The sequence below is a fragment of the Desulfolithobacter sp. genome, assembly GCF_054025815.1.
The window spans coordinates 1-49164 of record NZ_JBPMMS010000002.1 but is presented as its reverse complement, the minus strand read 5'-3'; the positions used below and the strand labels follow the sequence as shown (position 1 = coordinate 49164).

At 54.5% G+C, this 49164-nt stretch carries 44 protein-coding genes and 1 pseudogene; 17 read left to right on the top strand and 28 right to left on the bottom strand.

Annotated features, from left to right (window positions below; translation table 11 throughout):
* Positions 1–301: 301 nt before the first annotated feature.
* Positions 302–487, bottom strand: a complete 186-nt coding sequence (locus tag ACXJJY_RS00315; RefSeq protein ID WP_456384471.1) for a transposase — start codon at positions 485–487, stop codon at positions 302–304.
* Positions 488–713: 226 nt separating this feature from the next.
* Entirely contained in the window at positions 714–2174 is a 1461-nt protein-coding gene (gene cls, locus ACXJJY_RS00310; protein ID WP_456384469.1) for a cardiolipin synthase, read from the bottom strand.
* 207 nt (positions 2175–2381) lie between these two features.
* On the opposite strand from cls, the gene argJ reads away from it, so the two are divergent.
* The 7 genes from argJ (at position 2382) to ACXJJY_RS00275 (ending at position 10310) form a co-directional block, all read left to right on the top strand.
* Positions 2382–3563 carry a bifunctional glutamate N-acetyltransferase/amino-acid acetyltransferase ArgJ gene (gene argJ / locus ACXJJY_RS00305; RefSeq protein WP_456384477.1) on the top strand — a complete coding sequence of 394 codons (1182 nt, stop codon included), beginning with the start codon at positions 2382–2384 and terminating at the stop codon, positions 3561–3563.
* Between the two features lie 12 nt (positions 3564–3575).
* Positions 3576–5138, top strand: a complete 1563-nt coding sequence (locus tag ACXJJY_RS00300; RefSeq protein WP_456384467.1) for a CYTH and CHAD domain-containing protein — start codon at positions 3576–3578, stop codon at positions 5136–5138.
* Positions 5135–5884 carry a ParA family protein gene (locus ACXJJY_RS00295; protein WP_456384465.1) on the top strand — a complete coding sequence of 250 codons (750 nt, stop codon included), beginning with the start codon at positions 5135–5137 and terminating at the stop codon, positions 5882–5884. The genes ACXJJY_RS00300 and ACXJJY_RS00295 overlap by 4 nt, the downstream gene beginning before the upstream one ends.
* A 150-nt stretch (positions 5885–6034) precedes the next feature.
* A complete protein-coding gene (locus ACXJJY_RS00290) occupies positions 6035–6541 on the top strand; it encodes a SixA phosphatase family protein (RefSeq protein WP_456384463.1) in 507 nt (168 codons plus the stop codon).
* A 2-nt stretch (positions 6542–6543) separates the two neighbouring features.
* A complete protein-coding gene (locus tag ACXJJY_RS00285; protein ID WP_456384461.1) occupies positions 6544–8637 on the top strand; it encodes a chloride channel protein in 2094 nt (697 codons plus the stop codon).
* A gap of 291 nt (positions 8638–8928) precedes the next feature.
* Entirely contained in the window at positions 8929–9651 is a 723-nt protein-coding gene (locus ACXJJY_RS00280; RefSeq protein WP_456384459.1) for a DUF4388 domain-containing protein, read from the top strand.
* A gap of 23 nt (positions 9652–9674) precedes the next feature.
* The gene (locus ACXJJY_RS00275) at positions 9675–10310 is read left to right on the top strand and encodes a DUF8082 domain-containing protein (RefSeq protein ID WP_456384457.1); all 636 of its coding nucleotides are present in this window, start codon (positions 9675–9677) and stop codon (positions 10308–10310) included.
* A 146-nt stretch (positions 10311–10456) separates the two neighbouring features.
* Here the strand turns inward: ACXJJY_RS00275 and ACXJJY_RS00270 are convergent, their stop codons facing one another.
* Positions 10457–11329 (bottom strand): Tll0287-like domain-containing protein, encoded by an 873-nt coding sequence (locus ACXJJY_RS00270; protein ID WP_456384455.1) that lies wholly within the window; start codon positions 11327–11329, stop codon positions 10457–10459.
* A 249-nt stretch (positions 11330–11578) separates the two neighbouring features.
* On the opposite strand from ACXJJY_RS00270, the gene ACXJJY_RS00265 reads away from it, so the two are divergent.
* From ACXJJY_RS00265 to ACXJJY_RS00235, 7 genes are all read left to right on the top strand, one after another.
* Positions 11579–12835 carry a valine--pyruvate transaminase gene (locus tag ACXJJY_RS00265; RefSeq protein WP_456384453.1) on the top strand — a complete coding sequence of 419 codons (1257 nt, stop codon included), beginning with the start codon at positions 11579–11581 and terminating at the stop codon, positions 12833–12835.
* Positions 12836–12907: 72 nt separating this feature from the next.
* Positions 12908–13306 carry a DUF4177 domain-containing protein gene (locus tag ACXJJY_RS00260; RefSeq protein ID WP_456384451.1) on the top strand — a complete coding sequence of 133 codons (399 nt, stop codon included), beginning with the start codon at positions 12908–12910 and terminating at the stop codon, positions 13304–13306.
* A 127-nt stretch (positions 13307–13433) separates the two neighbouring features.
* Positions 13434–14606, top strand: coding sequence for a M20 metallopeptidase family protein (locus ACXJJY_RS00255; protein WP_456384449.1), 1173 nt, complete (start codon positions 13434–13436; stop codon positions 14604–14606).
* A 21-nt stretch (positions 14607–14627) separates the two neighbouring features.
* Positions 14628–15743, top strand: coding sequence for a carboxylate-amine ligase (locus tag ACXJJY_RS00250; RefSeq protein ID WP_456384447.1), 1116 nt, complete (start codon positions 14628–14630; stop codon positions 15741–15743).
* Positions 15743–17287: a gamma-glutamyltransferase family protein gene (locus ACXJJY_RS00245; protein WP_456384445.1), complete on the top strand. Its 1545-nt coding sequence runs from the start codon at positions 15743–15745 to the stop codon at positions 17285–17287. The genes ACXJJY_RS00250 and ACXJJY_RS00245 overlap by 1 nt, the downstream gene beginning before the upstream one ends.
* Positions 17284–18333 (top strand): microcin C ABC transporter permease YejB, encoded by a 1050-nt coding sequence (locus ACXJJY_RS00240; protein WP_456384443.1) that lies wholly within the window; start codon positions 17284–17286, stop codon positions 18331–18333. The genes ACXJJY_RS00245 and ACXJJY_RS00240 overlap by 4 nt, the downstream gene beginning before the upstream one ends.
* A gap of 2 nt (positions 18334–18335) precedes the next feature.
* Positions 18336–19370, top strand: a complete 1035-nt coding sequence (locus ACXJJY_RS00235; RefSeq protein ID WP_456384441.1) for an ABC transporter permease — start codon at positions 18336–18338, stop codon at positions 19368–19370.
* A gap of 112 nt (positions 19371–19482) precedes the next feature.
* Here ACXJJY_RS00235 and ACXJJY_RS00230 read toward each other — a convergent pair whose 3' ends face one another.
* The 17 genes from ACXJJY_RS00230 to ACXJJY_RS00150 all read right to left on the bottom strand — a co-directional run bounded on the left by ACXJJY_RS00230 (position 19483) and on the right by ACXJJY_RS00150 (position 37400).
* Positions 19483–20295, bottom strand: a complete 813-nt coding sequence (locus ACXJJY_RS00230) for a putative Ig domain-containing protein (RefSeq protein ID WP_456384439.1) — start codon at positions 20293–20295, stop codon at positions 19483–19485.
* A gap of 107 nt (positions 20296–20402) precedes the next feature.
* On the bottom strand, positions 20403–20675 hold the full coding sequence (locus tag ACXJJY_RS00225; protein ID WP_456384437.1) for a hypothetical protein: 273 nt from the start codon (positions 20673–20675) through the stop codon (positions 20403–20405).
* 609 nt (positions 20676–21284) lie between these two features.
* Positions 21285–22646 carry a pilus (MSHA type) biogenesis protein MshL gene (gene mshL, locus ACXJJY_RS00220; protein WP_456384435.1) on the bottom strand — a complete coding sequence of 454 codons (1362 nt, stop codon included), beginning with the start codon at positions 22644–22646 and terminating at the stop codon, positions 21285–21287.
* A gap of 157 nt (positions 22647–22803) precedes the next feature.
* On the bottom strand, positions 22804–23289 hold the full coding sequence (locus ACXJJY_RS00215) for a hypothetical protein (RefSeq protein ID WP_456384433.1): 486 nt from the start codon (positions 23287–23289) through the stop codon (positions 22804–22806).
* Positions 23286–23750, bottom strand: a complete 465-nt coding sequence (locus ACXJJY_RS00210; protein ID WP_456384431.1) for a hypothetical protein — start codon at positions 23748–23750, stop codon at positions 23286–23288. Before ACXJJY_RS00210 ends, ACXJJY_RS00215 begins: the two co-directional genes overlap by 4 nt.
* Positions 23747–25201 carry a hypothetical protein gene (locus tag ACXJJY_RS00205; protein ID WP_456384429.1) on the bottom strand — a complete coding sequence of 485 codons (1455 nt, stop codon included), beginning with the start codon at positions 25199–25201 and terminating at the stop codon, positions 23747–23749. Before ACXJJY_RS00205 ends, ACXJJY_RS00210 begins: the two co-directional genes overlap by 4 nt.
* A gap of 144 nt (positions 25202–25345) precedes the next feature.
* The gene (locus ACXJJY_RS00200; protein WP_456384427.1) at positions 25346–26629 is read right to left on the bottom strand and encodes an AAA family ATPase; all 1284 of its coding nucleotides are present in this window, start codon (positions 26627–26629) and stop codon (positions 25346–25348) included.
* Between the two features lie 135 nt (positions 26630–26764).
* Positions 26765–27967, bottom strand: coding sequence for a type II secretion system F family protein (locus ACXJJY_RS00195; protein ID WP_456384425.1), 1203 nt, complete (start codon positions 27965–27967; stop codon positions 26765–26767).
* Positions 27967–29613 (bottom strand): GspE/PulE family protein, encoded by a 1647-nt coding sequence (locus ACXJJY_RS00190; protein WP_456384423.1) that lies wholly within the window; start codon positions 29611–29613, stop codon positions 27967–27969. The genes ACXJJY_RS00195 and ACXJJY_RS00190 overlap by 1 nt, the downstream gene beginning before the upstream one ends.
* A gap of 96 nt (positions 29614–29709) precedes the next feature.
* A complete protein-coding gene (locus ACXJJY_RS00185; protein ID WP_456384421.1) occupies positions 29710–30282 on the bottom strand; it encodes a type II secretion system protein in 573 nt (190 codons plus the stop codon).
* A gap of 96 nt (positions 30283–30378) precedes the next feature.
* Entirely contained in the window at positions 30379–32805 is a 2427-nt protein-coding gene (locus tag ACXJJY_RS00180; RefSeq protein WP_456384419.1) for a hypothetical protein, read from the bottom strand.
* Positions 32806–32989: 184 nt separating this feature from the next.
* Positions 32990–33595, bottom strand: a complete 606-nt coding sequence (locus tag ACXJJY_RS00175) for a GTP-binding protein (protein WP_456384417.1) — start codon at positions 33593–33595, stop codon at positions 32990–32992.
* A gap of 68 nt (positions 33596–33663) precedes the next feature.
* The gene (locus ACXJJY_RS00170; RefSeq protein ID WP_456384415.1) at positions 33664–34065 is read right to left on the bottom strand and encodes a roadblock/LC7 domain-containing protein; all 402 of its coding nucleotides are present in this window, start codon (positions 34063–34065) and stop codon (positions 33664–33666) included.
* A gap of 122 nt (positions 34066–34187) precedes the next feature.
* A complete protein-coding gene (locus tag ACXJJY_RS00165; protein ID WP_456384413.1) occupies positions 34188–34487 on the bottom strand; it encodes an EscU/YscU/HrcU family type III secretion system export apparatus switch protein in 300 nt (99 codons plus the stop codon).
* 14 nt (positions 34488–34501) lie between these two features.
* Positions 34502–35866, bottom strand: coding sequence for a hypothetical protein (locus ACXJJY_RS00160; protein ID WP_456384411.1), 1365 nt, complete (start codon positions 35864–35866; stop codon positions 34502–34504).
* A gap of 13 nt (positions 35867–35879) precedes the next feature.
* Positions 35880–36554, bottom strand: coding sequence for a PilZ domain-containing protein (locus tag ACXJJY_RS00155; RefSeq protein WP_456384409.1), 675 nt, complete (start codon positions 36552–36554; stop codon positions 35880–35882).
* A gap of 153 nt (positions 36555–36707) precedes the next feature.
* On the bottom strand, positions 36708–37400 hold the full coding sequence (locus tag ACXJJY_RS00150) for a PilZ domain-containing protein (RefSeq protein ID WP_456384407.1): 693 nt from the start codon (positions 37398–37400) through the stop codon (positions 36708–36710).
* Between the two features lie 294 nt (positions 37401–37694).
* On the opposite strand from ACXJJY_RS00150, the gene ACXJJY_RS00145 reads away from it, so the two are divergent.
* Entirely contained in the window at positions 37695–39659 is a 1965-nt protein-coding gene (locus tag ACXJJY_RS00145) for a motility associated factor glycosyltransferase family protein (RefSeq protein WP_456384405.1), read from the top strand.
* Here ACXJJY_RS00145 and ACXJJY_RS00140 read toward each other — a convergent pair.
* The 7 genes and pseudogenes from ACXJJY_RS00140 to ACXJJY_RS00110 form a co-directional block, all read right to left on the bottom strand.
* A complete protein-coding gene (locus ACXJJY_RS00140) occupies positions 39656–40075 on the bottom strand; it encodes a hypothetical protein (protein WP_456384403.1) in 420 nt (139 codons plus the stop codon). The two genes, ACXJJY_RS00145 and ACXJJY_RS00140, sit on opposite strands and share 4 nt — an antisense overlap.
* A 2-nt stretch (positions 40076–40077) precedes the next feature.
* Positions 40078–40524: a flagellar export chaperone FliS gene (gene fliS / locus ACXJJY_RS00135; RefSeq protein WP_456384401.1), complete on the bottom strand. Its 447-nt coding sequence runs from the start codon at positions 40522–40524 to the stop codon at positions 40078–40080.
* 9 nt (positions 40525–40533) lie between these two features.
* Complete coding sequence (fliD, locus tag ACXJJY_RS00130) at positions 40534–41892, bottom strand: flagellar filament capping protein FliD (protein WP_456384399.1); 1359 nt, start codon at positions 41890–41892, stop codon at positions 40534–40536.
* A 48-nt stretch (positions 41893–41940) separates the two neighbouring features.
* Positions 41941–42294: a flagellar protein FlaG gene (locus tag ACXJJY_RS00125; RefSeq protein ID WP_456384397.1), complete on the bottom strand. Its 354-nt coding sequence runs from the start codon at positions 42292–42294 to the stop codon at positions 41941–41943.
* A 92-nt stretch (positions 42295–42386) separates the two neighbouring features.
* Complete coding sequence (locus ACXJJY_RS00120) at positions 42387–42983, bottom strand: flagellin (protein ID WP_456384475.1); 597 nt, start codon at positions 42981–42983, stop codon at positions 42387–42389.
* Positions 42972–43874: pseudogene (locus tag ACXJJY_RS00115) on the bottom strand (flagellin N-terminal helical domain-containing protein); the annotation flags it as partial. The gene ACXJJY_RS00120 and the pseudogene ACXJJY_RS00115, both read right to left, overlap by 12 nt.
* Positions 43875–44266: 392 nt before the next feature.
* Positions 44267–45757 (bottom strand): flagellin, encoded by a 1491-nt coding sequence (locus ACXJJY_RS00110; protein ID WP_456384396.1) that lies wholly within the window; start codon positions 45755–45757, stop codon positions 44267–44269.
* A gap of 292 nt (positions 45758–46049) precedes the next feature.
* Between ACXJJY_RS00110 and pseB the strand changes: the two genes are divergently transcribed.
* Together pseB and pseC are read left to right on the top strand one after the other, a co-directional pair.
* The gene (gene pseB, locus ACXJJY_RS00105) at positions 46050–47051 is read left to right on the top strand and encodes a UDP-N-acetylglucosamine 4,6-dehydratase (inverting) (RefSeq protein ID WP_456384394.1); all 1002 of its coding nucleotides are present in this window, start codon (positions 46050–46052) and stop codon (positions 47049–47051) included.
* Complete coding sequence (gene pseC, locus ACXJJY_RS00100; protein ID WP_456384473.1) at positions 47051–48208, top strand: UDP-4-amino-4,6-dideoxy-N-acetyl-beta-L-altrosamine transaminase; 1158 nt, start codon at positions 47051–47053, stop codon at positions 48206–48208. Before pseB ends, pseC begins: the two co-directional genes overlap by 1 nt.
* A 25-nt stretch (positions 48209–48233) precedes the next feature.
* Here the strand turns inward: pseC and ACXJJY_RS00095 are convergent.
* Positions 48234–49164 (bottom strand): FkbM family methyltransferase (locus ACXJJY_RS00095; protein WP_456384392.1); only part of this gene is annotated, 931 nt, incomplete at its 5' end.

Below are 49164 nucleotides of genomic sequence, written 5' to 3'. Positions count from 1 at the left end.
CTTTCACAGAACCGGCTCCAGGACACCCGTGAGCAGGTGTCTGGCACGGAATAAAGGATAGCTCCTTTTTGGAATGTAATCAAGCGGGACGTTACAGCTATACGCCATATGAGCAGTTTGCATTCCTGTCTTCTGTGGTTACCTGGAAAAAGGAAGGCCGTGCGTATGCTGGAAGAACCGGACGAGACTCAGGCTGATATTATGAGGGCATTTGGTTGGAAAATAGTCGGTGGGGTCTTACAGGAGATGTAGTCATATCAACCCGAAATATCGTATTTTTTACGAATAAATACGATTAATTCTATAAACTCCTGTTAGACGGGTCGGCAGGCACGGCCACGCCACGGTCCCGGTACTCGTTGCGCCAGAGATACAGCGTCGCTTCCGACACACCGGTGTCTCGGTGTACCTGGGCCACGCTCTCCGCGTTCGGCGGCATCAGCCTGCGCACCACCTTTTCCTTGAACTCCTGTGAATACTTTGCCATCTCATCGCCTCCTCGCCCCCATAACTTAGAGGATTCTTTCTGAGAAGGCGACATCTATCCTGACACAGGGGGGTTGCTGTTCAGACATAATGATACCTCCTTGGCATGGGTTCGTGGAGCCACAACCATGACACAGCCGGTTCAGGGGAAAAAGATGGGGTCATTGGGCCGCTTACGTTTGGGTGCGCAGGAAATTTTTCCGTATTTTTCACGTTAGTACCACGTCTTACAGAAGGGGGCCCAGGATCAGGGCCGTGTTTTCCAGAAAGCGCTGTCTCAGGGGACGGGCCTGCAGTTGATCATGGGTAAGTTCCCGAGCCGCGTCACAGTATTCCATTTGCAGTCTCCGGAGCCGGGAGGTGAATTTTTTGTTATAGACAAACAGCGTCAGTTCAAAGTTGAGCCAGAAGGACCGCATGTCCAGGTTGACCGAACCGATCAGGCAGAAATCATTGTCGACGCTGATGGTTTTGGCGTGGAGCAGGCCGCCGGTGAACGCCATGATGCGCACTCCCGAACGGATCAGTTCGCCGTACCGAGCCTGGCTGGCATAATGGACCAGGCGGGAATCATTTTTTTCCGGCACGATCAGGGTGACTTCCACGCCACGCATGGCCGCTGATTTAAGGGCGATGAGCAGGGCATTATCGGGTACGAAATAGGGTGTGGTAATGATCAGTTCCCGGCGCGCGGCATAGATGGTGGTAAGCAACAGGTTATGAATGGCGCCTTCGGTGATGCCGGGTCCAGAGGGCACCAGCTGGACAGGGGCATCTCCGGCCGGGGCCACGGCATGATTGTCGGAGGTGGCGGCGATATCCTGAAAGTTCTCCCCGCTTTCCATCATCCAGTCGTGGAGAAAGGAGGCTGACAATACCTCGACAATGGGACCCCGGATACGGACCATGGTGTCGATCCACTGGCCAACTCCCTGATCCTGTTTGAAGTAGCGCGGATCCACCAGGTTCTGACTGCCGGTGTATCCGATCTCGCCGTCAATGACCACGATCTTGCGGTGGTTCCGCAGATCGATGCGGACAAACAGTGCTCGCAGGATCCCGGCAGGCAGGGCCTCGACAACTTGTATCCCGTGGTGCCGCATTTTGCGTACCATGGTGGATTTGAGAAAGGGTTTGCTGCCAATGGAATCGAGCAGGATCCGGCAGGTCACACCGCGCCGGGCGGCCCGGATCAGGGCGTTTATGACTTCATCGGCCAGGCCGCCCCGGTGCCAGATATAAAACTCGAGAAAGCAGCTTGACCGGGCCTGGTTGATATCTTTGAGCAGACTGTGAAAAAAATCTTCCGAGCTGGCCAGCAGGGCAAGGTCATTGCTTGGCAGGGCCGGGATGCCCAGGATGGCATCGGCCTGGCGGTGAATGGGCTCGCATTCCGGATTGATGGAGAACCAGTCCACCTGGGGACGCTGGCTCAGCTTCCGGGCCCATTCTGCCAGCCGCTGCAAGTCGGCGGCCGCCCTCCGGGCCCTGCGCTCTCCAAGTCTATTTTCACCAAACAACAAGTAGATGATTGCCCCTGCAAAGGGAATCAGGAGAATGACCACCAGCCAGGCCATGGTCACGCTGGGTTCGCGTTTGCGCATGATAACCCGCAGGGACAGGCCGATACGGATGCCCAGGTCAGCGAGAAAAATAATCGTGGTGACGATCCAGGAAAGTTGATTCATGAGACAGGCTGGTAGAGGTTGGGCTCTGGATTGGCGGAAATTTCCTTCAGCGATACGGGCGTCCGTGAACAATTGCACATGAAATGCGCATCAGTCAAGTTTTACATTTTAAGTTTTACCGTATAAGTGGTAAGTTTGAATATTGATGTCTGCCCGGTGAGATGGCAGAAAATCAACCTGGAACCATGCAGAAAGGAGTGGAAAAAGGTGCTTAAGGGATTTTCCGCAGCCGCTGTTGCAGCGGGTATCCGCTATGAGGGACGGCTGGATATGGGCCTGATATATTCAGACACTCCGGCGGTGGCGGCTGGAGTGTTTACCACAAATCGGGTTAAGGCGGCTCCGGTGCTGCTTGACATGGAGAGGTTGCGCCATGGCCGGGCCCAGGCGATCCTGGTCAACTCCGGCAATGCCAATGCCTGTACCGGTGAGGACGGTATGCAGGTGGCTTTGGCCACCAGTGCCATGGTGGCTGAGCGGCTGGGTATCGACGCGGAGTTGGTTCAGGTGGCCTCCACCGGCGTGATCGGCGAACCCATGTCCGAAGAACCTTTTGCCCGGGCTATGGATAGCCTGGTGGGAAAGTTGTCGACCGACGGATTCGACGATCTTGCCCGGGCGATCATGACCACGGATACAGTACCCAAGACATCCAGCGCGACCATCGAGGTGGATGGCCACGAGGTCAATATCTTCGGGGTGGCCAAGGGGGCCGGCATGATCATGCCGGATATGGCCACCATGCTTTGCTTTGTCCTGACCGATGCCCAGGTTGTCTTCCCGGAACTGCGGCGCATGCTGGTAGCTGGAGTGGAGCAGTCGTTCAATCGGATTACCGTCGATGGAGACACAAGCACCAACGACTCCGTCCTGATCCTGGCCAACGGCGCGGCCGGAAATCCCTGGATAGATGAAGAGAACCGGGCTGCGGGCGATCTTTTTGCCAGCGCTCTTGACACCGTACTCAAGGACCTGGCTCTGCAGATCGTGGCCGACGGCGAGGGTGCCACAAAGCTGGTTACCATCCGTATTGTCGGGGCCAGGGATTTTGAAGGAGCCATGAGCGCGGCGCAGACTATCGCCAACTCCGCCCTTGTGAAGACAGCTTTTTTCGGTGAGGATGCCAATTGGGGGCGGATAATCGCCGCCCTTGGCCGCTCCGACTGTTCCTTCAAATCCGATCGGGTCGGTATCTGGTTTGATGAGGTACAGATGGTGAAAAACGGCCAGGGGTGTGGTCCCGAGGCCGAAGCCGAAGCCACCCGGGTGCTGAAGAAAGACAGGTTTACCGTGACCGTGGATCTCTTTGACGGCAGTGAGATTGCAGAGGTGTATACCTGTGATCTTTCACTTGATTATGTGAAGATTAACGCTGATTACCGTACCTGAGGACCTTTATTGATGTCGAAGAACATTCCTGATACCTGGTACCTGCCCGAGGAACTCGAGGTCGAGCCCTTTGTTGCGGATCTGGCCGAGGCCTTCAGGGTGGCGGTGGAGCAGGCCGGTCAGTACCGGCGGATCTTTTACGACAGTTTCGACTGGCGGCTTTACCGGAAGAAATGGCTTTTGGAGTGTACTCCGGAAGGCTGGCGGCTCTGCGAATACGGCTCTGGCCGAACCCGGGCCTTTCTGGCCGATGTCCCCTGTAAGGGGGCGTGTTTTTCCTGGGATTTTCCTGACTCATCGCTGCAACGCCTTCTGCAGGCTGTTCTGGATGTCCGTTGTCTGCTGCCCCTGGTTACTCTGGATGAGGGGCGTACCCGGATACGGATTCTCAATCGGGACGAAAAAACCGTGGCTTTCCTCTACCTGGAAGAGCTGCATGTTCAGGAAGGGGAACGGGTTCTGCGGACGGTCCGTCTGCAGGGTGTGCGTGGCTATGTGAAAAAATACAGGGCCGTGCGTCGCTTCCTCGAGCAGTATGGTATCAACGAGTCGGCACCACCCCATTTTGAGTTCGAGGAAGGACTCAAGGCCGTGGGCCGGACGCCGGGTGATTACAGTTCAAAATTCACCATCAGTCTTGATCCCGCCATGACAGCCGGCCAGGCGGCAAGGACCATCTTCCTGCAGCTGCTTGCTGTAATGGAGCGTAATTTGCCGGGAATCATCGATGATCTTGATTCCGAATTTCTCCACGATTTCCGGGTGGCAATCCGTCGCACCCGCACCGGTCTTGCCCAGTTCAAAAAAGTCCTGCCTGCCGAGATAACAGCTCTTTTCAAAAACGAGTTTGCCTGGCTCGGTCGGGTCACCGGTTCCAACCGGGACCTTGACGTCTATCTCCTTTACCGGAATGATTACCTGGCCCGGCTTCCCGATGTGCTTCGGCCCGGGCTTGACGGGTTTTTTCAGGATCTCACCCGGCGCAGGGAGGAAGAGTTCAAGCGACTTGTCCGGGCCTTGCGGGCTCCCCGGTATCGGGAAATTGTCAGTAGCTGGCGGGAGTACCTGGAATCGGAACGGGAAGAGGAAACTCCGGCCGCGGCCATGGCTGTGACGGATTTTGCCCGCCAGATCATCTACCGGCGCTACCGGAGAGTCATGAAAGACGGGCTTGCCATTACCGATTCTTCACCGGACGAGAGTCTGCACAGGCTGCGCATTCAGTGCAAGAAACTGCGCTATGCTCTGGAATTCTTTACCTCACTTTTTCCCCAAAAGGATATGACACGGGTTATCAAACAGCTCAAGAAACTGCAGAATAACCTTGGTGATTTCAATGACCTGTCTGTGCAGCAGGATATGTTGCGCCGCTATCTTTCCGAGCTTCGGGCCGGAAGCAGGAAAAATCTCCAGCTGGCCGCGGCGCTGGGAGGTCTGCTCACCAACCTGCGCCATGAACAGGAGCGGGTGCGAAACCGGTTCGCGACCACTTTTCAACGATTCGGTGACAGTGAAAATGCAGCACTGTTCAAGCGGTTATTCGCTGACTCCAGGGTACGAGGTCGTCAGAAATGAGTGTTATAGCGGTGTACAATATCAAAGGCGGAGTAGGAAAGACCGCAACCGCGGTTAACCTTTCTTACCTCTCAGCAAGCCAGGGGGTCAATACCCTGCTCTGTGATATGGATTCCCAGGGGTCGGCCACCTATTATTTTCGCATCCGGCCGGCCAGGAAGTTCAATACCAGAAAACTGCTCAAGGGCGGCAGGCACGTGGATCGCAATATCCGGGGGACCGATTATCCCGGCCTTGACCTGCTGCCGGCCGATTTTTCCTATAGAAATATCGATATTGCTCTGGATGATCTGAAAAAATCGCGCCAGCGGATATCCAGGGTGCTCAAACCGCTCAAAAAGGAATATGGCCATATATTTCTCGATTGTCCTCCCAATGTGACCCTTCTTTCCGAAAATATCTTTCATGCCGCCGACTGGATTCTGGTACCCCTCATCCCCACAACCTTGTCCCATCTTGCTCTGCAGCAGTTGCTGAACTTTCTGGAAGAAATCGGTCAGGACCGGTCCAAAGTGCTGGTCTTCTTCTCCATGGTGGAAAAACGCAAGAACATGCATGGAGAGATTGCAGGGCAGCTCGAGGGCCAGCCGGGTGTCCTTTGCAGTCGTATCCCTTTTCTTGCCGATGTGGAAAAGATGGGGCTCTACCGGCAGCCGGTGACCGCGGCTCTGCCTGCATCTGCCGCGTCTGCCGCCTACCGGGAACTGTGGGATGAAGTTTGCTCCCATATCGGGGATGAGCGGTAGACCGCGGACAGGGGACCCTGCTTGGCGGGGAATGGCTTTGACCGGTCCAGGCAGGATCTTCCCATTAGCCGTGCCCTTGCCCGTGAGATATGTTACTGGTTTTTGGTCGTCTGAATGCAGCCCTGAACATGCCAACACGGTGCGAGATCGATGAAACAGATACTGCTGTGCCGCCATGCCAAATCAAGCTGGAAAAATCCTGAGCTGGTCGATCGGGACCGGCCCCTGGCCAAACGCGGCAAGCGTGATGCGCCGCTCATGGGCCGCGAACTTTCCCGGCGCGGTGTAAGTGTGGATAGAATTCTCTGCAGTCCGGCAAAAAGAACCCGCAAGACCGCCCGCAAGATAGCCAGGGAACTCGACTTTCCCCGCCGGGATATTGTCCTGGTGGAAGAGATCTATGGTGCCGACTCCGGTATGCTGCTCCAGCTGATCCAGGCCCAGAAGAAAAAATATCATCATCTTATGCTGGTTGGGCATAATCTGGCCATAACTGATCTGGCAAACGCCCTGGGCGACCTGGATATCGCCAACGTGCCCACCTGTGGGGTGGTTGGTTTTTCCTTTCCTGTGCAGCGATGGAGAGATGTATGGCCTGGAAACGGGACTCCCCTGTTTTTCCTCTATCCGAAACTGCTTGCCCTGCACTCAGACTGACCATGGACGACAAGATAAGCAGACCCGCCCGTCTGCTCGACAGGGCAACCCTGCCGGAAGGACTTCTACCGTTGATCCTGGCCACGGTGATCGGGGCCCTGACCGGTTTTGCCGCCGTGTTCTTCATTCATCTCATCGCCTGGATCCAGCACGGCTCCTATACGGCGGCCTATTATCTGTTTCCCCATCTGGGTATGTGGACTTATGTTCTGGTGCCGGTTGGCGGAGCCCTGCTTGGCGGACCGCTGATCGCATGGTTTGCCAGCGAGGCCAAGGGACACGGAGTCCCGGAGGTCATGCAGGCCCTGGTTATGCGCGGAGGCCGCATCCGACCGCGGGTGGCCATTGTCAAGATTCTGGCCTCGGCGCTCTGTATCGGTACCGGCGGTTCGGCCGGCCGGGAAGGACCCATCGTTCAGGTCGGCTCGGCACTCGGTTCAGTGACAGGCCAGCTCCTTCATCTGTCTGACGCACGGATCAGGAACCTCGTTTCCTGTGGGGCTGCGGCCGGTATCGCCGCCACTTTCAACGCTCCCATCGCCGGGGTGGCCTTTGCCATCGAGGTCCTGATGGGTGAACTGCAGGTCCGAATGTTTGGCAACGTGGTGATTTCGGCGGTCGCGGCCTCCATTGTCAGCCAGAAGTTTCTTGGTGACCGGCCAGCCTTCACCGTCCCCTCCTATACCTTTGACTCTCCGGTGGCCATTCTCCTGTATCTGGTTCTGGGCCTGGTGGCGGCCCTGGTGGGGGTGATGTTTATTCGTATGCTGAGCTGGTTCGAGGATCTGTTCGACAACTGGCGTTTTCCCGATGTCCTCAAGCCGGCGGTGGGTGCCCTGCTTCTTGGCCTGCTCGGATTCGGCTACCTGCATCTGCCGGGGATCAGTTTTTCCGGACCAACCGAATTCCAGCTCGGCATGCCGCTGATCGAAAACATCCCCCATGTCTATGGCTCCGGCTTCACCTTTATCGAGGAGGCCCTGCATGGGCGGGTGAGTTTCTGGCTCCTTTTTCTGCTTATCTTTTTAAAGCCACTGGCTACCTCATTCACCCTGGGGTCGGGTAACTCGGGCGGCGTTTTTGCGCCCTCACTTTTTATCGGCGCCATGCTCGGAGGAGCCATGGGGGTGATATTTCAATATATTCTGCCCCAGTATGCTGGCTCTCCCGGGGCCTATGCCCTGGTAGGAATGAGTGCGGTGTTTGCCGCTGCGGCCCAGGCGCCGCTGACCGCCATGCTTATTGTCTTTGAAATGAGCAATGATTATTCCTTGATTTTGCCATTGATGGTCACAGCAGTGACCGCGACGTTTTTTGCCCAGTGGCTGTATCCGGAATCTATTTATACCGTCAAGCTCACCCGGCGCGGGATCCGATTTTCTCAGGGGCGCGACATGGATATCATGCAGGGGGTCCTGGTTCGTGAGGTCATGAATCCAGAGCCGGTCACTGTCCATGCTTCGCAGCCGCTGGCAGAACTCTACCAGAAGTTTCAGGAAACCAATTACCTGGGATTTCCGGTCCTGGACGACCAGGACCGTCTCTGGGGGATAGTTACCCTGCAGGACATGCGGAGAGCTCTTTCCCAGGACAGTGTCAAACTCCGGGGGCTCACCGTTTCAGACGTAGCTGTTCCTGATCCGATCACGGTTTATCCCGATGAGCCGATCTGGACCGCGATCCAGAAAATGGCGCCCCGCGACCTGGCGCGGTTACCGGTGGTCAGCCGCGGGGAAAAGAAAAAACTCGTCGGTCTGATCAGTCGTTCGGACATCCTCCGGGCATATGATGTGGGGTTGGTCCGTAAACAGAGGGGACAGATGCTGGAGAAGAATACCTCCCTTCGCCGGCAGAATCAAAATGAGTTCATCGAATTCTGCCTCATGGCCGATCATCAGGCTGTGGGCAGACAGCTTGGCGAACTCCCACTGCCCGGGCAGGTCAACGTGGTCTCTGTCGAGCGGGCAGGGGAGATTATCATACCCCAGCAGGATACCCGTTTCGAGGCCGGAGATATCGTGACCGTTTTTGGTCGCAAGGACGTGCTGGACCAGGTCCAGCGCATTTTTTCCTCGACCGGGGAGAAGGTGTCATGACTTCTCGGGTAAGCCACTCACCGGACTGCCTGGGCTGTCGCCATTTTTTCATCACCTACCAGGCAGGTCAGCCGCGGGGATGCCGGGCCTATGGATTCAAGAGTCGGCAGATGCCCTGGCAAGTGGTTCTGGCCAGTTCTGGAAAACCGTGCCAGCTGTTTGTTCCGAAGCCGAGAGGGAAAGGGAAATAAAGGAAAAATTATTTTAAAATCACCGGTCGCATGATAACATGGATCTGTGGGCATGAAGAACTGTCTATTCCACAGGACTAAGCTGGTTTACAGGAGACAGATGGTGCAAGAAAGCGGTTCCCCCGGCACAGGATCCATAGGCGGTGTATCCCTGGCTTCTTTTCTGCAGATACTTGAGCAGGAGCGGCGCAGCTGTACTTTGATTGTCCACTGTGACGACGGAGAAGGGCAGTTTTTCTTTGACGAGGGAGATCTCGTAGACGCCCAGTGTGGAGACAAGGCAGGAGAAGATGCTGTATACGCTCTACTGACGGCAAAAGATCCAGTCTTTCGGGTTGAAGAGGCCCGGGATCGGTTGCGGCGAATCAGCCTGCCCCTGGCCCATCTACTGCTCAATGCCGCAACCAGGCAGGATGAGGCTGTTGGTGAACAGAAAAGAGTGATAGATACCATGCATTCTCCCAGGCAAGCCATGAACGCGGCTGTGCAGGGAAATCCGGCTTTGCGGCGGCTGGTGAATGCCATTGTCTCCATTGCGGGGGTGAAACATTATTATATCCTGAATCGGCAGGGAAAGGTCATTGTCCAGTCCTCGAAAAATCGTAAGGTTGGTGATTTTATCACGTACTGTGTCGTCAGTGGTATCCAGATTCGCAAGGCCCTTGAGGCCCGCGGTCCCCATCAGATTCGTCTGGAACTGGAGGGCGGAGATGTGTTGCTGATTCTCCCCGGGGCAGGGATGATTATCGGTCTGCTTCTTGATCAGGATGCTTCGGTATCTGAGGTTACCGCTGTGCTGAGGTCGTCCCTTTCGGCGGGATGACCTGCAGTAGATCCAGTGAGATTATGAGAAAACTGCTCGAAGAAATATCAGTTATTCCCGGAGTTGCCGGGTCCTGTATTTTTGATAAATCCGAGGGGCCGTTGTGTGAGGACCTCCATTCGAGCCTGTCGGAGGATCTGTCGGAAACCGTGGGTACCTACCTGGTACGGCTCTTTCAGATGGGTGAAATGATCGGCCTGGATGCCCGGTCAGTCTACTTTCGTTTTGACAAGTACACTGTGCTGGGTATGCCCCTGGATACCGGAGCTGTTCTTCTCACTATATGCGAAGGCCAGGCTAACTGTTCACTTGTTGCCACCACCGCAGCCATGCTGGTTGCCGACATGCGTAATGAACTCAACGCGTCACTCTCTTCTGCCGAAGATGAGGTGATCGAAGAGGTGGAGGCGGTACCTGTCGAGGACGATGAGGTTGATGATGCAGAGCTGGAGCCTCTCTACAGGGAGATGGAGCAGGCCCTGGCCGCAGCCATTGGCCCGGTGGCCGGGGTGGTGATGCAGGATTACATCCAGAAATGGAAAGAATCAGGACCTGCTGTGCCGGCTCGGATTTCCGAGCTGGCCAAAATGCTGGTCGAAGAGATCGGTGACGAGCATCTGGCCCGGGAGTTCACTTCCCATATCCACACCATCCTGTGACAACACCCGCTGGAAGTTGAAAAAGCCTGCTGACAAACCTTGTTTTGTCAGCAGGCTTTTTTGTCTTGAAGGCAAGTGGACCCTCCGACCCCGCCCGGATATGCAGGGAGGGGTTGTCTGTGCTGGTTGACTGGTTTACTGACGCCTCACTTGAAACGTTTGAGCATTTTGTCCACACTGATCCGCAGTCGGTCAACGGCCCGGGCCAGGGTTCCAATCTCATCCCGGGAAGGGGTGACGATCGGTTCACTCAGGTTTTTGCCCAGGCTGATCTCCGTGGCCCGTTTTTCCAGCATGGTTACCGGTTTGACCACGTAGCGGCTGAAAAAGAACCAGATGATAAGCATGAGAAGCAACACTCCACTGCTGCCAATGAGGACCAGGTTGATCGCCGATTGTCTGGCCTGGGTCAGTGATTTTTCCAGCGGCACGTAAACCACGTAAGCCGAGGCGATACTGCCGGCTTCCCAGTTGTAGCCATGTTCGGTTCCGTAGCGTTCGATCTGTTCCCTGGGGGCATCGGCCGGGTCGCCGTGACAGCGCAGGCAGCCTCGGGAAATACGGATGGGCTGGGCAAAGTAGTAAAACTGGCTGCCCTCCTTGGTGATGGTTCCTTCGGCCAGCTTTTTTTTGGGATCCTGCTGGAAAATTTCGAGTATCTGCAGGTCATACTTGTCGGCTTTGTTATCAGAATGAAGCGGGTCAATAGTGGCCTGCTTGAACTGATAGTCCTGGTTGCGCTTCTGGAACTCGTTCCAGACCCCGCGGGTCAAGGCAAAACCGGAGATGAGTTCGGGTACAAACTGGTTCCTGTCCATCATCTCCATTATTTTCGGTCGCTGATGTTTTTTGAAGTAGAGCCGGGAAGATTGCAGGGCGTCAAAGACCAGGTGTCCTTTGCTCTTGGCTTCTGCAATGGCATTGTTGACGCTGAAGCGATAACTGGCCACGGCGATACCAACGGTTGCGATCAGGCTGAGTATGCCGATAAGGATGATGAATCGTGTACGAATACTCATGCAGCTCTCCGAAGTGAAGGGTTCAAAGGAAGGATGGAAACAGTGATTTTTTTTGTAGTCAATCACAGCCCGGCTGGAAAAATCAAGGAAAGTCTTTTTTCTGACAGGGATGTGGTTCTCTGGTATGGAACAGGTTCCAGGGGGTTGAGGTTGCACGATGGAGGGAAATAGTTTATTTGGCTATTTTGGGAAAAAGGACATGGTCGGCGTGATGGCAAAGATATTTTTTCCGGGAGAGGCGAAAATACAATGAAACTATCGTCATTTGGCAAACGATTTTCCACCGGTTCAGGAATATTGTCCCTGATGGATGACCTGGGCAATGCCCTGGCTGGCGGTGATATGATCATGATGGGCGGTGGAAATCCCGGTCATGTGCCGGAAGTGCAGGAAATACTTCGCCGCCGGTTGCAGGAGCTTGCCGAGGATCCGGGCGAATTTCGTAAACTGATCGGCATCTATGATCCTCCCCGGGGGGAAAAAGATTTTCTCAAGGCTCTGGCAACCCTTTTGCGAAACGAGTATGGCTGGGATTTGGGGCCGGAAAATATCTGCCTGACCAACGGCAGCCAGGGATCGTTTTTTCTGCTTTTCAATATGTTTGCCGGCCGGTTTGACGATGGCAGCCACAAGAAGGTTCTGTTGCCCCTGGCTCCGGAATATATCGGCTATGCCGATCTGGGGCTCAGCGATGATTTTTTTACCGCGGTCCGGCCGCGGATCGACTTTCTGGAAGACAACCTGTTCAAATACCGGGTCGATTTCGATCACATCGAGGTGAACACGGATATCGGCGTGATCTGCGCCTCCCGGCCTACCAACCCCACCGGCAACGTGCTGACTGATGACGAGATCCAGGGACTGATCCGGCTGGCAAAGGAGAATGACATCCCCTTTATTATCGACAATGCCTACGGGGTACCCTTTCCCGGAATCATCTATACAGGGGCTACCCCGGTTTGGAACGAGAATCTTATCGTTTGCATGAGCCTGTCCAAATTCGGGCTGCCGGCGGCCCGGACCGGGATTGTCATAGCCCGGACCGAGATTATCGAGATTCTCTCCGGCATCAACTCCATTTTGAATCTGGCTCCGGGCAGCTTCGGTGCCATGCTGACCACTGATATCGTCCGGTCCGGGGAGATTATCCGTCTCAGCCGTGAGGTGATCATGCCTTTTTACCGGCGCAAGATGGAAAAGGCCATGCACTGGATTACCACCTGTTTCACCGGGTTTGACTACCGGGTCCATACCCCGGAGGGGGCGATGTTCCTCTGGATCTGGTTTCCGGAGCTGCCCATCTCCAGCCGTATCCTTTATGAGCGGCTCAAGGATCGCGGCGTGCTGGTGGTGTCTGGTGACTATTTTTTTCCAGGCCTGGAGCCGGGCTGGAGCCATACCGGAGAGTGTATCCGCATAACCTATTCTCAGGATGAAGAGGATGTCCGTCAGGGCCTGCAAATCATTGGTGAAGAGGTCCGCCGGGCATACCACGACAACGGTTGAGTTTTTTCGCTGGAAACATCTTGAAGTTTTTGTCACTGGTGTGATGGCCTGAAATGAAGACAGGAGAGAGAAATGAGACGCTGGGTTTATCGAACCATCCTGTTTGAATTCCAGAGAGACAAGTTGCTGGGCGACAAGTACATCAATGACGAGGAAGTGGAAAAGACCCTCAATGAGCAGGGAACCCGGGGTTGGGAGCTGGTGGGTGTGACCACTACCCAGGAGGGACTGCTGGCCATCTGCAAGCGACCAGACGGCCTGCAGGCAGATGATGAGGATCATGATGCACCGGCCTCTGCTTCTGAACCCGATTGTGACGCAGTGGAGAAGGAAGATGTTGTCTCTGCCAGCGCTCTTAAGGAGCGGGAACGGGCCCATATCATGGAGCTTGAGGCCCGGCGCCGTCAAGCCATGCAGCAGCTGGAGGAGGAGCAGGACCAGGATCTGGTCGGCAGAATTCGAATTTTCTGACCGGCAGGGACATTTACGACAGAGTCGCTGGCTGACCAGGGACTCTCGATATCAATAACAGAGTGATAAGCTGGGCAAAGGCTCACCAGAAATGAAATCGCGGCAGGTTTGTACAGGTGGGAAAAAAATGAATCCGGCGCTAATGGTCGATCGGGAACTCCTTGCCTGGATGCGGGAGATCCGTCGCACCCTGCACCGGTATCCGGAGCTTGCCTACCAGGAAAAGCGCACCGCTAAGTATATTGGTGAGGAACTGGACCGATTGGGTGTCAACTGGCGGGGTGGCTTTGCCTCTACCGGTATCGTGGCCGAGATCGGCCGTGAAGGCGAGAGCCCATGTGTCGCTCTGCGGGCCGATATGGATGCGCTGCCCATCACTGAGGAGACCGGGCTTTCCTTTGCCTCGACCCGTCCCGGGATCATGCATGCATGCGGCCATGACGGCCATGTGGCCATGCTGCTCGGGGCTGCGGCCCTGTTGCGGGACCAGCAGCTTTCGGGTTGTGTCCGCCTGCTTTTTCAGCCGGCCGAGGAGTCTGGTAACGGGGCGGCAAGAATGATTGATGATGGAGCCCTGGACAATGTGGATATGATATTTGGAGGCCATATCGATACGCATTATCCTGTGGGGAGGTTTACCGTGGATTCCGGACTGGTCTGTTCCTACACCGACCCCTTTGTCATTCGGATTTACGGACAGGGAGGCCATGCAGCCCGTCCCCATGAGGCTGTCGATTCAGTGGTGGTCGCCTCGAACCTGGTTATGAGCCTGCAGACCCTTATTTCACGGCAGATCGATCCGGCCCAGGCGGCCGTGATCACGGTGGGCCGGGTTGTGGCCGGGACAGTCCACAATGTTATTGCCGAACACGCCCTGCTGGAGGGGACGATCCGCAGTGCCCATCCAGGGACCAGAGAGCGCATTTTGAGTGGCATGCAAAGGGTGATACAGGGATTTGGCGAGATGTGCAATGCCCGTATCGAGATTGAATTTTTTGGCCATCTGCCAGCGGTCATCAATGATGAAGAGGCCGCTTCAATTGCCGGTTTTGCCGCTGGACGGGTGGTGGGAACAGACAATGTCATCAGTCAGGGGCGTCCCAGCCTCGGCGGCGAGGATTTTGCCTTTTACCAGCAGCGAATTCCCGGTTGTCTTGTCCGGTTTGGCGCTGCCTGCGCCACCGGAGAGGCCGGTCCTGCCCATTCAAGCCGCTTTGACTTTGATGAATTCGTACTGAGCCATGGTGCGGCCTGGCTGGCCGATGTTGCCCGGACCGGGCTCTCTTATCTGGAGGCGTAGTCGGGGAACAGGGAGGTGCAGATGGATTCGATACCTTTTGCGCAGAGCAGGCTCGCCACCCTGGGCGTGGAACTGGAGTTTCAGATCCTTGACCGCGAAACTCTGGCCCTGGTACCCGGAGCGCGACAGATCCTTGCCGCTGCACCTGCTGAATTTGCCTCTCGGCTGGCACCGGAATTTATCCAGTCCATGCTCGAGGTTCTCACCGGGGTCTGTAGCGATGTGGATGAGGTGGCCGAGGATCTTCGCCATACCATTCATATGCTGGCTGATGTGGCCGGAGACCAGGGCATGGTGCTCCATGCGGCCAGTATCCATCCCTTTGCCGAACCCCTGGAGCAGGTCTTGACTCCGGATCCGCGTTACGAACGGATCCTGGAAGAGCTGCAGTACGTCGGCCGCCAGTTCATCACCCAGGGGCTCCATGTCCACGTGGGCATGGAAGATCGGGAGATGGCTGTACGGGTTTGCGATGTGCTCCAGGGGTATCTGCCAGTGCTTCTGGCCCTTACCGGTTCGTCTCCATGGTTCCGCGGCCTCGACACCGGCCTGTCTTCCTATCGGACCAAGTTGTTCGAGGCCCTGCCACTGGCCGGTCTCTCCAGTTATTTTGGTTCCTGGCAGGCCTACGAAGACGAGCTGCACATGCTCATGAAGCAGGGGATCATCCACCAGGTGCGGGATCTCTGGTCGGATGTGCGGATCAATCCCTTTTTCGGGACCGTGGAAGTTCGGTCCTGTGATCTGCCTGCGCGTTTTTCCGAAATTGTCGGCATGGCTGGTCTTATCCAGGCCTTTGCCGTGGCCATTATCGAAGGAGTGGTGGCTCCGGCCCGGATCAATCAGAGGATTTTAGGATATAACAAGTGGCAGGCGGCCAGGCATGGCCTGGAGGGCCGGTTTATTGATCCGCTGGGACTTTTCGATGGCCGGGTCCTGAGTCTGCACCAGGCGGCCGAGCAACTTTTCTCCCTTCTTGGGCCCTGGCTGGACAGGTATGGCTCCAGGCAGTGGTGTCGTCAGCTGGAGGGGGTTCTTGAGCGCGGTACCAGTGCCCGGCAGCAGCGGGAGCTGATGCAACAGGAAAACAGTTTTGAAAAAATGATACAGAGCATGCGGGCTCAATTCTGGGAATAATGACTGATAAGGAAATTCGATACACCAGGTCTGTGGTGGCCACCGGGCACGAACTGGTGAGCCAGGCGGCGGCCGATATCCTCGGTGCCGGCGGCAACGCCTTTGATGCCGCCGTTGCTGCCGGATTTGCCGGCGCGGTTGCTGAACAGACCCTGACCAGCCTGGGCGGCGGCGGATTTCTCCTGGCCCGGACCAGTGGCAAGGATGGGCCGGTGGAGGAAATCGTCTTTGATTTTTTCGTTGATACGCCGGGCAAGGGGGGGGGCGAGATTCCCCGGCCGCATTTTTTTCCCGTTACGGTTCAGTTCGGCGGTTCGGATCAGGAATTCAATATCGGCCTTGGTTCGGTAGCCGTGCCCGGGACACTCAAGGGTCTTCTTCATGTCCATGAGCGGCTTGGCCGACTGCCCCTGGCCGATATCCTGGCTCCGGCCATAGACCTGGCCCGGGGGCACAAGCTCAACGATTTTCAGGCCGGCTTTCTCCGGTTGCTCCATCCCATTGTAACCATGACCCCGAAAGGTCGGGCGCTTTATGAGCCAGGGGGCCAGTTTCTCCGGCCCGGCGATGTTCTGCAGAATCCAGCCCTGGCGTCTTTCCTCCAGGATCTGATCAAGGACCGGGGGGAGAGTTTTTATCGCGGCGATATAGCCCGGGCCGTGGCCAGGGATATGCGTGAGGGTGGCGGTCTGCTGACCCTGGAAGACCTGGCCGGCTACCAGGTGGTTGAACGAAGACCCCTGCGTGCCCGATACAGGAACCATACCCTGCTCACCGTGGGGCCTCCATCCCTTGGCGGCAGCCTGATTGCCCTGTCTCTGGCGATCCAGGAACATCTGGAGCCGGTGGATACCTGGGGTTCGGCCGAGTACCTGCTCCGAACCACCGGGCTGATGCAGGCCGTGGAGCGTCTCCGGGAGCAGGGTGCTGCCTCCCCCGAGGCCCTGGAAAAACTGCGCTCCGACGGATCGATAGAAGAGGCAGCCGGTCATGTTCGGCTCTTCAGCCGGGGAACCACTCATCTCTCCATTGCCGATCGGGAAGGAAATATCGCCTCCATGACCTGTTCCAATGGTGAGGGCTCCGGGTATTTTGCTCCGGGTACCGGCATTATGCTCAACAACATGATGGGTGAGGATGATCTTCATCCACAGGGCTTTCACTCCAGTCCTCCGGGAATCCGGGTAAGTTCGATGATGTCGCCTTCCGCCCTGCTTCGTGACGGAGAGGTCGAGCTGGTGCTTGGTAGCGGCGGTTCCAAGCGGATCCGTACCGCCATCACCCAGGTCCTGGTCCAGGTTATCGATTATGGTCGCGATATCGAGACTGCTGTCCATGCACCCCGGCTGCACTGGGACGGCAGTGTGGTCCAGGTGGAGCCTGGATTTTCCGACAGGGCTTTGCAGGTATTGGAGGAACAGGAGGCCATCAACGTGTGGAAGGAAAAAAACGTTTACTTTGGCGGAGTGCACACTGTGGTGCCGGGCGGCCATGGCGTGGGTGATCCCAGGCGGGGCGGGGCTGTGCGGGTGATGGAAGAATGAGCTGGTATATTCTCAAACGGTTGCTTTTGATGATCCCGACTGTCTTTGGGGTTATGCTGATTACCTTTGTCATCACCCAGTTCGTCCCGGGTGGACCGGTGGAGCGGATGATGGCCCAGATCGAGGGACGCACCGGTGGCGGCGAGGCTGTCTCAGGCAGTACCGGACTCTACCAAGGCAACAGGGGGCTCGATCAGCAGCGTATCGAGCAGCTGCGTAAACTCTATGGCTTTGATAAGCCGCCCCTGGTACGTTTCCTCAGTATGATGCGGGATTACCTGAGGTTTGATTTCGGTGAATCCTATTACCACCACAGGAAGGTGGTGGACCTGGTCATTTCCAAGCTGCCGGTATCCATGTCTCTGGGGCTGTGGTCTTTTCTGATCGTCTATTCAGTGTGCATACCACTGGGAATCTCCAAGGCGGTCCGGGACGGATCCCGTTTCGACGTTATCACCTCCACCATTATCCTGGTCGGGTACGCGATCCCGGGATTTGTGCTCGGTATTGTTTTGATTGTCCTGTTTGGCGGCGGCAGTTTTTTCAATATTTTTCCCCTGCGGGGTCTGGTCTCGGACAACTGGAATGAAATGAGCCTGATCGGCAAGGTTCTTGACTACCTCTGGCACATGGTTCTGCCGATTATCTCCTCCACCGTGGGCAGTCTGGCGGTGATGACGCTTCTGACCAAGAACTCCTTTCTGGAGGAGATCCGCAAGCAGTACGTGATGACCGCCCGGGCCAAGGGGCTTGATGAACGTCAGGTTCTCTACAAGCATGTGTTCCGCAACGCCATTATCCCTATCATCACCGGGTTCCCGGGCTCGTTCATCACCGCCTTCTTCACCGGCAGCCTGCTCATCGAGACCATCTTCTCCCTGGACGGCATGGGGCTGCTGGCCTACGAATCGGTAATGAACCGCGATTACCCGGTGGTGCTTGGTACCCTGTATTTCTTCACTATTATCGGCCTGGTTTCCCGGCTGCTGTCTGACCTGAGCTACGTGATGGTTGACCCGCGGATCAGCTTTGAGCGGGTGCGGTAGTTATGAAAACAGGAAAGAGAAAAAACAGCCTGGCCGCCCGGCGCTGGCGCAGCTTTAAAAACAATAAACGGGGCTATTACAGCCTGATTCTGTTTTCGATTCTTTTTTTTCTGAGCCTTTTTGCCGAAGTGCTCAGCAACGACAAGCCGTTTCTGGTCTACTACAACGGTCATTATTACCTCCCTCTTTTCAGGGAATACCCCGAGACCACCTTTGGCGGAGATTTCGAGACCGAGACCGATTACCGCGACCCTTATATCCTTAAAAAGCTGCGATCGGACGGCAACAGGGTCTGGTTTCCCCCCAATCCCCACTCCTACAACTCCATCAATCTGGATCTCGACGTACCGGTGCCATCTCCCCCAACCAGGGAAAATCTACTCGGGACCGACGACCGGGGCCGCGATGTTTTGGCCAGGCTCATATACGGTTTTCGTCTTTCTGTTCTGTTCGGATTTGCCCTGACTGCGGTGGGAACCCTGCTTGGCATTGTGGCCGGGGCGGTTCAGGGATACTTCGGGGGTAAGGTGGACCTGTTCTTTCAGCGTTTTATCGAGATCTGGAGCGCCATGCCCGAACTCTACCTGCTCATTATCTTTGCCTCCATCTTCAAGCCATCCATCCTGCTCCTGCTGATCCTGCTTTCCATGTTCGGCTGGATGGGACTGTCGGACTATGTCAGGGCCGAGTTTCTCCGCGGCCGGAATATGGAATACGTCAAGGCGGCCAAGGCAATGGGTGTCTCCCATTTCACCATCATGTACCGCCACCTGCTGCCAAACGGCATGACACCGGTGATCACCTTCCTCCCCTTTCGCATGTCCGGAGCCATCCTGGCCCTGACCAGTCTTGATTTTCTCGGCCTGGGCGTGCCGCCCTCCACGCCAAGCCTTGGCGAACTGCTGGCCCAGGGTAAGGCCAATATCGATGCCTGGTGGCTCTCTCTCTCCACCTTCGTGGTCCTGGTGGGAACCCTGGTGCTGCTGATCTTCATCGGCGAGGCCTTGCGGGAGGCGTTTGATCCCAGGAAGCAGTGAAGCCTGTTTGGCACCAATCCCGTGGAGTTGGCAACACCACAAGAGGTTCTGTTGGTCTTTTCAGGGCCGGCAGCAGGCACCGGACTGTCGAGTGTCAGTGAGCCTGATGCCATTATGGACCGCCACCACCATGGCCACCGCCACCACCGGACGACGGATTCACTGCAATGGAGAGTGTGGAGCGGGCGCTCCTGCCGATGCCATCGGTTACCCGGATCTCAAAGGCATAGGTTCCGGCAGTGGTGGGGGTGCCGGAGATAACTCCATCGGTAGAGAGGCTGAGGCCGGGGGGCAGGGAGCCTCCGGTCTGGTCCCATACATGGTTGCCGCCGCCGGTGGCCGCGAGCTGGGCCTGTGGATAGACCTCTCCGACCGTACCGTAATGAAGGAAAGTGGTGGAAATCCACAGTTGGCCGCAGGCCGAGTTGACAAGGCTTGTGATGTCAAGATAGCGGACCTCGTCATCATACTCCAGGCTGCCCTGAGGACAGCCGGTGGTCGCGGTCCCGGCCTGGAGAACCTGGTAGGGTGAACTTGTCCCGGTCTGGTTGCAGAGGTTTTTGCCCTTGCTCAGAAGTATGAAGGCAATGTTGTTTTTCAGGATGCCCCGGTCATTGATCTGGAGATAGGTGCCCGGTGTCGTGCAGACATTGGCCCCGGCAGGAGTGTAGGTGGCGTAGTACAGGTTTTGGGTATAGGCATCGGTTGTCTTGACTCCGAGGCTTGTCAGGGTGGTGGGCATGGTTTTGTAGCGCTCCACCCAGGCGACAATGGACTCGTAGGCCTGGTCCAGGCTGTTCCTCGTTTCAGAGAGTTTCTGCCTCTCCACGGCAATTTTCATGATCCCGCCACCCATTCCGGCCAGCAGGCCAATGATAACAAGCACAATTGCCATTTCAACGAGGGTGAAGCCTCTGTTGTCCATATTGATCCTTTCTGAAACCTGGTGTTTTACTGGTGCCGGTTTCCCTTGACACTGTACAGGAGGGACGTGACGATCATGAGCCGGTCGGAGAATGAAAGTCATGATGATCACTCCTCAATGTCTTTGACGCGCGCTCTAGCCATTTCAAGATTATATTCCAGGTCGGTATCTCCCGGGTGTTGTTGCAGGGCTTCCTGGAGAATATTGACAGCCTCCAGGTTTCTGTCCATCATCATCAGGGAGGCGGCCAGGTTGTTGGCGACCAGCGGGTTGCCGGTTTTTTTCCACACCAGGCGGTACAGTCTGGCAGCCTCACCGAAATCATCCCGTTTGAGGCAATCCTCGGCCGCCTGGAGCAGCTGTTTCTGGCGCCGATCCATGGACAGACCCGATACAGCCGGGCCAGTGTCCGGGGGGGATGATTCTGTTGCCTTGAGAGGCTGTTGGCTTGCAACTAGCTGGGAAGCCAGTGTTTTTTCCCCCCAGTCGTGTTTTTTTTTCTTCCAGCCGAAGGCAACAGGTTCTGACCCGTGGGTGTCCGTCCCGTTGTCTGGTTGGGAGAGACTGTTTACGGAGGCAGCGGTGACCATTTGCGGCGATGCCTGGCCTGTCTGCCTGTCTGGAGCTGATACCCGATTTGTTCCGTGGTCAGGGCCCGGATCAGTGTTGTTGCCCAGGTTTGCTGGCCTGGCAGAGGGACTTTCAGGACGTATATTGATTGAGGGTTCGATCGGAGATTGCCGGTTTGAGGTTGGCACGGCAACTGATACATCTCCTGTGACGTTGGTGCTGGTCAGGAGCTTGGGCAGGAGGACAAGGGCCGCTGCTCCACTGAGAACAAAAAAAAGTGTAACTGCGAGGATTTTTTTCCCGTTGACCGTTTTTTTCCCTTTGGAGCTGTGGGGAAGGGCGGCGATCTGTTTCTGTTGGGGGTCACTTGTCCTTTGACGCCGCTCCAGTTGTTTGAGTGTCGCAAATAGCTTGCTCATCTACAATACTTCCAACCTGAGAATTATGACCAGTTCTACCCGCTGACGGCGATTGGCGGAATATTTGAACATCGAACCGACAAGCGGGATATCCTTGAGGCCCGGCAAGCCAGAGTTGTTGTTCTGCTTTTTATCCTGGATAAGTCCGCCGAGAATGACCAGCTCGCCTGATTTGGCCCGTACGACGGTTGAAGCCTCTCGCAGGTTTACCACCGGAAAAGCGTAGCGGTTCCCGCCCAGATATTCTTTTTCGGCCAGAGAGATAATTTCGCTCTTGATTGGGACCAGGTGCAGGCTGACGTTCCCTGATTCTTCTATCTCCGGGGTTACCCCCAGGAGAATGCCGTCAAAAAGAGAGCCGATTTCCACACTCGGCGATTGGGTGGTGCCTACATCCGTACCAGTGGTCTCCAGTTCAAAACTTCGCAGATATGAAACTGACTGACCAACGCTGATCATGGCGGATTGTCCATTGAGCACCTTGAGCCTGGGATTGGAAAGAGTGTTGACCGAACCATACTCTTCCAGGGCATGGAGGATGGCGCTGATACTGTAGTACTGATCCGACAGTTGCAGGCCGTACCAGACCGAGTTTTCGTTCAGTGCCTCGCTGATTATATTCAAGGTTGTGCCACCGGCCCGCAGGGCATTCTGGCTGATGGTCGCCTCGAATTGTTTCCAGTCGATACCCAGTTCATGGGACCTGTCGAGGTTCACCTCGAGAATTTTGGCTTCGATCAGGACCTGGCGGCGGTATTTTTTCTTTATGGTTTCAATATAACTGCGGACTTGCCGGACGATATGAGGCCGGGCGATGACCATGAGGGTTCCGGTGGCCCGGTTGAGGGCATAGGTTCCATTGTCACCAACGTGATCCGCGACGAATGTGTTGATTTCGCTGTATATGTCAAACTGTTCCCCTGACTGTCTTCCGGAGAGTTCGAAATTTCCTCTGAGCGGTGTCAGGACGCCGTTGTCACTTCCACCACTGTTCCCCCCGCCCAGGACATCTCCGCCGACATTGAATCTGGACTCCTGCATGGTGGAGAGAAAGTCAAGGTCCAAAATCAGCTTCTGGCGTCCACTGACATAAATGGTGCCGTCCTTTTCGGTCCAGTATATATCCAGTGCGCGGCATACATATTCCATTACGGTCCGAACCGATCGTTCGCTGAATTCAGCGGTCAGGGAACTGCCGCTGTCGAGAATCTGTTCCGCTTCGTTATCAAGGATCAGGTTGAAACCGGCCGCCCGGGCCAGGACCTGGAGAACGGCCCGGTAATCTTCCTCGAAAAAAGAAATGGAAATTTTTTGCTGATCAAGCGGTGAGAGGTTTTTGAACCTTGGCTTTTGGGTTTTCATTTCCTTCTCCCGGGCCAAAGTCCGGTTTTGCGAAGGAGACGGGGACGCCAGAGAGGGTTTGCCCCATTCAGGCATTTGGTTCCTGGCGGCCGGATCAGGATGGGCACATCCTCCAAGGACAAGAATGAATGCAAGATATCGGAGGATTATCATCCTGCTATTTTTGATCATGGGGAGAGTCCTCCGATGGATTAAGGTACAGAGCAAGCGGTTGCCTGTCTGTATCGAGCATGATTTCCACACTGGTGTTGTTGATCCTCACTACCTGGAATCCGTTTCCTTTCTGTTCTTCTGTAAAAAGCTGTCCGTTGATGCGACATATTTTTTTGTTTCCTACCACGGCAATAAGGGTCAGGTGCAGGGGTCGAAGTTCTTTTTTTGCAGCGTCGGGTGGGCGGGCATTGCTTTCAAAAGCAAAGGGGTGGAGTCGACCGATTGAGTCCTGATGCAAAGAGATGCCCGGTCCGGGCTGCGGCGGTATTGATGAGTTGTATCCTGTCGGTACTGTGACAAACCAGCTGGGAATGGACAGTACAGGGTACTGCAGATTATAATTTTCCCCATCGACCTGGATCATAACCAGTATCAGGCCCAGAGGCAGGCTCCAGACCGGCATGAGAATCCACGCCCAGTTTTTCATCATCCGTCTCCTTTGCAGATCGAGAGAACATAACCTCTGATGGAAAATCCATTTGTTGTCTCGGGGGACAGTATGGGATCTGCCGATTTCATCTCCATGTTTTCCATGATAAAAATGGAGTTTGTGCCATATTGTGCCTGTACGTTCTGGTCCAGGAGCCGAAGAAGGCTGTACAGCTCCGGAAAACCGGTCTCTCCAAGCTGAATCTGGACCTGTTCCCAGACAAGAGGGGTGCTGTATTCGAGACAGGAGAGCGCCTGGGTGCGCATTTCCAGGTAGCGGATCAGCTCTTTTCGTGCCAGGTCGTAGTGGATTTTTTCCTGTCGCAGGCTGTCGATGGCGCTGTTAAGGGCTTTTTGTTCCATCCTGGCGTCAAGAAAGAACCAGAGGCTGGCACAGAACAGGGCCACAACAATCCCCTGCAGCAAGAGTCTGCGACCGGTTATTCCGGGAACGGTGTTCATCGGTTCGTGATCCTGGTTAATTTGATGTCGCAGTCGAGAAAGGCTCTGTTACTATCCTGGGCATAATACCAGCTGATATTTTCCAGCTGGTATTTTTCGGCCAGTCCGGAAATGGATTTTTTTAATTCTGTCCGGACTTTTTCCAGGTTGCCCCCGGTGGTGAATCGTATGCGCAGGATACCCTGTCCTTCGGTTAGTTTTTTTGTCCGTGCTTCCAACTGGTCGATGATGGACCGGTGCTCAGGAGCGGCGGACGGGGCTGGAAGACTGGCGGGTGGGCTGCCGCTGTCGACCTGGTAGGTAAAAGAGGAAATTTTGACCGTTGTGGGTATGATGTCTGCAATGTTGGCAAGTATGTTTTCCACTCTCGGAAGACGAACCGCGGCCTCCTGGATGGACACGATGCGTTCGACCAGCTGTTTTTCCTCTTCCTGCGGCAACATGGCTGTGATTTCCTGCTGTTTCAGGAAGATATCGTCGTACAGCTTGCCGTAGGAGTCCCGCAGGGCTTTCAGGTCATCGTGCATGTAAAAAGTAAGTATCGCAAGCGCGGCAGATGCGCAAAAGAGACCGGAGCACAGTATGTTGCCCCATTTTTGAGCCGTGTAAGAAGCCTTCCAGCTCCGAGGCAGCAAATCATATGCCGGTTGGGCAAACCATGTCCCGTATAATTCCGGGAAACGATACAGATCTTCAACGGATTCAGCCTCGAAAGCCGCCTCCCAGTCTGGTTTCCAGGGCTCTTCACCGCCGATTCTGGGCGGACATTTGTCATAATGACTGCCCAGGCATATGAACCTGTCGACCTCGAGGGCAAACTGCCTGAAAATATTCTGCCGTACGATTTCGAAGGTTTGGGCCAGCATGGTTTCTTCGTAAGAACCCGACAGGTCCGGTGGCACCATCTGGGAGTAAAGAGGGCGGCCTGCTTTAACCAGTAGAAGCTGAAGGTTTTCACCAGAGAAAAGCGCAGCCAGGACCGGTTTGGTGGTGAATTGATCTAACAGGCCGGCAATGGCAACCGGTGCGGGAACAATGCGTCTGATTGTTGATTTGTCGTGGAGTCGGGCAGATTCAAATAATTGTTCAAGGTCTGATGAAGGGATGGAGACGGTAGATAGTTTCAGCCGCTCTCCCTGCTTGCCGAGCTTTTTTATCTTATGAATAAAATGCGTATCGTCGCCGTAAAGTCCCTCTTGTTGGATTCTCTCGTTGACCTGCAGGGTTAGGAGGTCTTTTTTCAGGTTTGGGAACTCGTCCTCAAGAAGGTGGGTTCTCGGAGTGTTGAGACAGCAGTAGAGGTCTGATTTGTTGCCTGTCGTTGGGTTCCAGTCAGGTTTGACGCCTGAGAAGACAAGCCTGCCGCCGGATTTTTTTGCCGTCGTCATGAACCAGCGCAACTTATCGGGATCAAAACTGGCGAGAATTTTTTTCTTTCCGGAACCAGGCATTATGTCCTCTGTTTAGATCTCCATGCTTTTTTGACAGTGGGCAACCACTTCCGGGCAAACGCGTTTTTGTTTTTCTGCCGGGATGAGAGTGCTTCTCACGAGCAGAAAAGATTGGGTAAAACGAAATAAACGTTCCGGGAGTATTTACTGTTTAGTGGTTGCAGCTATGGCTGTCTGAGTTGTTTCTTTTTGTATCCTGGTCACCAGGTCTCCCTTGATCCAGCCTGTCATTTGCTGGCCGGTCGGGTCAAAGATCCGGATGGCAAACCATCCGTTTCGTTCATCGACCAGTTCGAATTCCTGTCCCCGGACACCGGAGGTTACAAGGGGATGCTTTGTGCCGGGAGCCTGACGGATGAGAGCCTTGTCCACCACAATCCGTACCAGGGATATTGAGTCGTGACCATTCTGAGCGGGTTTTTTTTCGGATAACGGTTCACTGCTCGATATATTTTGCGGCTGCACAGGCCGCATAAACCGGATCGACCCGAATGGCTGAAACATGGTACCAGAAAAAGGATAAAATTTGTAGAGCAGCAAGAAAAGAACAAGGATGGCCGTGACCCCCAACAAGGCCGGATTGACCGGTAACCGGTTTGACGTTTTCCGATGGCGGTTGAAATCGGGCAGAGTCTTGTTTGCCTGGACAATGTGACTGGTGGTGACAAGATTTGATTCTTCGGAAGCCGCCTGGAGCAGGGCCCGGTCCATGATTCTGTTGATCAGCCTGGGAATTCCTGTGGTTGTGGAATGGACCCGGAACAGGGCCATTGTGGTAAGGGTGATGTCGGTACGTCCTGCCCGGCTGATCCTGAAGTTGATATACTGGCCTGTTTCTTTTCTGGTCAGGGGGCGTAATTCTTCGGTGATGGAGATTCGCTGGGACAGCTGAAATAATCTTGGAGAACCAAGAAGGTCCTCGAGTTCAGGCTGTCCGGCGAGCAGAATTTGAATCAGTTTCTCGGAATTGGTTTCGATGTTTGATAAAAGTCGCAGCTGTTCAAGAGTCTCCAGGGGAAGATTCTGGGCTTCATCGATGATAAGGAGCAATCTTTGGTTTTGTCTGGCAAGGGCGAGCAGTGCGTTTTCAAATTTTTTTATAAGTGCTCCCAGGTGCCGGTTGTTGTCGTCCAGGGGAATTTCGAGTTCGTCCAGCAGTATTTCGAGTAAGCTTTGCGGATCAAGGGCAGGGGTGACGATAACTGCTGTCTGTATGTCGGGTGGCAGGTCCTGGATCAAGATCCGGAGCAGAAGAGACTTGCCGGTTCCGGCACCGCCCATCAGGACCATGAAACCGTCTTTACGCTGTATACCGTACGCCAGCACTTCTCTGGCTGCCAGGTGCGGACTGGTTTGGAAGAAGAAGTCAGGGTCGGGTGACAGCCTGAACGGTGGTTCGTCAAAGCCGTAGAAATCAAGATAATCCATAGAGCGGCGAAGGTCGCGATTATTGATACGGAGGGAAAAACATCAGGGGGCAGTTGTTTCCTGCCTGTTTTTTCCTGGCCCGGACCATTATCACCCCTGATAGGACAGGGCGTTGTCTGTGGACAGGAAGATGAATCATTTTATCTGGGTCATCAGGTCGTATATGGGGCCAAGCAGCCCGATAGCGATGACCATGAATATAAGACCGGCCAGGGTGATAAGGAGTGGCTCCAGGGTTTTGGACATGGTGTCGACGAGTTTGTTAACCCTGGCAAGATAGAAATCGGCCAGAATTTTCATCTGGCCGGGCATGGTTCCTGTCTGTTCTCCCACACTGATCATGCGGATGATAAATGGTTCAACCATTTGTATCCTGGTAAATGATTCAGCCAGGCTTTGACCATCCATGACCGCGGTTTCGATCTGTTTGATGCCTCTTTTAAGGACCTGGTGGTTTATGGACCCTTCCATGATCTGCAGGCTGCGAACAATGTGGATGCCCGCCTCGGAGAGCAGGGAGAGGTATTCAAACAGAAAGGCAAGCTGGGAGGCCTTGAGGATCCTGCCCAGCAGGGGCGTGCTGGACCAGCAGAGGTCCCAGGCATACTTGATTCGGGCATTTTTGCCGGCCAGAAATCCTGCCAGGCTGACAAGCAGGACAATACCGGGAACAAGTGGCCACCAGGTCTTGCAAACATCAACGGAGACGACCAGTACCCGGGTGGTCAGGGGCAGGTCGGTCATGCCCATGCTTGAAAAAAGAGATAGCAACTGAGGCAGGACATAGAGCATCCAGAAGGCCAGGGCCGCTGTCATGGCAGCACAGATGAAGGCCGGGTAGGTTATTGCCTGCCTGGTGTTGGAGATGATTTCCTCGGTCCGCTCAAGATGACGGGCCGCATCGTTGAGAGTCCGGTCCAGGGTGCCAGTTTCCTCGCCAATGGTGACCAGTACGACAAGAATCTTGCCGAAAATTCGTGGCTGGGCTTTCATGGCCTCTGAAAGCAGCTCGCCGCCCTCAATCTTGAGGCTTATCTCTTTCAGAGCTGTTTTCAGGGTCGGATCACCCGGGTTTTGATAGAGGTCCTGGATGGCCTGGCGCAGTGGTACCCCTCCCTGAACCAGCAAGCTCAGGTTGCGAAAGAATTCGGCCAGGACCAGGCGTCTGACTTTCCGTTGCCCAATGGATAGATTGAGCTTAAGTTTTTTCCGGTAGTCAAGGAGGGTGAGTCCCTGGCTCCTGAGATCGGTATACAGGGCTGCAACCGACGGGTACTCACCCTGGTCCCGTATTTTTTGACCGGCGGCGTCGGCGGCTTCATAGACAAAGAACGGCATTAACCAATTACCCTCCTGAGTTCATCTATGCTCGTCTCGCCCTGGACAACTTTTCTGCTTGCTGCTTCCTTGAGATCATAAAAGCCTTCTTTCCTGGCCTGCTCCTCGATGGAACCCAGTGATTCTTCCCGGGAGATGAGCTTGAGCAACTCTCTGGAAAGGCCAAGAACTTCCCCTACAACCACCCGGCCCAGATAACCGGTGTGCTGGCATTCGGGACAACTTCCGGCCTTGAAATACCTGCCGTCCGGAGGCAGATCGAAGGTTTTGAGATCTTCCGGTGGTGGAGAGTGCTCAACTTTGCATTTCCAGCACAGGCGGCGGACAAGGCGCTGGGAAAGAATGCCGACAAGCGAGGTGGAAAGCAGGTAGGGGGAAACCCCGAGATCTATCAGCCGGGCCAGGGCACCGATGGCGGTGTTGGTGTGGAGGGTTGAGAGGACCAGGTGGCCGGTCAGGGCGGCCCTTGTGGCCAGCAGGGCGGTTTCCTCATCCCTGATTTCGCCCACAAGAATGACGTCCGGATCCTGGCGGAGAAAGGTCCTGATCGCGGAAGAGAAGGTATACCCTGCCTTTTCGTTGACCTGGGTCTGGCGGATCATGAGAAATTCATATTCAATGGGATCTTCCACGGTCAGAATGTTTTTGCCGATGGCGTCCTGTTCCCGCAGGGCGGAGTAGAGGGTAGTGGTCTTGCCGCTGCCGGTGGGCCCTGTCACTAGAACCATGCCATATGGTTTGGCAAAGAGATCTTTCAGGGTCTGCAACTGGTCGCTCTCAAAACCAAGCTCACCGATTGACAGGGTAGACTCCCCCCGTGACGGAAGCAGTCTCAGGACCATATTTTCCCCAAAATTCGTCCTGATGGACGAAACACGGATATCAAAGGAATCACCAAGAAACTCGAAACTCATCCTCCCGTCCTGGGGTTTGCGCTGTTCCGATATATCCATTCCAGAGCGGACTTTGATGTTGGTGATCAACCGGTTGTGTATTGCGGCAGGGAAGACATGGGCCGGCCGCAGGACTCCGTCGGTACGAAACATGACCCTGGTGGAAAGGTCACTGGGAGAAAGATGGACATCTGTGGCTCTGTGGCTGACCGCCGAGGTCAGGATAAGGTCGACAAGGTGGGTGATGTCGACATTGGTGCCGGGTGTCGTTCGCAGCTGCCCGGTAATGGTGGTGATCGTATCATCGACCGGATTTTCGAGCAGATGATAGAACCATTCTATGAGTTTTTCCAGCTGATTTCTGGCCCCCACATGGAGACGGGGAGAGAGTCCGGTCAACCGGTAGACAGTTTCGGTCGCAGGCTGATCAAAAGGATCGGCAACCGCCACATGGATTTCGTTGTTTTCGAGCCAGAGGGGCAGGATTTTTTTCTGACGCGCCGCCTGGACCGGCAGTTTCTGCAGGGTGACCTTTTCAGGGGTAAAGGCCCGCAGATCGATATAGGCGTACCCGCTTTGCCGGGCAAGGGCCCGGGCCAGTTCCGTATCCGTAACCAGGCCCAGACGGGTCAGGCTCTCTCCGAGACGCTCGCCGGTAGCCTTTTGCTCATGCAGGGCAAAGCGGATCTGCTCTTCGGTGACAAGGCCGTGCTCCTTGAGAAGCTGACCTAACGGGAGTTTGTCAGGTGGCATGGGTGCGTAGCAGCGAAGAGGGGCCTGGGAGCCGTTTCCCGTTCCCAAAGGTTTTCTTTCTCTTTTGGGAACGGGAAATATCCGGAGCCAACAGGATTAAAATTTGATGTAGGTCGAGCCAATGCTGTTGCTGGCCGGGACATAGTCCTCGTTGGCCACAACACTGCCGCTGTTATACACGCCATCGTCAAGCTTGATATCGATTTCCAGGGCCACATCCCAGGGGAGGTCGTCCAGGCGGAACCAATGGCCGCTGGTCCCTCCCGTGGGAGTAGTCCAGTAGAACATCAGGGTGTCGCCATAGGCATGACGCGGAACATCCGCGGTGCCATCGTAGTTGCCCGATATGAAGCCGGCAAGCTGGAGATCTCGGAACATGTTATACATTTCAGTATAGGTTTGCACCTGGCCATTGCGATCGCCCACAGTGTCGTCGTCACCGTTTGGAATACCGGTCAGGGTTTCATCGCCTGGATACTGACCGTACCTGTCATAAAAGGCCAGGATGGCGGCCCGCAATCCGTCGACCTGGTTGATGACGTTTTTCACCTTTGCCTGCTGGATCAGTGACTGTCCTTTCATCACCGCGCCAAGCAGCAGACCGATGATGACCAGGACAATGGCTATTTCAACCAGTGTGAAACCTTTGTTGTCGAGTACTTTCCTCATCGTTGAACCCCCTTGATGAAATATCTTTTTTGTAATCGTTTATTTTGACTATTTCCACTCCGTTGTCTCCGGCGGGAAGCAGGTGGAGCGCATGGTTTATTTTCTGGTTCCAAACTCGCGGCGCAGATTTTGAATTTCCTCTTTCATGGCCTGGCGCAGTTGGATCAGCTCCTCTCGCAGTTCCCCGACAACATCCTGCAGTATCTCGGGGTGTTTACCGGTACTCTCCGTGGTTTTGAGGATAGTGGACGACGCCATCAGGTTTACAAGGCTTTTTTGCCAGTCGGTGAACCGCTTGACCGCTGTCAGGAGAAAATCGGCCGTATCATGCCTCTCCCTTGAACCCTGGAGAAGAAAAAGACAGACATCACCAGTTTCACCGGGAACCTGGCGATCATCTTCAGGCAACATGGTCAGCAGGGAGGAGAGCAGCTGGAGAAGAACCACGGTGTTGTCTTGTGCCTGTTTTTCCTGCAACCTGTTTATCTGGGCGAGAAACTCGTCGCGTTGCTGCGCGTCCATCGACTCCGGAAGTCTGGCCAGCCACTCCTCAAGCTTCACCAGTTCGTCGTCACTGTCGGCAGATGCTTCAATTTCCGCCTGTTCCAGGGCCAGCGGTTCCGACGCCTCGTCCTGGCTCAACGGTTCGCTGCTGCCGAAAAAAGCGTCCAGCCGTTCTTCCAGGTCTTCCGTCGTGCTGGTATCTTCCTGAAGCCTGGGAACGCCTGCCTGTTCGTTTTCTTCAGGTTCGGTGGAGGCAAGTGCGGGTTCCGGCTCTGAGCTCTCTTCTTCTACTGCAGCAGGAATTTCAGAGTCGTGCGGAGTTTCAGATGATGTCCTGGTTTTGTCGAGAACTTTTTCAGTGGCAATCATTTTTTCTTCTGCCGCGGGGACTGATACGGCCTCGTCCTCTTCCTCGGAGAAAAAGAAATCGAGTTTTTCCTCTATCTCCATGGCTACGATTTCTTCGTCGTTTGAGAGAGCCTCATTTTCGTCGGGTTTTTCTTCCATCACATCGGCCAGGGCCGGGGGCTGTTCCCTTTCCATCTCATCGTCCAGCAGGTCTGCCATGTCAGTGGCGGTTTTCTGCCTGTCATCTTCCTGGTCGACTTCAAAGGCAAGGTCGGCATCTTCTTCTCCAAAGAGAAGGTCGAGTTTTTTTTCAATGTCTGACTGGATATCCAGCTCGTCATCTTCCGTGGCCGCTTCGGGTTGGGAAGGCTGTGGCGCATCATTGAGGGCTGGCTCCACCAAAGACTCTTTCGACAGGTCGGCCGACTCATCGTCACTGAAAAATAAATCAAACTGTTCTTCTATACTTTCAGACAATTCCTGGTCTTCGGGCAGGAGATTATCTTCCCGCTGGGAAATATCTGAATCAGGTAGAGCCGAGGTGAGATCGGAGGATATTTTCAGCTCTTCTTCGATGAACTCGTCGGCCAGCCTGTCCTCCAGCGGCTGGATAGCGTCGGCGTCCAGTTCGTCTTCCGGAGAAGGGGATCCCCCCATAACAGCGCCGGCTGTGGATAGCACCGGTTCTTTGTCGTCAGACGGTTTGCCTTTTGTCTGGTCCAGGTCGTCCGGGTCCTCTGCCTGCGAGGTCTTTGCTGTCGGAATCGGGATCCCGGCCACCATGGCTTTCAAAGTGTTGAAGCGGCCAACCCTGTCTATGAGGATTTTTTCCTGCTCTTCTTTGTCCAGGTCAGGGTGTTCGATCAGCCTGGTCAATCCCTCGTGAAAGTTGTCCAGGAGCGGAAAAGCCTCTGGCCTGGCTTCTGATCGTTTCTCGCCAATGTACTGTCCCAGGATGTACAGTCCCTGGAGAAGGATTGTTGCCGGTTCGTTCCCCTGGTATTCGTCCAGGCATTTCAGGACCTGGGCTTCAAATCGTTCGAGGTTTTTATCCGTGACCTCCCAGTCCAGACCGAGAATCGCGGCCTTAAGTCCCTGGAGTGGCGGCAGTGCGGCAATATCGAACCCAGGTTCGGCATCTTTTTCTCCAGGAGGAGTCAGTGTCTCCTCGATAATATCTTCCCGGGAAACAGGTCTTTTTGCCTGCTCCTGGGTCTGGAGGATCTGATACTGGAGAATTTTGAATTTCCGGACATCGGTCTTCAGGAGCGTAGTGATTTCATCAGCGGTAATACTCTCCGACGAGATGATCTTTTCAAAGTCATAGTAAAAGGTCAGAAGCAGTTTAATGGCATTGGGGTGGGCATAGGCCCCTTCCTCCTGGAGATAACGGCCAAGCTTTTCGAGTCCCTGGAGATACACCTGGGCTATTTTGTCTCCCTGCCAGAGTTGCCTGAGGCTGGCGGTTTCATCGGAGAGCTCCTGGAGAGTCTCGTCGTTGATTTCCCAGTCCAGAGAAAGGATGATCGACTTGAGCCGTGTCAACGGAGAGTCGTCGATGCCTGTGAACTCAAAAAGATCAACATCGTCGGTGTCGAACTCTTCATCGGCGAACAGGGTGAGATCTTCGATTTCATCCAGCGAGTGAGTGGGGGGTACAGAGCTTTTCATATGCTGGTCAATCTCAAGGTACAGGTTACAAGGTGCAACTGCCATGCTTGCTGGATTGGCATAATGGCTGCACGGGTTAGGGGTTCCGGCGGGACAGGGTGCGTACTACGGGCTTTTTTACCCGGTGGGCCGGTGGAGATAATTGTTCTGCTTGCCATCGAGTACATGCAGGGCACCTGTTTTTTTAAAGCAGCTTCCTCTGGATGGATACAACCGTTAATGATATTATTTTTTTCAGAGTTTCAGGTACGTTATACCCTGTCAGGGCGCTTGCCTCAAAGGAGGGGACCCTGAGTTTGCTGTTGAGATCTTTTTCCAGGACACTGATGGGAAGTATGGGGACACCCTGGTTGCGCAGGTCGACCTTGTTGTACTGCATGACAAGGGGAATTTTGAAAATGGACTCTTTGTAGGCCAGCAGGTTCTCATGGAGCTGGTTGAGGGACCTGATATTTTTCTGCCGCATCTGTTCCTGGGCATCGGCAACAAAGACGATTCCGTCCACTCCTTTCAGGACAAGTTTTCTGGTAGCATTGTATTTGACCTGTCCGGGCACGGTATACAGTTGGATTTTCAGATCATAACCTTTGATCTGGCCCATGTTGAAGGGCAGGAAGTCGAAAAACAGGGTGCGGTCACCGTGAGTTTTGAGGCTGACCATTTCGGATTGGATCTGCTTTCTGAACCTCCGGTTGATATACTCGAGATTGGTGGTTTTCCCCCCCCGGCCAGGTCCGTAATAGACGATTTTGACCTGAACTATTTTGTCTTTGAGGTTGATGAAACTCAAGGTGCTCTCCTGTGCTTCGGCGTCAGCTGTGGGGAAATATGGGATCAGGCGCCGCTTGCAGACTGGTTTTATTTGTTGCGGGGCCAGAGTTCCTTGATCATGTCGATGGCTTCAACCACGTTAAGACGCAGAAAGCCCAGAGAGATGTCTTTGCCGAACATGGAAATAAGCAGGAGCTCGTCGTCAATCTTGGAGAAATGGATATTGCTGTCATTTCCTTTGTGGAACAGGAGGGAAAATTCTTCTTCGCCAACCAGTTTGGCCATTGCGTCCACTGTGGCAAAGTTGCCTGCCGCCAGGGCGGCAAAGGAATAGACATCATATTTTGACTTGCCATTATCTCTTGCCGTGATGATATTGCCAGCCATATCAATGATAATGACACAGTCTACACCGATCTTGATCAGTTTTTCAGTCAGTATCTTGTCGATTTGTTCCAGTTGCTCCTGGCTGACTACGCCATAATTCATAGTGTTACCTCTCAAACGGTTCGATCCTGACCCCACAGCGGGAAAAGTACGTTATCAATCCTGTTTGTGATCCAGTATACGTCAGAAATATTTTTATATGAAATTGTTTTTGCACGGAATCCTTATTTCTGCGGGTTTTTTTCAGCCTTGTATTTTTCATTGACCAGGTAGACAAAGGCCAGTATATCGGCAACAGTCCGATAGAGCTCCTCGGGGATCTCCTCACCCACCGGCACGTTGGCCAGCAGCTCGACCAGATCAGGGTCTTCCCGAATGAACACTCCCGCATCCCGGGCTGTCTGGATGATCTTCTGCGCCACAAGGCCTGATCCGCTGGCAACGACCTGGGGCGCTGCTGATTTTTCCTGATCGTAGAGCAGGGCCACGGCCTTTTCCGATTTTTTCCTGGAGGATTTATCCATGATGTTTTCTGCTCTTATACCCTTGTGTCAAGTATTCTTAAGCCCCTGGGCGCGAGCCTGCCGACGATGTTTTTAAGTGGCTCCTCTACCCCGGTCAGGAATTGGACAGAGTGTAGTCGGGCAGGGGCGATGCAGCGGTGCAGTTCCGTCCTGAACCCGGAGAAGAACGCGGCCTGCTCAGGGCCTTCGGTTCGAAAGCAAAGGATCAGTTCATCTTCCTGCTGGCGAATTTCTATGCTCAGGTTTCCAAGCCCCTGCAGTTTGAGATACAGGGAAAAAAATCTGGCGTTTTTGCTGTTTTCTTCCTTTTTACCGCGAGAGCCGGGTTGTTCCTTTTCCAGCAGTATATAACCCTGTTCAAGAAAGGGAAGGGGCAGAGGGATGAAGAAGAGCCCTTCGGAGGAGAGCTTTGCCTGCAGCAGGCCGAAAAGATCCAGAGTCTTGAGCAGTTGACTGGCCTGGCTGGTAATTGTTTCTCTTTCCTGCAGCCGTTGCAGCTCATACAGGGCTCCTTTGAGGGTCCCGGCGGCCTCTTTTCCCTGTCCGCGGGCAAGCAGTTGCTCAAAGTTCAGTCCCAGGCGGTTGAGGAACTCCCTGAGCGCCGGGGCCTGGACCTGGGCAGGGGAGCGTTCCCGGAAAAGCTGGTGCATCTGGCTGGTGAGCAGCTCGGTGAGTTGATTTTTTCCGAGCCCGTGACCGGGCAATTCCTGGTCCAGCAGAGTCTTCAGGATTTCCGCAAGGTATTTTGGCGTCATCGCGGGATCATGACCCGGTGTTTTTTGTGCGGCAAGTTGGCTGAAGAAGTTTTGCAGGATTTGTCGGACTGGCTGGGAGGACGGCAAGGGCGGGTTACCCTGCTCAGAAAAGGAGCGGTACAGGAGCTTGCTCAGTTTTTCTTCCAGGTCGGTGGTTTCAGTCAGGGAGAAGGTGTGTGAACGATCGGGATTCAGGCGATGGAGCAGTTTGGAAATCCGGGTAAAGGCCGCCCTGGTTTCTTTGGAGAGGGCCGGGTTCTCACTGAATTGACGTGCCAAGTCCGGGAGTGGAGCCAGGGTCCTGGCCTGTCTGTCAAAAAGGTGGAGGCTCTGGCCTATTCTTCGGCTGAGCGGATCATGGATGATCTGCAGCTCTATCTGAGGGGTTGTTGCGACAACCTGAAGGTCAAGCCGGCTGCCGATGCTCAGGGAAGCCCTGGCCTCGGCGGTAACCTGCCTGTTGCCGATGTCGAGGATAAACTGGCCGGCAGCGGTCTTGCCGCTGACTGTTGCCTGAAACATCTGGCCCTGGGTGAAGGGAGTACGCTGGTCCTGCCGGTTCCCCTGAAATCCAGTCAGTCTCTGTACCCGGAGTACCGGTGGCAGGGGAGTGGTCGGCTTCATGGAGGATCATTATTTATTCGACACGTATCTTTTCCCGGAGCTGCCGTCGCTGTTCCTGGAGGCAGCAGGATATTATCTGGTCTCTGGTTTTCTGTTCAATGTCTGTAAAGTGGAGGGCGGCCTGATATTTGTTTTTGCGCATCCTGTATGTTCGTACGACCTCTGCCATGCATATGGCTGGTTCTGCTTGGGTCGGAAGGTCGATCTGCAGCCGGATATTTTTGCTGTTTTCTGGCTTGCCGGGGAACAGGGCCAGCACGCCGCCACCGCTGAGATCGATGGTTTCTCCCTCCATTTTCCACGGTTTACTGCGAATTTCTTTGGGCCCTGGTTGATAGGATGCGATAATCTTGGAACGAAGAGAGACACGAAAATATTCCCTGAGCAACTCCGGCTTGATCGGTTCCTGTCCGGTGAGATGGAGGATCCGGTCTTCCTCGATCTCGTCTATCTTTGCCATCAGGGTGATGGGCTCGTTTGATTGATTGATCGACAGCCTGCAACTGGCGGTACTGTCGATGCTGTCAAGGGGCAGGACATTTGGCGGAAAAACAAGCTGGAACGCCGGCGACTCTTTGCGTTTGAATACGCAGGTCAACCGTTTACGTTCCCCGCCGTTGAGCGGGAGATCAATGATCACGGTAGAGCTATCCCTGATCTCGTCTATTATTTCAGATATATCTGGCACGGTTGCGGTTCCGGAGGAAAGGTCCTTAGTTTCGGCTGGATGTGCATGTGTACCTCAAACGCCTTTATACCATAAAAAAAATCTTTTACAACGCATGATATTGCAAATATTGCTGAATTCAGAAACAGGGACTGCAGTGGCGGCAGGATTTCGTTACTCGCTGTCCCGGACCCGGACCTTGAGGCGCAGGTTCCGGCGCTGGATGCCAAAACAGGTGGCCACGATCTTGTCCTGGTCTTCGGTGGACAGCTCATCAAACTGAAAGGCTATGTGGTAAGTGTTGTCATCAACCCTGGTCGTACGGACAATGTGAGCCAGGGCGTGAACTATTTCCGGTTTGGCCTGGGGCAACACAAGCTCTATCCGCACTGGCCCGTTGTCCTCGATTGGCTTGTTGAAAGAAGCCAGCAGGCCGTTGCCACTGACATCAATGGTTTCACCGGTTATGCGCCAGGCCGAGTCATCGTCGGCCAGTTCTTCAGGGATGATCGAGGTTGCCGCAACCGGTGTGGTGACATCAACCCGGAAATATTCACGGCTCTGGTCCGGGACAACCACTTCCCGTCCGATAAGCCTTATTGTGCGCCTGTCTTTTATCTCCGTGATGTCTGCCAGGAGGACATATGTCTGGCCGTCCACCTGGACACTGACCGCGCATTTCCTGTTCTTGTCGATCCTGTTTTCCGGCAGGCTGTCCCTGGGGAAAATTATGGAGAAATGGTCTTTTCCTTCCAGGTGGCAGACCCCGGTCAACCGCAGTTTTTCACTGCTGTCAACGACAGGTATAGCCACCCGGACTGTGGTGTCCTGAGTGAGTTTTTCAATGAGTTGCGGCATGCTGAGCATGGGTCTCTGTCCAATTGATCCGAAGTTTCATGGTAAACTATCGGTGCTTTGTAGCGGATTCTTGAGTAATCTTGCCATATATACGGGGGGAAAAAAAGTTTTTTCTCGCGTGAAAAAGAAACGTTCCGTGCCGGCGGGCGTAGAAATCCGTTCTGATCGTTCTTGGGGCACCGGTGGTGATGCTGATGAGTTATCTTGTACTTTCAGGGTGTTTCTGATAAATCATGATCTGGTGAAAGTTGTTTCCGCGAACCCTAGAGAACCGATGAACAGAAGATGACAGCAAACCAGTCAATGATCGATCGGCTTTATGCCCTTCCGCCAGAGGATCGGCCCGCTCTCCTGCAGGAGACATATGACAGAAATATGGCGTTCTTCAGGCGGCATATGCCGGAGTTGCTGAATATCGTCAAAAAGAAGGACTGCCCCTACCAGTTAAATATTACTCCGGAGTTTCTTTCGATAACCCATGGGCAGACCGGCAAGCTGGCCCACCCCGAAGCAGGGCTGGACAAGTTCGCGGCCATGATGGGGGACTGGGTTCATGATGCCTGGGTGGATCTCTGCAACTTCAAGGTTCCGGCAATGGACCAGTACCCTCTCCATGGGAAACCCCTGCGCAACCTGTACCGCGAACTGCTGATGGAGTTTCCGGAAACACTGATCAGGTTTTCCAGAAAGGAGGTCAACCTGAAAGAACTGCCGGATGGCAGGCGATTCTCGCCGCCAGTGATTTTTCTTGGCATTTTTCACGGGCTCCATATCGACTACTATCTCTCCCGCAGCGAGGTGTCCCATATTCTGCTGGTTGAGCCGGATACGAGGCGGTTCGAGGTTTCCTGCTATTTTCTTGATTACCAGGGCCTGGCAGAGAAAGCGGATGTGGTCTTTTCACTGGGCCCGGATCCGCAGAGCGCGGCCATACGATATTTTTTCAGCAACTACCATGTCAGCCGCTCCCTGTGGACAAGGGTGCTGCCTGCTTATGAAGACCCGGCCAATCCGCATCTGGTAGAATCGTTTCGCATGCATCAGTCCACCATGTCTGATGTGGTTTTTCCGCTGGATCATGATTATGACGCCCTGAGACAGATCGCCGCCAACATAAGGCAGAAGCGAAATTTGCTTACCTCGAGGCCGCGGTTGTCGTCCGGGGCACAGGTGGCGCTTGTTGCTTCGGGCCCGTCCCTTGACCGGGATATAGCCTGGCTCCGGGAAAATCAGGAACACCTTATTATCTTTGCGGTTTTCAGTGCGGTCAAGCCTCTCCTGCGGCAGGGAATTCGGCCTGATTTCCAGGTCACCCTTGAAACAATTCTACGGGAAGATGGGCTGAGCAATCCGCTCGGCCTTGATCCGGATATTCCTGTGATTGCCGGTTGCAATGCGCCGATTTCCATCGTGCGATATTTTAAGAATCTTCTGCTTTGTGGCATTGGAGACAAGGTTGCGCCGGTGCGGTTCACCTTGCCGGTGCACCGTGTTCTTCCATCCAGCGCGAGCATGGCCTTGTCCATTGCCCTGCTTGGCAATCCGGAGGAATTGTATCTGGTGGGTTGTGATTTCGGTTATGCTTCCAAAGACCACACCCATGCCGGCCAGACGATATATGACAAGAAAACCGGTGATATTACGGTTGAAGACTATCTGTCTAAAATGGAACAGATAGTGGCCGAGCCGAATTTCAAGACCCGGGAGGGGCAATACATTACCAGTTCCCCTTTTCTCAGCCATGTACGGCTCGTCTTTGAACAGGCCATCGCCCTGGCCGGAAAAACAGCCGTCTACAACCTCTCTCATGGTGCCCGTATTAAGGGAGCACAGCCCAGACATTCTGAAACGATCAGGCTGAAAAAATACTCTCGGAAACAGGATGATGTGGCGCGGATCCTGAAGGCATTCAGGCCGGCCGAAAAAGGGATCAACTGGAAACCGTACAGGAATGATTCCTCCACACTGGTCGAGAACTTTAAACAGGATGTGCTGCGGGGTCTGGTGCTGGACAAGTTTTCCTGGAAGCAATTCAACAGGGCCGTGGACCAGGCGGTGCTTGATCAGGTCATTGCCCATCGCGAGAATGAGATGGACAGGCGGCCCGAGGTTTTTGTTCTTTTTATGATCCACCTGCTCACAGCCTGGTACAAGGTTCTTCTCTTCAGCGATGATCTGGAGCAGGCGGAAAGAATTTATCGTTCAGGGCTGGACAAACTTGGGGCTCAGTTTCGGGAGCTTTCCTGGCCGGTCAGGGATCCTGATTAGTTGGTGGTGTCTATGTGGCGCCCCCTGAGGTCCTCCCCTTTTGTGTTATAACCCTGCATGGTGGTGATCCCGTTTTGTATCTTCACAAGTTCCGTCCGGTATCCCGTGAGCCTGGTTATGAGCTTTGGCAATAATTTTTTGTTTTTTTCCGTCAAAACGGTCAGGGTTTTTCGGTGCTCTTTGAAAAGCGCGGCAAGGGAATCAGAATTCTCGGTGGAGAGATTCTGTGCGCTTGCGAGAAGATCCTTATCCGCAATCCTGATTTTGGCGTGCAACTGCTCAAGATCATCCACTGCCTGGATAGTTGTTTCCAGGTCAAGAGTCTCCAGTTTGCTCTCGATCAGGCCCATGGTCTCCCCGAGCCGCTGATAGAGCCTGGCCGAGACCCGTAATTTTTCCTTTACCGTGGTAGTCATGGCTACAGGGCCGCGGCTATTTTTGGCTGGGTTCCCTGAATTTGTCCTTCAGGTGTGGCCTGGGCGGAGTTCTGTTCCCGGCGAAGGATCTCTATGGCCTGGGACCAGGTCTTTCTGAGATCTTTCAGCATGGCGATCACTTCCTCAAGAGGCGCCGGATCGTTGTCTCTATTGGCATTCATCATGAGCTTGAGCATATAGTGATAGAGTGCGTCCAGGTTTTCCGCCAGGGCGGCGTCCCTGTCATGGTCCAGGGTCGCGTCAAGCTCTGAAATAATGGCTGATGCCTTATTGACATAGTAGGCCCGCTTGGGAATATCGTTGTCTTCAATGGCCTTGACTGCCAGTTTGGCAAAGCGGATGGCGCCATCGTAGAGCATGAGCAGCAACTGTTCCGGGGAAGCCGATGCTATTTGATTGTTCAGGTACTGGTTTGTATATCCGTTCATTGGATACTCCTATTTTTTGTACAGTCCGGAGATGGAATCAAGCTGCTGCATCAGGTAATTACCGGTCGCGTTCCATTGGCTCACCAGTTGTTCCATGGCCAGGTACTGGGCTCTTATGGTTTCCTCCCGCTTGGCCAGCCGGGCCTCGGTGCGCTCTATCTGGCTGTCGATCTGTTCGATGTTGTTGTTGATCGATTCCTTGCGCCCGGCCAGCATGCCGTTGGTGGAGTCGGTCATGGACTCGAGGTAGTCCTGAAAGTTTTTCGCCAGGCCGCCTTGGCCATCGTCACCGGCCAGGAGGCTGATCACAGAGTCCAGGTTGTTGTCGATGGCACTGCTCAGCTTGTCTTTGTTGACCACCACTGTCCCGTCTTTCTGTGTTTCGAAGCCAAGCTCGGACAGGGTTGTGAAAATGCCACCATTGGCATAGGGCTCGGTGAGCATGTTTTGCAGGTGACGCTTGATCGAGTTGATGCCGGCGTCACCGGCCAGGACGCCGGGCGTTGTGTCGCCCATGGTGGACTGGCCGGTGATGAATTGCACAACTTCGTTGTATCCCTTGGCAAACGACTCGATGGTTGCCTGGATTTTTGTCTTGCTCAGGGCGATATCGACCTTTGTCGTGGTGCCGATCGAGGTCTGGGCAAGGTCCAGGGTCACGCCGGGAATGGCGCCGCTGACCGTGTTGCTGTCACTGTAAATGTCTATGCCGTCTACCTGGATGTGGGCCTGGGTGGCGGTTTGGGTGTCGGTAAACGTACCCAGGATGTCTGTCCCGCCGGTCAGGCCGGATGCGTCCAGGGAAAAGGAAGTTCCGACATTGTCTCCGGTGAGCATGAGTCTGTAGGGAGATGCTGTTCCGTCGTTGATGATGGACGCGGTCACGCCAAGCCCGGCATCGTTGATAGCCTGCATGATGCCTTCCAGCGAGTTGTTAGCCGTTGTTATGTCGACATTTGTCGTGGTGGCGCCTACGGTCAGGCTCAGGGTGCCGGTACCAAAGGTGTTGGAGGTCTTGTCTGCAAATCCCGCGTCCGAGACTGTTTTCTGAACCTGGGCGATGGACAGTACCTCTACCTGGTAGCTGGTTCCAGCCAGCGCTTCGCTGGAAACAGTGGCAGAGAAATAATCGCTGCTGCTCAGGCTGACAGACCTCTTGGCCAGTGCCTCCGGATTGCCAAGATCCGAGATGGCGTCGAGAAATGTGTTGAGCTTGGAGTCCAGCTCGCTGAATGCTGACAGGCGGTTGTTGAGCCAGGTCTTGTCCTTTTCCAGGCGGACAAGGGGCTGGCGCTCCACATTCATGATGGCGTCTATAATGCCATTGGTGTCGAGCCCTGTGGCCAGGCCGCCAAATGATATAGTCATGACCGCACTCCGGTTGTAACCTGCTGGTTTCTTTTTTGTTGTTCTATATCAGCTGATGGTGTTGACAATGTTGCCCCGCAGTTCCTGGAGGTGTTTGCTGAGGTTGACCAGTTCTTCCGGCGGAATCTGCCGAATGACTTCGTTGGTGTCCTGATCGACCACCTTGACAATCAACTCGTTGATGTCGCTGTCTTTCTCGAAGCGGACACTGTATGCGCCATTTTCTGTGATGGACTTGATCTGATCCAGGAGTTCTTCGGGCTGGATCATGTTCTGCCTGGCGGTTCCGGCCTCAACAGGTTTGTTTACTTTTTCCTGCTGTCGTTGCCGGCTTATCTGGTCTGTAGCTTCCTGGGTGCGTGGTGGGGACGCGCCTGCCGTTGTGACGTTACTGACGTTCATGAGAATCCCTCCCTTGACAGTTGGCAGTGGGTTTCCCCGGGCCAGGATTGGCCCGGGGAAGATGAGTTCAAAGGTTTACTGCTTTACTGCTCTTACTGGAGCAGGGACAGTGCCATCTGCGGGGCCTGGTTGGCCTGGGCCAGGATGGAGATACCGGCCTGCTGCAGGATGTTCTGCTTGGTCATGTTCGAGGTCTCCTGGGCGATGTCGGCATCGAGAATCCGGGACCGGGCCGCAGAGATATTTTCGGAAATATTCTGCAGGTTGGCGATGGTGGACTCGAACCGGTTCTGGACCGCACCGAGGTTGCCACGCTGGGAATCGATCTTGCCCAGCGCCTTGTCGATGACATCAATGGCTGATTGAGCTCCACTCTGAGTGCCGATATCGATACTGCTGACCGCATCTTTGTCTGCGTTGACAAAGGTGTCTGCTGCTACATTAAGTATGCTGCCAGCTGTATCAGCTATGCTGGAGCGTACCGAAAAAGAGTCCGTGGAGCTGAACTCGATCCGGCCGGCGATGGTGGTGGAATCCGTGGATGCGTCGGTCAGGGTCTCGGTATTGCCGTCCAGTGTCTGGACGCTTATTGTGGCGTTGGAGACCGAATGAGCGAAGTCCGCGATATCGATGTCCTTGCCCTCGGACTGGATCAGCTTGACATTGGAACCGTCGAGCTCGGCCGAGATACCGGTGGTTCCGGTCACTTTGTTGATGGCGTCCACCAGGTTGCTCAGGTCACCGGTGGTGACAGAGGCGGATATGGTGGCCGTGGAACCGCCGGAGCCAAGCGTCATCTCGACCGTACCGTCTGCGCTGACTGCAGTGATCGATGCCTCGTTGTACGCCGTGGCTTCAACGCCGGTGTTTGAGGTAACGTTGTTGATGTTGCTGGCAATGGTGTATGCAGAATCGCCGGCAGTGACAGATACTGTATCTGTTCCTTCGGAACCGGCAACGGTCAGGGTCTGGGCGGCAATGGAGTTGCTGGTTGGCAGGCTGGCTGCCGCCGTGGTGGCGGACCCGGTACCCTGGTTTGCATTGGTGTTTGTTACTGTGGTGGCATAGCGGCCCAGGTCGTCGGCCGCCATGGAGTCGATGGAGACACTGATGGTCTGGTTTGCATCTGCGCCGATCTGGAACTTCTGGGCAGAGAAGCTGCCATCAAGGATCTTGATGCCGTTGAACGTTGTCGTGTTGGCGATCCGGTTCATTTCGCTCTGCAGCTGGTTGACCTCGTCCTGGAGAGCGGCACGGTCAGCGGCAGAGTTGGAGGCGTTGGCCGACTGAACAGCCAGCTCACGCATCCGCTGCAGGATGTTGGTGGACTCCTGCATGGCTCCCTCCGCGGTCTGGGCCAGGGAGATGCCGTCGTTGGCGTTCCGGACCGCCTGGTTGAGGCCGCGGATCTGTGAGGTCATCCGGTCGGAAATGGCCAGTCCGGCCGCATCGTCTTTGGCCGAGTTGATTCTCAGGCCAGAAGAGAGCCGCTGCATGGAGCGGGAGAGAGCACTCTGGGTTTTTCCCAAGTTACGTTGAGCATTGAGAGACGCTACGTTTGTGTTGATTACAAGACCCATAATATTCCTCCTTGAATATGTTGTGGGTTGGTTTCGGTTGGCATCCTTGCCAGGTTAAATAGGTACAACTTGAAAAACTTTTTGCTTTTGGTCTTTTCCGGTCGCTGTCACCTCCATGTATTGTGGATTGGTTTTAAAGATGTTTTCTGGGGCGAAACTGAAAACTGAACTTTTTCCCTTGTTTTTCGTATCGAACCCTGAGGAGAAATTCTTTAGAGAAAAAAAGATTTTTTTCAAAAAAACTGTTCGCAGGGTCCGGCACTCTGTCGTCAGGGAGGCGGTGGGGGACGGAATGACATACGGGTGCCGCCCCTGTTTTCCAGGGAACGACACCCATATCTCTGTTTGAACAGCTTGTTTGGGCCAGTGTGTCGTGGCTGTGAAAAGAAAACTTAACCCTGCAGGAGCTGAAGGGCCAGCTGCGGGGTCTGGTTTGCCTGGGTAAGAATGGAGACACCAGCCTGCTGCAGGATGTTGGCCTTGGTCATCTCCGAGGTCTCCTGGGCAATGTCGGCATCGCGTATCCTGGACCTGGCCGCGGTCAGGTTTTCGGCCACGTTCTGCAGGTTGGCGATGGTGGACTCGAACCGGTTCTGCAGGGCACCGAGATTACCCCGCTGGGAATCGATCTTGTCCAGGGCCGCGTCGATGATTTTTATGGCATCATTAGCACCTGTGACAGTGGAGATATCCACCGTGGTCACTTCCTCCATGGGAGGTATTTCGGTGGCGTTGGCAGCCTGGTTGAGGATAGAACCGGAAGCGGCTGAAATCGACGAGGATACGGTGTACGCATCCGGAGACGAGAACTCGATGGTGCCAGAGATAATGGTCGAGTCGTTTCCGCCTGTGGTCAGAGTCGTGCTGTTGCCAGAGTCGCCGGTCACTTCAATGGTGGCCCCGGAAGCCGTATGGGTGAAGTCGCTCAGCTCGATATCTTTTCCTTCGGCCTGTACCAGGGTGATTGTACCGCCACTTACCGTTGCTGACACGCCGGTTGTTCCGCTCTGGGCATTGATAACCGTGGCCAGCTCGCTTAAATCACCTGTGCTGACTGAGGCATTGACAGTGGCGGTGTTTCCGCCGCTGCCAATGGTCAGTGTGATTTGGCCTGAATCGCTGAGTCCAGACAGGGTCGCTTCTGTTCTGGCAGTGGCTGTGACCCCTGTCTCCGCTGCGACATCGGTTATTTTTGTCGCTATGGTATAAGCTGTGTCGCCGTTAAGGATACTCACAGTGCTATCCCCTTTGCTGCCGTTAATGGTCAGGGTCTGGGCAGCTATTGTATTGGTAGATGGCAGGGTGGTGGCAGCGGTGGACGGGGTGCCTGTTCCCTCGTTGGCAGTGGTATTGGTGGCATCGAAAGCATAGCGACCGAGGTCGTCGGCTGCCATGCTTTGAATCGACACCCCGATGGTCTCGTTGGCATTGGGACCGACCTGGAACTGCTGGGAAACAAAGGTGCCGTCAAGAATATTCAACCCGTTGAAAGTGGTTGAGTTGGCGATCCGGTTCATTTCGCTCTTGAGCTGGTTGACTTCGGCCTGGAGGGCGGCGCGGTCAGCGGCGGAATTGGTGGCATTGGCTGACTGGACTGCCAGTTCACGCATCCGTTGCAGGATGTTGGTCGATTCCTGCATGGCTCCTTCCGCGGTCTGGGCCAGGGAAATACCGTCGTTGGCATTGCGGGCCGCCTGGTTGAGGCCGCGAATCTGAGCTGTCATTCGGTCGGAAATGGCAAGGCCGGCCGCGTCGTCCTTGGCCGAGTTGATGCGAAGTCCGGAAGAGAGTCTCTCCATGGACCTGGAGAGATCGAGCTGGGTTTTAGAGAGATTGCGCTGGGCATTCAGGGACGCTACGTTTGTATTGATCGTCAAAGCCATGGTTCATCCTCCATGAAACTGTGTTCTGCCTGGTCGTCAATGATCCGACCACTGGCTCGCGATACAAACGTAACATCTCTCAAACTGTACTGTTTTTGTCTCTCGCCTACCTTTTCGGACCGGCAAAGATTTTCCTTTAGCTCTTTCCTTTGGTTTTAATGTGGTTTGGCTGAAACCGGGCTGGCGTGTTTTTGTTTGACTAATAATTTTTCCTGTAATAACATATCATTATTGGTTTAATTATGGGAGGGGTATATGAGACTGTTCTGGAAAAAAGTTGGGCGGGAGAGTTATGTTTGAGGGTGCGTCGGTCTTGATCACCGGAGGGACCGGTTCGTTTGGCAGAGAGTTCGCACGGGTGCTTATGGAAGAGCACAGGCCGAGGAAGATCATTATTTTTTCCCGTGACGAGCTCAAGCAGTTCGATATGCAGCAGGAAATGAATTCTTCCTGCATGCGTTATTTTATCGGCGATGTCCGGGATCGGGAACGTTTGATTCAGGCCATGCGCGGGGTGGATTACGTGGTGCATGCCGCGGCCCTGAAGCAGGTTCCGGCTGCGGAATACAACCCGACCGAGTGCATAAAGACCAATATTTACGGGGCGGAAAATGTGATTCACGCGGCCCTGCACAATGGTGTAGGTGCGGTGATAGCCCTGTCCACAGACAAGGCTGTCAATCCCATCAATCTTTATGGGGCCACCAAGCTGGCCTCGGATAAACTCTTTGTGGCAGCCAACAACTTTGCCGGTGGCCTGAAAACGGTTTTTTCAGTGGTTCGCTATGGCAATGTGGTTGGCTCCCGCGGCTCGGTAGTTCCTTTTTTCCAAAAACTCATTGATAACGGCAGCGATCACCTGCCAATCACCGATGAGCGGATGACCCGCTTCTGGATTACCCTGCGCCAGGGGGTTGATTTTGTCATTAAGAGTTTTGCCCGCATGTATGGTGGGGAGATATTTGTGCCCAAGATACCTTCGATCCGAATAATGGATCTGGCCCGGGCCATGGCCCCGGAACTGCCAACCAGAATCGTTGGTATCCGTCCCGGAGAAAAACTGCACGAGATCATGTGTCCGGCCGATGATTCCCACCTGACACTTAATTTTGAGGATCATTTCGTTATTCGACCCACTATCACCTTTACCGGGCGAAGAAATAATTTTGTCCACAATCGGCTTGGTGAAAACGGAGAACCGGTGGCCCAGGGATTTGAATACAACTCGGGCACCAATGAGCGATTTCTGACTATCGACGAGATTCGTAATTTCAACAACCATACCGCTCTGTGATGATTCCTTACGGCAGGCAGGATATCGCTGCTGAAGATGTTGCAGCGGTCGTGGAGGTGCTGGGTTCTGAGAGGTTGACCCAGGGACCAATGGTGCCGGAGTTTGAGAAGAGCGTGGCACAGTACTGCGGGGCCAGCCGTGGCGTTGCGGTAAACAGTGGCACCGCAGCTCTTCATCTTGCCTGCCTGGCCCTGGGGATTGGTCCTGGAGATGTGGTCTGGACAAGTCCAATCACGTTTGTGGCATCAGCGAACTGCGCGCTGTACTGCGGGGCCCGGGTTGATTTTGTTGATATCGATTCACGGACAGGTAATCTCTGCGCTGAAACTTTAGCCAGAAAGCTGGAACGTGCTGAAAAAGTCGGAACTTTTCCCAGAGTGGTCATTCCCGTTCACTTATGCGGACAGTCCTGTGAGATGGCCGCCATTCATGCATTGTCACAGCGTTACGGCTTTCATGTCGTCGAAGACGCGTCCCATGCCATCGGCGGACAGTACAGGGGGAGGCCGATAGGCTGTTGCCGCTACAGCGATATTACAGTATTCAGTTTCCATCCGGTCAAAATCATCACCACCGGTGAGGGTGGGATGGCATTGACTAATGACGCCGGGCTGGCGGCAAGGATGACCAGGATTCGCAGCCATGGGATCATCAGGGATCTGGCTGAGATGGAAAAGGAGCCTGATGGGCCGTGGTATTATGAGCAGGTCGAACTCGGATACAATTATCGCATGTCAGACCTGCAGGCCGCACTGGGAATCAGCCAGATGGGCAGGCTGTGCCAGTACGTCGAGCGCCGGCAGGCGTTGGCCCGCCGGTACGACAGGTTGCTCGCAGGCTTGCCGGTCCAACCTCTGTGGCAGCATCCGGACTGTGAATCAAGTCGGCATCTGTATGTGATCCGGTTGCGGCTCGATGACATCGGAGTCAGCCATCGCGAGGTCTTTACAGCTCTCAGGGAGTATGGCATCGGAGTTCAGCTCCATTATATCCCTCTTTATCGTCAGCCGTATTATCAGAGGATGGGATTTGCCAGAGAGCAATATCCCCAGGCAGAACAGTATTACGCAGAGGCCATAAGCCTGCCTCTGTTTCCCACTTTGACAGAGGATGAGCAGAATAAAGTAGTGGATACTTTGCGCCGGGTTGTATCGTAACCCCAGGGAAGCTGCTCCAGGGGACTCACCATACACGCGGTATTTCACGCCTGAAGTATTTTTCTTCTGGAATGGCGATTAATATCTTGTCGCCCATGGAGGGAGAGTAGGATTCCAGGAAAAACAAATATCCGGTGCATATGGAAAAGATCTTGAGCGGGACCTGGAAATAGTCTTGCGGAGAATGGTAGATGGATACTGCCAGTTGGGGCCTGTGTCTTCTGATGGTCTCCGCCGCACCCTGCAACACCTCCAGCTCTGCCCCTTCCACGTCCAGCTTGATATAGTCAGCATGCTGTCCTCTGAGATAACTGTCGAGGTCCACTGCTCGAATCGGTTTTGCGTTATCGGCCTGAGTGCGGGAGACCGTTGATCCCGCTCCCTTGTCGAGCAGATACAGGGTGGTTGTTTCTTTCCATAGAGCCATGTTTTCCACCACTACCTGGGGCGGCAAATCCGGGATGCGGGCAGGTAACGGGTCAAAGGCGATGACCTTGCCCTCCGGTCCCACAATTTCGGCGAATTGCCTGGTGTTGGTGCCGTCAAACATGCCGCCTTCGATAACCGTGTTCTTTTTATTCAGTATCACGTGATCAAGATACTGTCGGCCCTGCCTTGTCAGGAACATCTGCAGCAGGGAGGACAGGTCGCCCCTCATCCCCTGGATGACCGCCTGCCAGACCATTTTTGAACGGGTTCCGGTCAACTCTTTTTCTATGATCCGAATATCCTGCAGGTGTTTGTCCAGAACCTGGGAGTACTCTCCGGTTTCTTCCGGGATTATCGCAGAGATGATGATGTTGCCAAAACCATGATCCTGCAGCAGTGTCAGTACCTCCCTGAGCCAGAAATGGGTCGCAACGACCACGAGATGATCTTTTTCCGTACGTTTGAAAAATATGTCGGGATTCAGGACAGGGATGTTGTTCAGAGTCCCGGTTTTGTTGCTGTCCACA

What these genes read in the sequence shown, in the direction of transcription:
- ACXJJY_RS00315 (WP_456384471.1), bottom strand. Translation starts at nt 487, where the DNA reads ATGGCAAAGTATTCACAGGAGTTCAAGGAAAAGGTGGTGCGCAGGCTG.
- cls (WP_456384469.1), bottom strand. Translation starts at nt 2,174, where the DNA reads ATGAATCAACTTTCCTGGATCGTCACCACGATTATTTTTCTCGCTGAC.
- ACXJJY_RS00300 (WP_456384467.1), top strand. Translation starts at nt 3,576, where the DNA reads ATGTCGAAGAACATTCCTGATACCTGGTACCTGCCCGAGGAACTCGAG.
- ACXJJY_RS00295 (WP_456384465.1), top strand. Translation starts at nt 5,135, where the DNA reads ATGAGTGTTATAGCGGTGTACAATATCAAAGGCGGAGTAGGAAAGACC.
- ACXJJY_RS00290 (WP_456384463.1), top strand. Translation starts at nt 6,035, where the DNA reads ATGAAACAGATACTGCTGTGCCGCCATGCCAAATCAAGCTGGAAAAAT.
- ACXJJY_RS00285 (WP_456384461.1), top strand. Translation starts at nt 6,544, where the DNA reads ATGGACGACAAGATAAGCAGACCCGCCCGTCTGCTCGACAGGGCAACC.
- ACXJJY_RS00280 (WP_456384459.1), top strand. Translation starts at nt 8,929, where the DNA reads ATGGTGCAAGAAAGCGGTTCCCCCGGCACAGGATCCATAGGCGGTGTA.
- ACXJJY_RS00275 (WP_456384457.1), top strand. Translation starts at nt 9,675, where the DNA reads ATGAGAAAACTGCTCGAAGAAATATCAGTTATTCCCGGAGTTGCCGGG.
- ACXJJY_RS00270 (WP_456384455.1), bottom strand. Translation starts at nt 11,329, where the DNA reads ATGAGTATTCGTACACGATTCATCATCCTTATCGGCATACTCAGCCTG.
- ACXJJY_RS00265 (WP_456384453.1), top strand. Translation starts at nt 11,579, where the DNA reads ATGAAACTATCGTCATTTGGCAAACGATTTTCCACCGGTTCAGGAATA.
- ACXJJY_RS00260 (WP_456384451.1), top strand. Translation starts at nt 12,908, where the DNA reads ATGAGACGCTGGGTTTATCGAACCATCCTGTTTGAATTCCAGAGAGAC.
- ACXJJY_RS00255 (WP_456384449.1), top strand. Translation starts at nt 13,434, where the DNA reads ATGAATCCGGCGCTAATGGTCGATCGGGAACTCCTTGCCTGGATGCGG.
- ACXJJY_RS00250 (WP_456384447.1), top strand. Translation starts at nt 14,628, where the DNA reads ATGGATTCGATACCTTTTGCGCAGAGCAGGCTCGCCACCCTGGGCGTG.
- ACXJJY_RS00245 (WP_456384445.1), top strand. Translation starts at nt 15,743, where the DNA reads ATGACTGATAAGGAAATTCGATACACCAGGTCTGTGGTGGCCACCGGG.
- ACXJJY_RS00240 (WP_456384443.1), top strand. Translation starts at nt 17,284, where the DNA reads ATGAGCTGGTATATTCTCAAACGGTTGCTTTTGATGATCCCGACTGTC.
- ACXJJY_RS00235 (WP_456384441.1), top strand. Translation starts at nt 18,336, where the DNA reads ATGAAAACAGGAAAGAGAAAAAACAGCCTGGCCGCCCGGCGCTGGCGC.
- ACXJJY_RS00230 (WP_456384439.1), bottom strand. Translation starts at nt 20,295, where the DNA reads ATGGACAACAGAGGCTTCACCCTCGTTGAAATGGCAATTGTGCTTGTT.
- ACXJJY_RS00225 (WP_456384437.1), bottom strand. Translation starts at nt 20,675, where the DNA reads ATGGATCGGCGCCAGAAACAGCTGCTCCAGGCGGCCGAGGATTGCCTC.
- mshL (WP_456384435.1), bottom strand. Translation starts at nt 22,646, where the DNA reads ATGAAAACCCAAAAGCCAAGGTTCAAAAACCTCTCACCGCTTGATCAG.
- ACXJJY_RS00215 (WP_456384433.1), bottom strand. Translation starts at nt 23,289, where the DNA reads ATGATGAAAAACTGGGCGTGGATTCTCATGCCGGTCTGGAGCCTGCCT.
- ACXJJY_RS00210 (WP_456384431.1), bottom strand. Translation starts at nt 23,750, where the DNA reads ATGAACACCGTTCCCGGAATAACCGGTCGCAGACTCTTGCTGCAGGGG.
- ACXJJY_RS00205 (WP_456384429.1), bottom strand. Translation starts at nt 25,201, where the DNA reads ATGCCTGGTTCCGGAAAGAAAAAAATTCTCGCCAGTTTTGATCCCGAT.
- ACXJJY_RS00200 (WP_456384427.1), bottom strand. Translation starts at nt 26,629, where the DNA reads ATGGATTATCTTGATTTCTACGGCTTTGACGAACCACCGTTCAGGCTG.
- ACXJJY_RS00195 (WP_456384425.1), bottom strand. Translation starts at nt 27,967, where the DNA reads ATGCCGTTCTTTGTCTATGAAGCCGCCGACGCCGCCGGTCAAAAAATA.
- ACXJJY_RS00190 (WP_456384423.1), bottom strand. Translation starts at nt 29,613, where the DNA reads ATGCCACCTGACAAACTCCCGTTAGGTCAGCTTCTCAAGGAGCACGGC.
- ACXJJY_RS00185 (WP_456384421.1), bottom strand. Translation starts at nt 30,282, where the DNA reads ATGAGGAAAGTACTCGACAACAAAGGTTTCACACTGGTTGAAATAGCC.
- ACXJJY_RS00180 (WP_456384419.1), bottom strand. Translation starts at nt 32,805, where the DNA reads ATGAAAAGCTCTGTACCCCCCACTCACTCGCTGGATGAAATCGAAGAT.
- ACXJJY_RS00170 (WP_456384415.1), bottom strand. Translation starts at nt 34,065, where the DNA reads ATGAATTATGGCGTAGTCAGCCAGGAGCAACTGGAACAAATCGACAAG.
- ACXJJY_RS00165 (WP_456384413.1), bottom strand. Translation starts at nt 34,487, where the DNA reads ATGGATAAATCCTCCAGGAAAAAATCGGAAAAGGCCGTGGCCCTGCTC.
- ACXJJY_RS00160 (WP_456384411.1), bottom strand. Translation starts at nt 35,866, where the DNA reads ATGAAGCCGACCACTCCCCTGCCACCGGTACTCCGGGTACAGAGACTG.
- ACXJJY_RS00150 (WP_456384407.1), bottom strand. Translation starts at nt 37,400, where the DNA reads ATGCTCAGCATGCCGCAACTCATTGAAAAACTCACTCAGGACACCACA.
- ACXJJY_RS00145 (WP_456384405.1), top strand. Translation starts at nt 37,695, where the DNA reads ATGATCGATCGGCTTTATGCCCTTCCGCCAGAGGATCGGCCCGCTCTC.
- ACXJJY_RS00140 (WP_456384403.1), bottom strand. Translation starts at nt 40,075, where the DNA reads ATGACTACCACGGTAAAGGAAAAATTACGGGTCTCGGCCAGGCTCTAT.
- fliS (WP_456384401.1), bottom strand. Translation starts at nt 40,524, where the DNA reads ATGAACGGATATACAAACCAGTACCTGAACAATCAAATAGCATCGGCT.
- fliD (WP_456384399.1), bottom strand. Translation starts at nt 41,892, where the DNA reads ATGACTATATCATTTGGCGGCCTGGCCACAGGGCTCGACACCAATGGC.
- ACXJJY_RS00125 (WP_456384397.1), bottom strand. Translation starts at nt 42,294, where the DNA reads ATGAACGTCAGTAACGTCACAACGGCAGGCGCGTCCCCACCACGCACC.
- ACXJJY_RS00110 (WP_456384396.1), bottom strand. Translation starts at nt 45,757, where the DNA reads ATGGCTTTGACGATCAATACAAACGTAGCGTCCCTGAATGCCCAGCGC.
- pseB (WP_456384394.1), top strand. Translation starts at nt 46,050, where the DNA reads ATGTTTGAGGGTGCGTCGGTCTTGATCACCGGAGGGACCGGTTCGTTT.
- pseC (WP_456384473.1), top strand. Translation starts at nt 47,051, where the DNA reads ATGATTCCTTACGGCAGGCAGGATATCGCTGCTGAAGATGTTGCAGCG.